This window comes from Ochrobactrum sp. SFR4, assembly GCF_019730395.1.
Taxonomy (GTDB): domain Bacteria; phylum Pseudomonadota; class Alphaproteobacteria; order Rhizobiales; family Rhizobiaceae; genus Pseudochrobactrum.
Genome location: NZ_JAAPBB010000001.1, coordinates 461,371 through 519,041, shown reverse-complemented (window position 1 = coordinate 519,041; position 57,671 = coordinate 461,371). Strand labels below are relative to the sequence as shown.

Annotated in this window: 48 protein-coding genes and 1 pseudogene (2 of these 49 only partly in view); 28 read left to right on the top strand and 21 right to left on the bottom strand. The window is 51.8% G+C overall.

Features of this window, described 5'->3' with window-relative positions; translation table 11 throughout:
• Together HBA93_RS02185 and HBA93_RS02180 are read left to right on the top strand one after the other, a co-directional pair.
• A protein-coding gene (locus HBA93_RS02185) for a translocation/assembly module TamB domain-containing protein (RefSeq protein WP_502910005.1) crosses the window boundary here: on the top strand, positions 1-81 show its 3' end. It extends 4,689 nt beyond the left edge of the window; 81 of the gene's 4,770 nt are visible here — the last part of the coding sequence; the start codon falls outside the window, past its left edge; the stop codon is at positions 79-81.
• Positions 82-273: 192 nt separating this feature from the next.
• Positions 274-987: a L,D-transpeptidase gene (locus HBA93_RS02180; protein ID WP_221722166.1), complete on the top strand. Its 714-nt coding sequence runs from the start codon at positions 274-276 to the stop codon at positions 985-987.
• An 82-nt stretch (positions 988-1,069) separates the two neighbouring features.
• Here the strand turns inward: HBA93_RS02180 and HBA93_RS02175 are convergent, their stop codons facing one another.
• The 4 genes from HBA93_RS02175 to HBA93_RS02160 all read right to left on the bottom strand — a co-directional run bounded on the left by HBA93_RS02175 (position 1,070) and on the right by HBA93_RS02160 (position 3,936).
• Entirely contained in the window at positions 1,070-1,264 is a 195-nt protein-coding gene (locus HBA93_RS02175) for a hypothetical protein (RefSeq protein ID WP_121992035.1), read from the bottom strand.
• A 103-nt stretch (positions 1,265-1,367) separates the two neighbouring features.
• Entirely contained in the window at positions 1,368-1,874 is a 507-nt protein-coding gene (locus HBA93_RS02170) for a hypothetical protein (RefSeq protein ID WP_221722165.1), read from the bottom strand.
• A gap of 559 nt (positions 1,875-2,433) precedes the next feature.
• Complete coding sequence (locus HBA93_RS02165; protein ID WP_221722164.1) at positions 2,434-3,435, bottom strand: DUF1775 domain-containing protein; 1,002 nt, start codon at positions 3,433-3,435, stop codon at positions 2,434-2,436.
• A 120-nt stretch (positions 3,436-3,555) separates the two neighbouring features.
• Complete coding sequence (locus HBA93_RS02160) at positions 3,556-3,936, bottom strand: hypothetical protein (protein WP_221722163.1); 381 nt, start codon at positions 3,934-3,936, stop codon at positions 3,556-3,558.
• A gap of 302 nt (positions 3,937-4,238) precedes the next feature.
• On the opposite strand from HBA93_RS02160, the gene HBA93_RS02155 reads away from it, so the two are divergent.
• A complete protein-coding gene (locus HBA93_RS02155; RefSeq protein ID WP_221722162.1) occupies positions 4,239-5,408 on the top strand; it encodes an Mrp/NBP35 family ATP-binding protein in 1,170 nt (389 codons plus the stop codon).
• 49 nt (positions 5,409-5,457) lie between these two features.
• Here HBA93_RS02155 and HBA93_RS02150 read toward each other — a convergent pair whose 3' ends face one another.
• Together HBA93_RS02150 and HBA93_RS02145 are read right to left on the bottom strand one after the other, a co-directional pair.
• A complete protein-coding gene (locus HBA93_RS02150) occupies positions 5,458-7,089 on the bottom strand; it encodes an alpha-D-glucose phosphate-specific phosphoglucomutase (protein WP_221722161.1) in 1,632 nt (543 codons plus the stop codon).
• A gap of 160 nt (positions 7,090-7,249) precedes the next feature.
• Positions 7,250-8,488, bottom strand: coding sequence for an ROK family transcriptional regulator (locus tag HBA93_RS02145; RefSeq protein ID WP_221722160.1), 1,239 nt, complete (start codon positions 8,486-8,488; stop codon positions 7,250-7,252).
• Positions 8,489-8,819: 331 nt separating this feature from the next.
• Here HBA93_RS02145 and HBA93_RS02140 point away from each other — a divergent pair, with 331 nt between their 5' ends.
• From HBA93_RS02140 to trhA, 8 genes and pseudogenes are all read left to right on the top strand, one after another.
• Positions 8,820-9,842, top strand: a complete 1,023-nt coding sequence (locus HBA93_RS02140) for a substrate-binding domain-containing protein (protein WP_122092737.1) — start codon at positions 8,820-8,822, stop codon at positions 9,840-9,842.
• 184 nt (positions 9,843-10,026) lie between these two features.
• Positions 10,027-11,124: an ABC transporter permease gene (locus HBA93_RS02135; protein WP_122092738.1), complete on the top strand. Its 1,098-nt coding sequence runs from the start codon at positions 10,027-10,029 to the stop codon at positions 11,122-11,124.
• The gene (locus HBA93_RS02130) at positions 11,121-11,909 is read left to right on the top strand and encodes an ATP-binding cassette domain-containing protein (RefSeq protein ID WP_221722159.1); all 789 of its coding nucleotides are present in this window, start codon (positions 11,121-11,123) and stop codon (positions 11,907-11,909) included. Before HBA93_RS02135 ends, HBA93_RS02130 begins: the two co-directional genes overlap by 4 nt.
• A complete protein-coding gene (locus tag HBA93_RS02125; RefSeq protein ID WP_221722158.1) occupies positions 11,906-12,550 on the top strand; it encodes a nucleoside/nucleotide kinase family protein in 645 nt (214 codons plus the stop codon). Before HBA93_RS02130 ends, HBA93_RS02125 begins: the two co-directional genes overlap by 4 nt.
• A gap of 66 nt (positions 12,551-12,616) precedes the next feature.
• Positions 12,617-13,309, top strand: a complete 693-nt coding sequence (locus tag HBA93_RS02120; RefSeq protein WP_221722157.1) for a fumarylacetoacetate hydrolase family protein — start codon at positions 12,617-12,619, stop codon at positions 13,307-13,309.
• A 234-nt stretch (positions 13,310-13,543) separates the two neighbouring features.
• Positions 13,544-13,732 (top strand): hypothetical protein, encoded by a 189-nt coding sequence (locus tag HBA93_RS02115; protein WP_028233459.1) that lies wholly within the window; start codon positions 13,544-13,546, stop codon positions 13,730-13,732.
• A pseudogene (locus tag HBA93_RS02110) lies at positions 13,732-14,628 on the top strand (transglycosylase SLT domain-containing protein); the annotation flags it as partial. The gene HBA93_RS02115 and the pseudogene HBA93_RS02110, both read left to right, overlap by 1 nt.
• 323 nt (positions 14,629-14,951) lie before the next feature.
• Positions 14,952-15,611 (top strand): PAQR family membrane homeostasis protein TrhA, encoded by a 660-nt coding sequence (trhA, locus tag HBA93_RS02105; protein ID WP_221722156.1) that lies wholly within the window; start codon positions 14,952-14,954, stop codon positions 15,609-15,611.
• Positions 15,612-15,922: 311 nt separating this feature from the next.
• On the opposite strand, the gene HBA93_RS02100 is transcribed toward trhA, so the two are convergent.
• Positions 15,923-17,143, bottom strand: coding sequence for an argininosuccinate synthase (locus tag HBA93_RS02100; protein ID WP_121992278.1), 1,221 nt, complete (start codon positions 17,141-17,143; stop codon positions 15,923-15,925).
• Between the two features lie 219 nt (positions 17,144-17,362).
• Here HBA93_RS02100 and HBA93_RS02095 point away from each other — a divergent pair, with 219 nt between their 5' ends.
• Positions 17,363-18,022, top strand: coding sequence for a LysE family translocator (locus HBA93_RS02095; RefSeq protein ID WP_075654033.1), 660 nt, complete (start codon positions 17,363-17,365; stop codon positions 18,020-18,022).
• A 116-nt stretch (positions 18,023-18,138) separates the two neighbouring features.
• Here HBA93_RS02095 and HBA93_RS02090 read toward each other — a convergent pair whose 3' ends face one another.
• The 5 genes from HBA93_RS02090 to HBA93_RS02070 form a co-directional block, all read right to left on the bottom strand.
• Positions 18,139-18,609 (bottom strand): hypothetical protein, encoded by a 471-nt coding sequence (locus HBA93_RS02090; RefSeq protein WP_221722155.1) that lies wholly within the window; start codon positions 18,607-18,609, stop codon positions 18,139-18,141.
• A 13-nt stretch (positions 18,610-18,622) separates the two neighbouring features.
• Complete coding sequence (rlmN, locus tag HBA93_RS02085) at positions 18,623-19,861, bottom strand: dual-specificity RNA methyltransferase RlmN (RefSeq protein ID WP_113943623.1); 1,239 nt, start codon at positions 19,859-19,861, stop codon at positions 18,623-18,625.
• 298 nt (positions 19,862-20,159) lie between these two features.
• Complete coding sequence (locus HBA93_RS02080) at positions 20,160-20,663, bottom strand: invasion associated locus B family protein (RefSeq protein WP_121992023.1); 504 nt, start codon at positions 20,661-20,663, stop codon at positions 20,160-20,162.
• A gap of 287 nt (positions 20,664-20,950) precedes the next feature.
• Positions 20,951-21,343: a YkvA family protein gene (locus HBA93_RS02075; RefSeq protein WP_121992022.1), complete on the bottom strand. Its 393-nt coding sequence runs from the start codon at positions 21,341-21,343 to the stop codon at positions 20,951-20,953.
• Between the two features lie 81 nt (positions 21,344-21,424).
• Positions 21,425-21,718, bottom strand: a complete 294-nt coding sequence (locus HBA93_RS02070; RefSeq protein ID WP_121992021.1) for a 4a-hydroxytetrahydrobiopterin dehydratase — start codon at positions 21,716-21,718, stop codon at positions 21,425-21,427.
• 340 nt (positions 21,719-22,058) lie between these two features.
• Here HBA93_RS02070 and HBA93_RS02065 point away from each other — a divergent pair, with 340 nt between their 5' ends.
• Positions 22,059-22,550: a low molecular weight protein-tyrosine-phosphatase gene (locus tag HBA93_RS02065; RefSeq protein ID WP_221722154.1), complete on the top strand. Its 492-nt coding sequence runs from the start codon at positions 22,059-22,061 to the stop codon at positions 22,548-22,550.
• 194 nt (positions 22,551-22,744) lie between these two features.
• Here the strand turns inward: HBA93_RS02065 and thpR are convergent, their stop codons facing one another.
• Both thpR and HBA93_RS02055 read right to left on the bottom strand, forming a co-directional pair.
• Positions 22,745-23,365, bottom strand: a complete 621-nt coding sequence (thpR, locus tag HBA93_RS02060) for an RNA 2',3'-cyclic phosphodiesterase (protein WP_221722153.1) — start codon at positions 23,363-23,365, stop codon at positions 22,745-22,747.
• 301 nt (positions 23,366-23,666) lie between these two features.
• The gene (locus HBA93_RS02055; protein ID WP_221722152.1) at positions 23,667-24,332 is read right to left on the bottom strand and encodes an arylesterase; all 666 of its coding nucleotides are present in this window, start codon (positions 24,330-24,332) and stop codon (positions 23,667-23,669) included.
• A 291-nt stretch (positions 24,333-24,623) separates the two neighbouring features.
• Between HBA93_RS02055 and HBA93_RS02050 the strand changes: the two genes are divergently transcribed.
• The 3 genes from HBA93_RS02050 (at position 24,624) to HBA93_RS02040 (ending at position 28,893) form a co-directional block, all read left to right on the top strand.
• On the top strand, positions 24,624-25,361 hold the full coding sequence (locus HBA93_RS02050; RefSeq protein WP_221722198.1) for an ABC transporter ATP-binding protein: 738 nt from the start codon (positions 24,624-24,626) through the stop codon (positions 25,359-25,361).
• A 17-nt stretch (positions 25,362-25,378) separates the two neighbouring features.
• A complete protein-coding gene (locus HBA93_RS02045) occupies positions 25,379-27,952 on the top strand; it encodes an ABC transporter permease (protein ID WP_221722151.1) in 2,574 nt (857 codons plus the stop codon).
• Positions 27,953-28,161: 209 nt separating this feature from the next.
• Positions 28,162-28,893, top strand: coding sequence for a Bax inhibitor-1/YccA family protein (locus tag HBA93_RS02040; protein WP_121992015.1), 732 nt, complete (start codon positions 28,162-28,164; stop codon positions 28,891-28,893).
• Positions 28,894-28,960: 67 nt separating this feature from the next.
• Here the strand turns inward: HBA93_RS02040 and HBA93_RS02035 are convergent, their stop codons facing one another.
• Both HBA93_RS02035 and acnA read right to left on the bottom strand, forming a co-directional pair.
• Positions 28,961-31,660, bottom strand: coding sequence for an autotransporter family protein (locus HBA93_RS02035; RefSeq protein WP_221722150.1), 2,700 nt, complete (start codon positions 31,658-31,660; stop codon positions 28,961-28,963).
• Positions 31,661-31,857: 197 nt separating this feature from the next.
• Complete coding sequence (acnA, locus tag HBA93_RS02030; protein ID WP_502910004.1) at positions 31,858-34,548, bottom strand: aconitate hydratase AcnA; 2,691 nt, start codon at positions 34,546-34,548, stop codon at positions 31,858-31,860.
• A gap of 346 nt (positions 34,549-34,894) precedes the next feature.
• Between acnA and ccmA the strand changes: the two genes are divergently transcribed.
• The 5 genes from ccmA to HBA93_RS02005 all read left to right on the top strand — a co-directional run bounded on the left by ccmA (position 34,895) and on the right by HBA93_RS02005 (position 37,935).
• A complete protein-coding gene (ccmA, locus tag HBA93_RS02025; protein WP_221722196.1) occupies positions 34,895-35,554 on the top strand; it encodes a heme ABC exporter ATP-binding protein CcmA in 660 nt (219 codons plus the stop codon).
• Positions 35,551-36,216 carry a heme exporter protein CcmB gene (gene ccmB, locus HBA93_RS02020; protein ID WP_221722149.1) on the top strand — a complete coding sequence of 222 codons (666 nt, stop codon included), beginning with the start codon at positions 35,551-35,553 and terminating at the stop codon, positions 36,214-36,216. Before ccmA ends, ccmB begins: the two co-directional genes overlap by 4 nt.
• 134 nt (positions 36,217-36,350) lie before the next feature.
• Complete coding sequence (locus HBA93_RS02015) at positions 36,351-37,166, top strand: heme ABC transporter permease (protein WP_221722148.1); 816 nt, start codon at positions 36,351-36,353, stop codon at positions 37,164-37,166.
• Positions 37,163-37,321 (top strand): heme exporter protein CcmD, encoded by a 159-nt coding sequence (ccmD, locus tag HBA93_RS02010; protein WP_221722147.1) that lies wholly within the window; start codon positions 37,163-37,165, stop codon positions 37,319-37,321. The genes HBA93_RS02015 and ccmD overlap by 4 nt, the downstream gene beginning before the upstream one ends.
• A 2-nt stretch (positions 37,322-37,323) precedes the next feature.
• A complete protein-coding gene (locus tag HBA93_RS02005) occupies positions 37,324-37,935 on the top strand; it encodes a DsbE family thiol:disulfide interchange protein (protein WP_221722146.1) in 612 nt (203 codons plus the stop codon).
• Positions 37,936-37,989: 54 nt separating this feature from the next.
• Here HBA93_RS02005 and HBA93_RS02000 read toward each other — a convergent pair whose 3' ends face one another.
• From HBA93_RS02000 to HBA93_RS01985, 4 genes are all read right to left on the bottom strand, one after another.
• Positions 37,990-38,799, bottom strand: a complete 810-nt coding sequence (locus HBA93_RS02000; RefSeq protein WP_221722145.1) for a class I SAM-dependent methyltransferase — start codon at positions 38,797-38,799, stop codon at positions 37,990-37,992.
• A 317-nt stretch (positions 38,800-39,116) separates the two neighbouring features.
• Complete coding sequence (ilvD, locus tag HBA93_RS01995) at positions 39,117-40,961, bottom strand: dihydroxy-acid dehydratase (protein WP_221722144.1); 1,845 nt, start codon at positions 40,959-40,961, stop codon at positions 39,117-39,119.
• A 234-nt stretch (positions 40,962-41,195) separates the two neighbouring features.
• Positions 41,196-41,432 (bottom strand): Lrp/AsnC ligand binding domain-containing protein, encoded by a 237-nt coding sequence (locus HBA93_RS01990; RefSeq protein WP_022711319.1) that lies wholly within the window; start codon positions 41,430-41,432, stop codon positions 41,196-41,198.
• A gap of 123 nt (positions 41,433-41,555) precedes the next feature.
• Positions 41,556-41,948 carry an MliC family protein gene (locus HBA93_RS01985; RefSeq protein ID WP_221722143.1) on the bottom strand — a complete coding sequence of 131 codons (393 nt, stop codon included), beginning with the start codon at positions 41,946-41,948 and terminating at the stop codon, positions 41,556-41,558.
• A 212-nt stretch (positions 41,949-42,160) separates the two neighbouring features.
• Between HBA93_RS01985 and HBA93_RS01980 the strand changes: the two genes are divergently transcribed.
• The 7 genes from HBA93_RS01980 (at position 42,161) to pncB (ending at position 57,373) form a co-directional block, all read left to right on the top strand.
• Entirely contained in the window at positions 42,161-42,589 is a 429-nt protein-coding gene (locus HBA93_RS01980) for a hypothetical protein (RefSeq protein WP_162994452.1), read from the top strand.
• A 185-nt stretch (positions 42,590-42,774) separates the two neighbouring features.
• Entirely contained in the window at positions 42,775-43,803 is a 1,029-nt protein-coding gene (locus tag HBA93_RS01975) for a sulfate ABC transporter substrate-binding protein (protein ID WP_221722142.1), read from the top strand.
• 24 nt (positions 43,804-43,827) lie between these two features.
• A complete protein-coding gene (gene cysT, locus HBA93_RS01970) occupies positions 43,828-44,739 on the top strand; it encodes a sulfate ABC transporter permease subunit CysT (protein WP_221722141.1) in 912 nt (303 codons plus the stop codon).
• Positions 44,729-45,610, top strand: coding sequence for a sulfate ABC transporter permease subunit CysW (gene cysW, locus HBA93_RS01965; RefSeq protein ID WP_121992005.1), 882 nt, complete (start codon positions 44,729-44,731; stop codon positions 45,608-45,610). Before cysT ends, cysW begins: the two co-directional genes overlap by 11 nt.
• 174 nt (positions 45,611-45,784) lie before the next feature.
• Positions 45,785-46,825, top strand: coding sequence for a sulfate/molybdate ABC transporter ATP-binding protein (locus HBA93_RS01960; RefSeq protein ID WP_221722140.1), 1,041 nt, complete (start codon positions 45,785-45,787; stop codon positions 46,823-46,825).
• A 458-nt stretch (positions 46,826-47,283) separates the two neighbouring features.
• Positions 47,284-55,926, top strand: coding sequence for a glycoside hydrolase family 94 protein (locus HBA93_RS01955; RefSeq protein WP_221722139.1), 8,643 nt, complete (start codon positions 47,284-47,286; stop codon positions 55,924-55,926).
• 142 nt (positions 55,927-56,068) lie between these two features.
• Positions 56,069-57,373 (top strand): nicotinate phosphoribosyltransferase, encoded by a 1,305-nt coding sequence (gene pncB / locus HBA93_RS01950; RefSeq protein WP_221722138.1) that lies wholly within the window; start codon positions 56,069-56,071, stop codon positions 57,371-57,373.
• A gap of 41 nt (positions 57,374-57,414) precedes the next feature.
• Here the strand turns inward: pncB and HBA93_RS01945 are convergent, their stop codons facing one another.
• Positions 57,415-57,671 carry the end of a carbohydrate kinase family protein gene (locus HBA93_RS01945; protein WP_221722195.1) on the bottom strand. 679 nt of this gene lie beyond the right edge of the window, so 257 of the gene's 936 nt are visible here — the last part of the coding sequence; its start codon lies off the right edge, out of view; its stop codon occupies positions 57,415-57,417.

Sequence of the window (57,671 nt, the reverse complement as noted above, 5' to 3'; positions counted from 1 at the left end):
ACACGGAATCTCAAGGCCAAAGGTTCTGTCGGCAGTAATGGTGATTCCGGTATGGGTGTGTTCTACGAAAAAGATTATTGATCCGGCAGGCAGGCCGGATACTGTGACAATTGAAAAACCGGCGCAAATTTGTGCCGGTTTTTTGCTTTTAATTGCGCTTTTAATGTGTGGCGCTTGTTTATGGTAAATGAAGATCTGGCGGGTTTAATGATTTTTCAACCATGCGGGCGCACAATCCGTCCTCTGAAAAGGTTTTGAAGATACGGATTTATCATGGCAAAGCAGGGTGAAAAACTGAACCGTCGCATTTTTCTGACCGGCGCCGGTGCCTTGGGTCTGGTCGGCTGTACCCAGTCGCTGGATATGTCGGCTTTTCAGCCGGATATTGATATGTCTTCGACCGGCAGTGTGATGCGCCCGCAGATCAGCGTTGATAAAGGTGTCACCAGTAATGAGGTGATGTATGCGGCGGTTCATGAGAACGGTTATTCTCTGCCTGCTATTCCTTATGAGAAAGTGCCGAAACAATTCCGCCGCCAGATCGTGCCGGATCCGACAGGTGAGGCACCGGGCACCATTGTTGTACGCCTGAATGAGCGATATTTGTATCTGGTTCTGCAGGGCGGCGAGGCCATGCGTTATGGTATCGGCGTCGGACGTGCAGGCTTTGAGTGGTCAGGCCGTGCCAATGTGCAATATAAGAAGCAATGGCCGCGCTGGACACCACCACCGGAAATGATCAAGCGCCAGCCGGAGCTGGAAAAATACCGTAACGGTCAGGAACCTGGACCAGCCAATCCGCTGGGCGCACGCGCACTTTATATTTTCCGTGACGGCGTAGATACCGGTTATCGTATTCACGGAAATCCGGAATGGTGGTCGATCGGGCAGGCTATGTCTTCAGGCTGCGTACGTCTGATGAATCAGGATATTATTGATCTTTATAATCGTGTGCAGGGCAAAGCGCCGATTGTTGTACAGGCTTGATTAAAACTATTAGAAAATAAAAGCCGCGCTAAAAGCGCGGCTTTTTGCTGTCTTGGGAGGACAGTGGTACATTCGGTCACGTTCAGCGGATAATTTTGCCAGTCAGAGTGTTCTGGGCAACAACAATCAGTGCAGGTACATCTTTGACGGCTTCCTCAGTCATGCTGAGAAAATGGAATTTCTGCTGTTGCTGGATCGGATTAGGCGCCACAAATATTGCTGCAGTCAGCAGGAGCGCTGCCATAATGCCCAAGCGCTTTTCAGTTTTTGCATTCATTATATTCGTCCTGTCGGTTTTGCCCGCGGATCCGGAGCGCTTCGCTCGCAGTCACTGGGCTAAAATCATGGTAAAGTTATGAAAGCCGTTTCAGCTCTTCATATCAGTGAAAAGTTTTGTGCCCTGCCGGTGATAAAACACAGGCAACGGCGTAATGAGGAATAGGAAGCAGCACCTGATCCAGCTCTGCCATGGTTTGGGCATAGTCCTGTGCGGCTTTTTTAACTTCCGCTATACGGCTGCCGGTCACCAGAGCATCCAGACAGGCATCACGGGTCGTATCGTCACCGTTTTGCAAGGCCGAGATCAGCCCCATCAGCAGACATTCTTCACGGCAGATATGCATCGAACCATAAGGAAAGGCCTTGAGCTGACAAGCTGCACAAAAATGCAGGGTGCGGATGAAATGGGAGAGTTCGGCCAGCGCGAGCTTGGCTTTATCGAGGCCGAGTTCCTGAGTATAAATTGTCCAGGCCATTTCCCACGGAATAACTGATCCGGTTTCAAAGCCGGATGTCCAATGGCGATAGCCTTCAAGCACCAGTTTTTCAGCCTGACGCTCGAAATAATGACTGGATGTTTCAAAGAGATTTCTGACCTGCATATTCATGGTCTGCATCCGATCTGTAACGGACGTGAGAGAGCGATGAATATGCGTCGCGGCTGCGGGCGCGACGATAGAACCGCCCTTGGGCGGTAAAGTGCCTGACCAAACATGAGGTCCTCCAATAGAGCGGGTTCAAGGCCCAAACATCAAAGGTTGAATTTATTGCCACGAGCCGGAAGTAGCCTTCTGAAAGCTCTGACAGCGGGAATATGCCGGTGAAAACGTCCGGTTGTCAAACCCAATTTTCAGGATTTATTTAGAAAAGCGTTCTTATTTCAATAGCTTAGAATAATTCCAGAGTATTTTACTCATGTTTTTATTCTAAAACGCAACGCTATCTATATGAATCCGTATATGTTTTGCGTGATTGTCGCATCTGGCCGGATTGCATGACATTCCGGCCGGATTTTTAAGCTCTGCGACGTCCCGCCTCATGCAAAACCCTGTAAACAGGATGGGTAAAAGGGAGCGGTTCCAGAATCATAATGCGGAGCACCGATATTACCGGCGCTCCGGTTTTGTGTTTTATCTCCGAACCGATGCCGCCCCGGAGAAGCAGGAATTAGTGATGGCTATGGTCATTGGCCTTGCCGCCAGCATTACCGGCAGAACCCTTGGACGGATTCACGTGAAACGGTAAATTAACCTTTCCGGCTTTTTCAAATTCCAGCTCAACATTGATTGTTTCACCTTCTTTGAACGGTTTGGCCAGATCCATAAACATGATGTGGAAACCGGTTGGCGCCAATTTCACAGTCTGACCGGCAGGAATAATCAGAGGCTCGCTCAGTTTGCGCATTTTCATGACATTGTCTTTCATCGACATTTCATGAATTTCGACTTTTCCGGCTGCATCTGTGGTGCCGCCGATCAGGCGATCATCTTCTTTGCCCTTGTTGGTAATGACAATGTAGCCGCCTGCCACGCGGGCATTCGGAATTGTCGCGATGCTATGGGCTTCGGAAAGTTGCAGATCGCCGGCCGTCACCACCTCGGCGCTGTCGCCACCATGAGCGCCGTGGCCGTCATGGCTTGCCTGTTTTGTGGCGGCGGCAACGAGCAATTGCGGTGCAGGGTTTTTCAGGTCATGCGGGTTCTGACCTTCTGCTGCGATATCCGTCCAGTTTTCGGTTTTACCGTTTTCACAGGTTTGTACGGTCGGGAACGACAATGTCGTATCCTTGCCGAAGCCGGCGAGTTTGCCGACAATTGCGAACTCATCATAGAAATCAGCCGGCAGTTTGCCGCCTTTCCAGATCACTTCGGTCACACCGTTTTTCACGTCTTTACCGTGCACTTTGTAGCTGTGCTGGTAGTCGGATTTAACAGTTTCAATGTCCCATCCGGCTTTCATCTGCGGCTGGGCGGCAATGAAACCTTCCGGAATTTTGACATTGATCTGTGTGGTAGCAGCACCATCACAGCCATGCGGAATTTTGAGGACGGCTTTATAGCCGCTGTCTGCATTAGCCTGCGCTGTTTCAAGTGAAACATGTGCCTGTGCCAGACCTGCAGTGCCGAGAAGAAGACTGGCGACACAGAGTGGTGTGAAAATCGTTTTCATAAATTTATTCCTTGCGAATATCCGCTTGTTTGACTGCAAATTGCAGGCAGAAAGCATGAAAGCGCTTAAAGCGCGTGACTGATATTTCCTGCGGCATCGTGTAAATGCGCAGACCTGTTCTCAGGCAAGGAAAGGTGGCGCCTGCGGCGGGGCGGCGGGCGGATAAAGTCGGGAGCGGGGCAGAACTTTGGCTGTGCGTCTGACGCTGTTGCCTGTGTCTTTGGCAACAACCGGACCACCGGTTGCAGGCGGAGTGGCCAGTGCAAAAGCTGCCGAGATACGGCAGGCCTCACAATCAACCATCATATTATGATTGTTATGATGGCGGTCAGATGCGGCGCTGTTTTCGGAAACGCAGATGGAGACAATACTGCCATCTGGCATTGTTTCATAACGGATGAAGACCGGTTCAGCTGAGGTGCCGCTATTGGTGGTCATTTGCAGTAGAGGGGCGCTGACATCCACCGGTCTGTGGGCGAAAGACAGCAAAACAAGCGCCAATACGCATAGGATGCGTATTAAAACCTGTTTGTTTTTGTGCGTCTGAACCATCACCCTGAACTATAAATAACTGCGCTTTCCGCTTTTTAACGCGGTACCTTGCGGAAAGAAAGGGCTTTCCTGTCCAATAATGATGCCGGATCTCCCTCTGCCTCACGATGTCACAGAGGTTTGCGCGGAAAGGGCTGAAGATAACTTTCTCTCAAGCGCAAAATCATTTAACGATGATGCATGAAATGCCGGTCGCAGGATAAAATACTGTGCCGGTAGTGGTGAACAGATTATTCGACGGGGTATGAGGCATGTCACAGGTCACCAAAGATGTGGTGCTGGCTCAGCTGAAACAGGTTACAGGACCGGATTTCGAAGGTGATATTGTCAGCCTCGGGCTGGTGTCCGATATTTTTATCGCTGATAATAAAGTGTTTTTCTCCATTACCGTTCCTTCCGATCGTGCACAGGCCATGGAGCCGTTGCGTCTGCGGGCGGAAAAACTGGTGAAAGAGATTCCGGGTGTTGCCGGTGCGCTGGTCACGCTCACCGCCGAACGCAAAGGCGGCCGCACCAGCGATGATGCTCCTCCGCCAAGCCGCCCTCAGCCTGCTCCGCAAGCTGCATCTCAGGCGCGTCCGGCTGCACATGCTCATGCCGCGCCGCAGCCGCAGGCAAAACCGGGTATTCCGGGTGTCGGTAAGATTATCGCCGTGGCTTCCGGCAAAGGCGGTGTCGGTAAGTCCACGACATCGGTTAATATTGCGCTTGGGCTTCAGGCGCTGGGGCTCAAAGTCGGTATTCTTGATGCCGATATTTACGGGCCGTCAATGCCGCGTCTGCTCGGTATTTCCGGCCGGCCGGAAACGGTCAATGGCCGCATCATGAAGCCGATGAGCAATTACGGCCTCAAAGTCATGTCGATGGGCTTTCTGGTGGAAGAAGAAACCCCGATGATCTGGCGCGGCCCGATGGTGATGTCGGCGCTCAATCAGATGATGCGTGAAGTGGAATGGGGCAATCTCGATGTGATGGTTGTCGATATGCCTCCGGGCACCGGCGATGCACAGCTGACCATGGCGCAGCAGGTGCCGCTGGCGGGCGCAGTGATTGTTTCCACGCCGCAGGATCTGGCGCTGATTGATGCCCGCAAAGGGCTGAACATGTTTGCCAAAGTTAATGTGCCGCTGCTGGGCATTGTTGAGAATATGAGCTATTTCATCGCACCGGACACCGGCAAGCGTTATGATATTTTCGGTCATGGCGGTGCGCAGCGCGAGGCGGAGCGGTTGAAGGTGCCTTTCCTTGGTGCTGTGCCGTTGGATATGCAGATCCGTGAATTATCTGATGCCGGCATGCCGATTACGGTGAAAGAACCGGACAGCCCGCATGCGCAAATTTATCGTGAGATTGCCGAAAAAGTCTGGGCGCAGGTGAGTGGCGGTTCATCCCGCGCGGCACCGAAGATCGTTTTTGAATAACAGACGATGAAATTGAAAAAGGCCTGCAATGCAGGCCTTTTTTGTTGGATCAGGTAATAACGCTTGGTTTTTCGCGGCCGGTATAATGCGTGATCTCTGTGAGTTCCGCAGCGGCTGCAATCAGCGGGGTCAGGGCAGTCTGGGTTTCCAGATCATGCTTGCTGCTGTCAGCTTCATAGCGTTCCAGATAGATGCGGATGGTTGCACCGGCGGTACCGGTGCCGGACAGACGCACCACAAGACGGGAACCGCCGGCAAAGAGAATGCGGATACCCTGATGTTTGCTCACTGAATGATCAACCGGATCATGATAGGCAAAATCATCGGCTGCTTCCACAACTATACCCTGCACGGTCTTGCCTTTAAGATCAGGCAATTTGGTGCGCAAGGCATCCATCAGTGCATTGGCACCATCCGAGGCCACTTCTTCGTAATCGTGGCGTGAATAATAATTGCGGCCATAGGTCTGCCAGTGTTCATGCATAATTTCGGCGACAGATTGTTTGCGCACTGCCAGAATATTCAGCCATAGCAGCACAGCCCACAACCCGTCTTTTTCACGCACGTGGTCAGAGCCGGTTCCGGCACTTTCTTCACCGCAAATAGTGACAAGACCGGTATCCAGCAGATTGCCGAAGAACTTCCAGCCGGTCGGTGTTTCATGCATGCCGATCTTCAGTTTTTCAGCCACGCGGTCTGCGGCACAACTGGTCGGCATGGAGCGGGCAATACCGGCAATGCCTTTGCTATAGGCCGGAGCCAGATGCGCGTTAGCGGCGAGAACTGCCAGAGAATCCGACGGGGCAATATACATGCCCTTGCCGATAATCAGATTGCGGTCGCCGTCACCATCTGATGCTGCACCGAAATCCGGCGCATTGGCCGACATCAGCTCTTCATAAAGCTCATGGGCATAAACAATATTGGGATCAGGATGATGACCGCCGAAATCCTCTAACGGCACAGCATTGAAAACGCTGCCTGCTTTTGCGCCGAGCCGGTTTTCAAAAATCTCTTTGGCATAAGGGCCGGTCACGGCATGCATGGCGTCAAAACGCATGGTGAAACCGGATTGCAGCAGAGCGCGGATCGCCTGAAAGTCAAACAGGCTTTCCATCAAGGCGGCGTAATCTTTCACCGGATCAATGATTTCCACTACCGTATCGCCGATTTGATGCGAGCCGAGCGTATCAATGTTGATATCGGCGCAATCGGCAATCTTATAGGCTGTGATGGTTTTGGAGTTGGCGAACATCGCTTCGGTCAGTTTTTCCGGAGCAGGGCCGCCATTGCTGATATTGAATTTGATGCCGAAATCACCCTGCGGTCCGCCGGCATTATGGCTGGCCGAGAGAATAATACCGCCAAAGGCTTTATTCTTGCGGATAAGATTGGAAGCCGCAGGCGTCGAGGTAATGCCGCCAAGGCCGACCAGAATGCGGCCAAAACCATTTGCCGCAGCAATTTTGATGGTGCTCTGGATAACCTTGCGGTTGAGATAACGTCCGTCACCGCCAAGGACGAGTGTCTTGCCTTGAAAATCTTCCAGACTGTCAAAGATCGACTGGATAAAATTCTCCGCATAATGCTCCTGAGCAAAGACAGTCACTTTTTTGCGCAAGCCCGAAGTGCCTGGTTTCTGATCTGTAAAAGCTGTGGTGCTGATGGTTTTAAAAGTCATGATCTGGTTTTGTCCTGACAATAACGGCTCTCGCAAAAGATAAATGCATGTGGAATGAACAAGTTGCATTCATGGCGGATATTATAGGCAGTCCTGTGAAGCCGAAGTAAATGATTTCACATAAATAACCGGTTCATTGTTCAAATTTGGTAAGACGGGTTTATTGTATGTGTTTAAAAAGAACATTTTGATCAAAGAGATAGCGGCTGAAGATTGGCAACCGCGCTGCACCCAGTGCTTTGGCATGAACACCGACTGTGCCCTCTTCAATCACCGGCGGAATGATTCCCTGTAAATTGAGTTTGCCGATTTCATTCCGCGTAGTTTTAACGATCTTGGCGCGTAAATTTTCCGGCATCCAGCCGTCAATAATGGCAGCAGGAAAATCAATTACACTGGCGGCCGATGAGATTGCGTGGGCAAGGCTGCGCGCGGTCAGCAATACCCATTCATCAAGCACAGGGTTGAAAATCTCCCAATTATCCGGTGCCGCCCAGAGCAGAGCCGTATCAATATCCTGCTGTTTGAGTCTGCGCTCCAGTATGAACAAGGACGCCGTGTCAATCAGCTGGGCAGGGCGGCTGATCTGTCCTGCCGTAGTGACAAAACCGTTGCCCATCGGCATGGAGCCCAGTGCACCGGCATTGCCGCTGCGTCCGGCATAAAGCGTATTGTTGAGTACAACGCCGCCGCCGATAAATGAACCGATGAAAAAATAGACATAATCCGCATAATCCGGCCCTGAACCGAAGGTCAGTTCCGCGCCGCAGGCGGCGGTAGCATCATTCTGGATCAGAACGGGGAAAGGCAGTTTCAGGCTCAGTGCTTCGCAAATATCGGTACTTTGCCAGGCCTGCAAATCCGCAGGCGGCGCGCCGACTTCCTCAACCCAGTTCCAGAGTTCAAACGGCATGGCAATGCCGAGACCGGCAATGCGGCTTTGCTGAAAAGGCGTGAGCTGCGCCGTGAATTGCTCAATAGCCGAAAGCGTGAAATTCAGAATATTGTCCGGCACCGGCCACAGATAGGTCTGGTGCATACGTGCGCGGATCGTGCCGGTAAAATCAACCAGAACCAGTTCCGCGCTGCGACGCCCGATCTTCAGGCCAAAGGAAAATACCCCGTCAGGATTGAGCATCATTGGCTGGCTTGGCTGGCCGACACGCCCGCGCTGTTTCTCACCGCTGAGCAATAATCCGTCCTGCTCAAGATTGCGGATGATGACGGACACGGTTTGCGCCGACAGGCCGGTTAGTCTGGCAATATCTGCCCGCGGCATGGCACCGTGACGGCGCACAACGGAAAGGATCAGCCTTTCATTATAGGCGCGCATGCCGGTCTGGTCAGAGCCGCGGCTGGTTGTGGCGGGGTCAATAGGGGCGCCTTGCGGATAGTGCATCGGGTGTCCTGTAAGGAGCATTCGGGATAAAGAGCTGGAATAAGAGAATTATTTTTGAAGTAAAGCCTGCGCGGACAGTTTTTGTCATGACACTGATCTTAGACTGACATAGCGAATTAATAAATCAAGTGGATTTATTAATTGACAGGACTGAAAACCCGTGTTTCCATGATCGCGCTTGCACATATTTCTGGGGGCAATAAATTTGCTCTTTCATGAAATCGCAGCGCAGAGGCGGCGGAAGAGGGCGCCTGAGACAATTGATTTGGCTGGTTCAGCTACGCAGTTCGGTGCTTGAACTGATCGTAAAAAATGACTCTGGGAGGAGTTCATGAGAAAAACTATTCTTACCTCTGCTTTTGCCCTTCTGGCATTAGGTGTTGCAGGTGCGGGAGCGCAGGCGGCTGAAGTGACAGCTTGCGTGATTACCAAAACGGATACCAATCCGTTCTTTGTAAAAATCAAAGAAGGCGCGACTGCCAAATCCAAGGAACTTGGCATCAATCTGAAATCCTACGCGGGTAAAATTGACGGCGATACGGAAAGCCAGATTGCAGCGGTGGAAACCTGTATTGCCGATGGTGCAAAAGGCATTCTCATCACCGCTTCTGACACTAAAGGCATTGTTCCTGTGCTGAAACAGGCGCGTGATGCCGGTATGCTGGTGATCGCACTGGATACGCCGCTGGAACCGGCTGATGCTGCGGATGCGACTTTCGCAACAGACAATTTTCTGGCAGGTGAACTGGTTGGTAAATGGGCTGCAGGGCGTTTGGGTGATAAAGCCAAAGATGCCAAAGTCGCTTTCCTGAACCTTACTGCCATGCAGCCGAGTGTTGACGTGTTGCGCGATCAGGGCTTTGCCACGGGCTTCGGTATTGATCCGAAAAACAAGGATGTGCTTGGCGATGAGGATGATGCGCGTATTGCCGGTCGCGACCTGACCGACGGCAATGAAGAAGGCGGCCGCCGTGCTATGGAAAATCTTCTGCAAAAAGAGCCGAATATCAATGTGGTGCACACCATTAACGAACCTGCTGCAGCCGGTGCTTATGAGGCGCTGAAAGCTGTTGGCCGTGAAAAAGATGTGATGATTGTTTCCATTGATGGCGGTTGCCCGGGTGTGAAAAATGTGGCTGACGGCGTGATCGGCGCAACAGCGCAGCAATATCCGATGCAGATGGCAACACTTGGCATTGAAGCAATTAAGAAATTTGCTGATACCGGTGAAAAACCGAAGCCGACAGAAGGCAAGACCTTTGTTGATACCGGTGTGATGCTGGTAACTGACCAGCCGGTTGAGGGTGTTGAATCTATCGATACCAAAGAAGGTCTGGCGAAGTGCTGGGGTTGATCCCCGTGTCTTTCTATTAGAGCATAATTGCTTAAACTTGAATCAGTTGAAGGTAAAATTATGCTCTAATTTCAAGTGTTAGAGCGACCTTTGTGCGCCCGGTCGGACGCACGGCGCTCTAAGAAATCAACCGGCGTGATCCTCGTGCCGGTTCCTTTTCAGGCTGCAGCAACCGGAAGCACCTATGACAGAAACCACGCAAAATCATGAAACGGAAGTCAAGCGCACCCAGCAGGATTTTGAAAAGGTTCTGGTGAACAGCGCCTCCGGTGTTGCCAGTTTTGAGAATGAGGACCGCAGTCTGCTCTACAGAATGCGTGTGATCCTGCATCACAATCCGGCGGCCGTACCGCTGATCGTGCTGGTGCTGTCTCTGGCGATTTTTGCTGTTCTGGTCGGATCCAAATTTTTCTCTGCCTTTGCGCTGACACTCATTTTGCAGCAGGTTGCCATTACCGGCATTATTGCTTCCGCGCAGACACTGGTCATTTTAACGGCCGGTATTGATCTGTCCGTCGGTGCAATCATGGTACTGTCTTCGGTGGTGATGGGACAGTTTACTTTCCGTTATGGTCTGCCGCCGGAATTATCCATCCTGTGCGGTTTTGCTGTCGGCGCTTTATGCGGTTTTTTCAATGGCTGGTTCGTCGCTTATTGGAAATTACCGCCTTTCATCGTCACGCTTGGTATGTGGCAGATCGTGCTGGCGACCAATTTTCTCTATTCCGCCAATGAAACCATCCGTGCGCAGGAAATTACCGAAAAAGCGCCGATATTGCAGTTTTTCGGAAATAATATCCGCTTCGGTGGTGCGGTCTTTACCTATGGTGTGATTGCCATGGTGCTGCTGGTTCTGGTTCTCTGGTATGTGCTCAATCATACGGCATGGGGGCGGCATGTTTATGCGATTGGTGATGATCCCGAGGCGGCACAGCTTTCCGGTGTGCGTGTCAAACCGGTTCTGATGTCTGTCTATATTCTGGCTGGTCTGATCTGTGCATTGGCAGGATGGGCGATGATCGGGCGCCTTGGTTCGGTCTCACCGACAGCGGGGCAGTTTGCGAATATTGAATCCATTACGGCTGTGGTGATCGGAGGGATTTCCCTGTTCGGTGGTCGCGGCTCCATTCTCGGTACATTGTTCGGTGCATTGATTGTCGGCGTGTTTTCGCTGGGACTGCGCCTGTGGGGAACCGATCCGCAATGGACCTATCTGCTGATTGGTGTCCTGATTATCGTTGCGGTCGCAATTGACCAGTGGATCAGAAAGGCTGCGGCATGAAACAGTCAGTTCAGCCGGTTTTGTCGGCAAAAGGCCTCGTCAAACGCTATGGCCGTGTTACGGCACTGGATCATGCGGATTTTGATCTCTATCCGGGTGAAGTTTTGGCGGTTATCGGTGATAACGGTGCCGGAAAATCTTCGCTGATTAAGGCGCTGTCCGGTGCAATCCAACCGGATGAGGGTGAGATTTTCCTTGATGGTCAGCCGGTGAGCTTCCGTTCGCCGATTGCCGCGCGGGCAGCAGGCATTGAAACCGTTTATCAAAATCTGGCTTTGTCGCCTGCTTTGTCGATTGCGAATAATATGTTTCTGGGGCGCGAGTTGCGCAAATCCGGATTGATGGGCAGTGTGTTCCGCCAGCTCGATCATAAGAAAATGGAGCAGATCGCCCGCGATAAGCTTTCAGAACTCGGACTGATGACCATCCAGAATATTTCGCAAGCGGTGGAAACACTTTCCGGCGGTCAGCGCCAGGGCGTGGCAGTGGCGCGTGCGGCGGCTTTTGGTTCCAAGGTTGTGATTATGGATGAGCCGACAGCCGCATTAGGGGTTAAAGAATCCCGTCGCGTGCTTGATCTCATTCAGGAAGTGAAATCACGTGGCCTGCCGATTGTGCTGATCTCCCATAATATGCCCCATGTATTTGAAGTGGCGGATCGTGTGCATGTGCATCGGCTTGGCAAAAGACTGGCGGTGATCAATCCCCGTCAATGTTCTATGTCTGATGCTGTGGCGCTGATGACCGGCGCACTGACTCCGACTGATGAGATGCTGGCTGCATGATGCCTGAAGCACCTGTGATAAAGCGTGAAGCGCTGGCTGCGGAAATTCTGGCGCGCGCAAAGGGGCGCGAGCGTCTGATTGTTGCAATTGCGGGAGCACCTGCTGCGGGAAAATCCACGCTGGCGGAGTCGCTGTGTCAGGAGATCAATGCTTTATCCGCCGCTCAGCCATCTGTTGTCGTGCCGATGGACGGGTTTCATTATGATAATGCCATTCTGGATGTGCGTGGTTACAGGGCGCGAAAAGGTGCACCGCATACTTTTGATGCGGATGGTTTTCGGGCGCTACTGTCCCGTTTGAAAACGGAAACCGGTGATATTGCGATTCCGGTTTTTGACCGGTCAATGGATTTGGCACGTGCGGGGGCTGCCATGGTCACGGGGCAGCATCAGATTTTACTGGTCGAGGGTAATTATCTGCTGCTGGATCAGCCTGTCTGGTGCGATCTGCGCCAATATTTTGATCTGAGCATTTTCTTGCAAGTGCCGCTTCCGGTTCTGGAGCAGCGCCTTATTCAGCGCTGGCTGGATCATGGTGCGGATTATGAAGCAGCCAGAACGCGCGCACTTGCCAATGATATTCCCAATGCGCAAACCGTGACAGAACAGTCCCGTAAGGCAGACTTTATCTTGCAGGATTGAAACTTTCCTGTAGGCTCGGGCAAATTCAGAATTTAACAGCCAGAATTTACCATTAAGAGAATGCCCATGTCTGATACGCTGATCTTTCCTGCCCAGCCGCCGGTAACCTTGCCGATTGAGGGGAGCGATCAACGCTTTCCTGTGCGCCGTATTTATTGTGTGGGCCGCAATTATGCAGATCATGCGCGGGAAATGGGGCATGATCCGGATCGTGAACCACCATTTTTCTTCCAGAAAAATCCGGATAATCTGGTGGCAGATGGGGGTAATTTTCCTTATCCGCCGTTGTCCAATGATGTGCATCATGAAATTGAGCTGGTTGTGGCGCTGCAAAAAGGCGGAAAAAACATTCCGGCAGCACAGGCCAATGAGCATGTTTACGGTTATGCTGTCGGGCTGGATATGACACGGCGCGACATGCAGGGGCAGGCTAAAAAGCAGGGGCGCCCGTGGGAGACTGCCAAGGCGTTTGAGCATTCCGCTCCATGTTCTGCACTGGTGCCTGCAAGCCGTATCGGTCATCCGCAAGACGGTGCTATCTGGCTGAAAATTAATGGTAAAACCGTTCAGCAGGGTGATATAAACCAGCTGATCTGGTCCGTGCCGGAAACCATTGCAATTCTTTCCACACTCTATGAATTACAGGCCGGAGATCTGATCTTTACCGGTACACCTGCGGGTGTCGGCGCTGTTGCACGGGGCGATATTCTGGAGGGCGGTGTTGACGCTATCGGACATCTGACAACAAAAGTTGTCTGACCCTTTTGGTACGGATTGCATTTTACGGCTGGTCTCACGGGCGGAATCTCTGTAAATATTTCATCAACCATGAGATGGAATCCTCAATCTTCGGGATTCTATGACGATTTTTACTGCATGAGCGATACAGTTTCCGGTTGCGTTTAATCAATGCATTCTGCTGTGTCGCTTCTTACGTTTGTCGAGCGATGGCTTGTGCTGCCCGCAAACGAAGACAACAAAAAGGATCGCCCGATGGCATTCGAAGAGATCAAGGCGGAAATCGCTTTACTGTTTGAGCAGATGGTCAACCAGCCGGAAGACATGCATGAACTGGCTGAGTCCATTCGTGAGAAGCTCAATGCGATGAGAGCCAGTGGTCTGCCATTGCCGGAAGATCTGGTTGAACTCGAAAAACGTCTCAACAACGAAACGGGTGCCTGATGCGATTTTCAGCTCTGGCTCTCCGTTCTGCTGTTCTGCTCTCCGGTGTTGTGGCCTTGTCGGCCTGTACCACCACAAATAATTCAAAAACTGCCGCCAATTCGGCAACAACTCAGGCTGTTGATGTCGCCGTGGCAGATATGGCTACTACGGTCAGTGCGCCCGCAGAGGCTGCTGTTATCGACGCTAATCCTGACGGCAGCGCAAAAGGTGCTACAATTGCAGCTTCTGCCTATGCGGCAGAAAAAGGTAATGCTGCACAGGTCGCTGCTCTGGCCGTGACAGATGCAGGTGATCCGGTTTTGCCGGCTTCCGTGCCGACACCGGCGTTCCGCCAGACCGCAACGGAAGCTTTGATTGCAACGGCAACACCGTCACTGGCAACCGGTGCACATAATACACCGGGCGAAGTGAAATATACCGGCGTTACCAAGTCCGGCACTGCGAACCATCTGGTCGAGCAGCGTGCCGAGATCGCGGCAGACAGCAAGCCGGAATTGCATAATCTTATCGGCCAATATGCGGCAGCCTATCAGGTGCCGGAGCGCCTTGTGCACCGCGTTGTGCAGCGTGAGAGCCGTTATAATCCGATTGCACGCAATGGTCCGTATTTCGGCCTGATGCAGATCAGTCATGCCACAGCGCGCGGTATGGGCTATCAGGGCAATGCGCAAGGCTTGCTCAACGCCAATACCAATCTGCGCTATGCGGTGAAATATCTGGCCGGCGCTTATAAAGTTGCCGGCGGGAATGAAACACAGGCCGTGAAATTCTATGCCCGCGGCTATTATTATGATGCCAAGCGCAAAGGTCTGCTGGAAGAAACCGGCCTGCGCAAAGGGCCGAACTCTATCCGCACCGCTTTCATTGAGCCGGGTAAAACCACAGAAGCCGCCAAAGCTGCGACTGCCGCTGCGACCGGTAATGCTGTTGATGTGGCGCAAACCGATCCTATGGTCACACAGTCTGTTGCTAAATCTGCAAAAGCATCGCGCGTGCAGCCGAACAGACGGGATTTCAGCACCCGCTGATCTGAAAATTTTGCAAGTTGTAAAACCGCTTGTTTCTCTTATGAAGCAGGCGGTTTTTATTGTCTGCATTTTTGAACGGGTAATTTTACAGACAGGTCATTTTGTCGTCATGAATCTATAATCATTCTGACGCATACTCATTTTGACCTCGCTTTTTATCATCACCCCGAAATTGTGCAGGCGGCACCATGAACCAGATTTTACAAAAGGCCGAAGCCTCCGTTGCACGTCTCTATGACAAGGCGGAATTATGGGCGGATGGCATCGTCCATGTTGTGGGTGTGGCCATGGCTGTTGGCGGCGCAGCAGTGATGCTGTGGTATTTTGCAGGACAGATTTCGCCGGTGATTTATATCTCGGCACTGATTTATGTGCTGAGCCTCGTAGCTGCCCTGACGATTTCTGCAATTTATAATATCTGGCCGGTTTCTCCGGTGAAGCAGTTTCTGCGCCGCTTCGACCACTCCATGATATATGTGCTGATTGCCGGAACCTATACACCCTTCATTATGAAAATGGGCGAGGGGGCTGGCTGGCATTTGGGGCTGGTCTGGTTGATTGCGTTTTGTGGTATTGCACTGAAGCTGACAATGCCCGGTCGTTTTGACCGTCTGGCAATCCTACTTTATCTGGCACTCGGCTGGAGCGGTGTGCTGATTTATGACCAGCTGTTGCAGTTCCTGCCCCTGCAAGTGGTGGTGCTGATTGCAGCCGGCGGGATTATTTATTCACTCGGCGTTATTTTCCACGTCTGGGAACGCCTGCGCTTTCAGAATGCCATTTGGCATGGCTTTGTCGTAGCGGGAGCGGCGCTCCACTACAGTGCTGTCTTCATCGCCGTCCACTAGGGATTTCGGCTCTGGCGGTCTGCAAATGGTAATTTCCTCCGATCCGGTGCTCATGTACCTTAAAGTACATTCCGCTCCGGTTCTCGAAAATCACCATTTTCGCCACGCCATAACCAAAATCCAACGCCGCGCTCTTTAAAGCATTGCACAGTCAAATTGGATCAATTTTGGCGTCCATGATAATGCGACAAGCTAAAGAAACTAAAGCGAGCGCTATGATCCAATCTGAACGCAAACCGCTCTGGAAAAATCATAAAAAAACAGCCGGAGCGATCCGGCTGTTTTGATGTTTCTGAGATGGGCTAGCCTGATTAACCGCGGTTGCGGGCTGCCAGTGTGCGCAGACGCAGTGCATTAAGCTTGATGAAGCCCGCTGCATCTTTCTGGTCATAAGCGCCGTGATCATCTTCAAATGTCACCAGCTTGTCTGAATAAAGCGACTTGTCGCTCTCACGGCCGGTCACAATCACATTGCCCTTATAGAGCTTGAGTGTCACTTCGCCTTCTACATGACGCTGGCTATGGTCGATTGCAGCCTGCAGCATTTCACGTTCCGGCGAGAACCAGAAGCCGTAATAGATCAGTTCCGCATAGCGTGGCATCAGTTCATCCTTCAGATGCGCTGCGCCGCGATCCAGCGTAATGCTTTCAATCGCGCGGTGTGCTGCCAGCAGGATAGTACCGCCCGGTGTTTCATAAACGCCGCGGGACTTCATGCCTACGAAACGGTTTTCAACGAGGTCAAGACGACCGATGCCATTGTCGCGGCCGTAATCATTGAGTGCAGCCAGCAAGGTTGCAGGCGACATGCGCACGCCATTGATCGAAACCGCATCACCGCGCTCAAAGCCGATCTTGATGATGGTGGCTTTGTCTGGCGCAGCTTCCGGTGAAATGGTGCGCATATGCACATATTCAGGCGCTTCAACAGCCGGATCTTCCAGTACTTTACCTTCCGAGGAAGAGTGCAGCAGATTGGCGTCAACGGAGAACGGAGCTTCGCCCATCTTGTCTTTTGCCACCGGAATCTGGTGCTTCTCAGCAAAGTCGAGCAGGTCTGTACGGCTCTTGAACGACCAGTCGCGCCAAGGAGCGATGATCTTGATATCCGGATTCAGCGCATAAGCGGACAATTCGAAACGAACCTGATCATTGCCCTTGCCGGTTGCACCATGAGCAATCGCATCAGCTCCGGTTTTCTTGGCAATTTCGATGAGGTGCTTGGAGATCAACGGACGGGCAATCGAAGTACCGAGCAGGTAAACGCCTTCATAAACAGCATTGGCGCGGAACATCGGGAAAACGAAATCGCGGACGAATTCTTCACGGACATCTTCAACGAAGATTTCTTTGATGCCGAGCATTTCAGCTTTTTTGCGTGCCGGTTCCAGTTCTTCACCCTGACCGAGATCAGCAGTGAAAGTCACAACCTCAGCACCGAGCTCGGTCTGCAGCCATTTCAGAATGATAGAAGTATCGAGACCGCCGGAATAAGCGAGCACGACTTTTTTAACGTCTTTCCAGTTGTTCATTTTATGCATCCAGTACGTGCCGGTACGGCATCTGAGTGTTTTTCGCTTTGCAGCGATGAAATTCTGATATTTCTTTTATCATCTCAATAGTGTGAAGCAAGCCGTCTTAATGGCACAGTCGTGAGATTGTTAAATTTTAGATATGCCTATGTAAATCCGGTTCCGCAGAAACAAATTCTGCGTTAGTTTGGTAAAACTTAACCGCTTCGGGGCGCATGCATGTCATTCTTAAATTCTCTGACTTTTATTCCGGACTGGCCGGTTCTGGTCCAGTTCGCTATTGCGACATTTATCCTGTCGATCACACCGGGCCCTGATATGACACTGTTTGTCGGACGAGCTTTATCTGAGGGGAAGGCGGCTGGTTTCGCCTGCCTTGCGGGCGCTTCCAGCGGCATCGTCATCCATACCACCATGGTGGCGATTGGTTTGTCTGCACTGATTATCGCATCACCGGGTGCTTTCTGGGTGCTGAAAGTTGTTGGTGCCGGATATCTGGTATGGCTGGCAATACAGGCGCTGCGCAAAGGTTCAGCTTTCTCGCCGGAAAAAAGCAGCGGTAAAAAACATACGATATTTCAGAACTGGGCAACGGGTTTAGGGATTAATTTGCTCAACCCGAAAATCATCCTGTTCAATATGACATTCCTGCCGCAATTCGTCTCGGCGCATGATCCGCATGCACCGGGGAAACTGTTTTTCCTCGGCCTGTCTTTCATTCCGCTCAGCCTGCCGGTGGTGGTGCCGATGATTTTGGCAGCCGATAAATTCGCTGGTCTTTTGAAGAAAAATCCGACGGTCACACGCTGGGTGGATTATGTTTTTGCGGGTGTTTTCTCAGTTTTTGCGCTGAAAATTCTGCTGGCAGAAGGCAAATAATTTATAAGATGTTTCCCAAAAGCGAACACCGGTTTTGGGGAAAGGACATGCGTGAAAAGAAAAAGGCAGAGCATTTCGAATGATTCAACTTAAATATAAAATGCTCTAAAGGAAAATTATTTGGTTTCCGGTGTCTCTTTGCCGGAAACCAGATTGCTCCAACGTCCGGCTACCAGCCAATAGGTAAAGCCGCCGATAATCCCTGCTGAAGCTACGCTCATCATCATCATGGCTTCGTCGGCATTTTTTACATCCGGCTGAAAGCCTGCCACGAAGAGAATAATACCGGCTGCCAAACCGCAGAGACTGTAAAACAGGCTGTCGCGTTTGTTGAAATATTCACCGATGGCAATAGCTGCAAGTGCAGGCCAGAAGGCGAGATAGCCGATGATCATGGCCATAAATGGTGTGGCCACAAACAGCCCGGCTCCGAAGCCATATTCAAAACCATCATTGATAATATCCGGCAGCATACCGATGGTGGATATCAGCATAATATTCAGAAAAAGGCCCGCAGCCAGAACAGCACAGCCATAGCCAAAAATAATGACTGTGAACCGGCCGATCAGTTGCAGGCTTTTATCCATATGATAATTGCTCTCAGTCTTCGCCGTGATTGGCAATCATCATAGCTTCAAAAGCAAGACGTTCGGTTTTGCGCATACGCTCGGATTCCGATTTCAGCTGACCGCAGGCTGCGAGAATATCACGACCACGCGGTGTGCGGATCGGTGAGGCATAGCCTGCTGCATTCACATAATCGGCAAAGCGTTCAATTTGCTCCCAGTCGGAGCACTGGTAGTTGGTGCCCGGCCACGGATTGAACGGAATGAGATTGATTTTCGCCGGAATGCCTTTGAGCAGCTGCACCAGTTTCTTGGCATCTTCCAGGCTGTCATTGACGTCTTTGAGCATCACATATTCAAAGGTGATACGCTTGGCATTCGACAGGCCCGGATAAGCGCGGCAGGCTTTAATCAGCTCTTCCAGCGGATATTTCTTATTGATCGGCACCAGCATGTCACGCAGATCATCACGCACAGCATGGAGCGAGATCGCCAGCATCACGCCGATTTCTTCACCGGTGCGGTAGATTTCCGGCACAACGCCGGAGGTTGACAGCGTGATACGGCGCTTGGACAGGGACAAACCATCGCCATCGGATGCGATGAGCAGTGCCTTTTTCACTTCTTCAAAATTGTAGAGCGGTTCGCCCATACCCATCATCACGATATTGGTGATCTTGCGCCCTTCAGCAGGCACAATCGCACCATCCGGTGTGTTGGCCTCTGGGAAATCACCAAGCCGGTCACGGGCGGTGAGAAGCTGCGAGAGGATTTCTTCAGCCGTCAGGTTGCGTACCAGTTTCTGGGTGCCGGTATGGCAGAAAGAACAAGTAAGGGTGCAGCCGACCTGAGAAGAAATGCACAGCGTGCCACGGCCTTCTTCCGGAATGTAAACACATTCGATCTCAACCGGACGACCGGCGCCACGCGGCGGAAAGCGGAACAGCCATTTGCGTGTGCCGTCGGTGGAGATTTGTTCTTCCACAACTTCCGGACGGGCAATTGTATAGTCTTTGGTCAGAGCCGCGCGTAGATCTTTGGAGATATTGGCCATATCGGCAAAATCCGAAACACCGCGCACATAGAGCCAATGCCAGATTTGCGCAACGCGCATTTTAACTTGCTTCGGGGCTATGCCGGCTTCCAGCAGAACCTCACCCAGTTCCTCACGGGAAAGCCCGATCAGTGTCGGCTTTGGTGCCAGCATTGCACGGGCATTGGCAGCCAGTGCATCACGGGTCTGAGGCGTGGTAAGGTCATAAGAAATAGACATCGGTTTTACTTAAGGCTCACAATTGCATAGCCGCATCAGAAGGACAAAAGCCCTGACTTGAAACTGATAGAACGGCACTGTTGCATGATTTAAAGGGGGCGTTTTTCGCATCGAGATCCGCAAAAATACCCTGAAGTGCGGCCTCATAGCATGGAAATGGCGCTGCGTCACGCTTTTATCAAGGATTATGATTTGCGACTTTTTGTATTCACTGCCGGGATGCAAAAAAGCCGGATATAAATCCGGCTTTTAAACTTTTCAGATTTTGCCGCTTTAGCGGTGTTTCTGACCAGACCGCTTAGCGGCATTTCTGGATAGCAGCGAGAGCTGCTGAAATGCCCTTCAGGGAGTAAGTATAGGTGGTTTTTGTGCCGCGTTTTGATGCAGCATTCACAACCATGTCTGAGCCGCCGCGCATGGCAGCAATCAGCTTAGGCTCTTCCGCAGCATTTTCCATCCAGCCGGACTTACCATTGGTGAACATGGTGAAGCGCGCGCTGCCGATGGTGACAGTTACTTTAGAATTGCCCTGCAATTCATAACCGGCCATAAATTGCGGCTCAAAGGATACATTCTGGCCCGGCTTCTGGCTGACGAGGAAGAAATTATCTCCGTGGTCTACAGATGCAGGCTGCTTCTGGGTCGGGACGGACAGGACATAACATACTTTACCGTTGCCCGACTGATAGCTGTATGCGCCCCAGGCGTTGAACTGGCTGATCTGGCTCGGCGACTGGGCAAGCGCACTGCCTGCCATAGCCATTGTGAACACAGAAGCCGCGACGATCGATTTTCCAAGCATAGGTCCTACCGGTTCTCTTTCGTTTTGCTTCAAACTCAAAATTCGGGAAACATGCTGTTTAAGGCACGTCCCGTTTGTTTGTCTTAATTTGACTTAATCTGGGTTACCAAACCGTGAAGTTTTAAGGCAAAGGAGTTGTTTTTCTGCAGAATATGCAGAAATTCTCACTCACTTGCCCTTATTTGTGACTTCAGCATCAGGAAAACGGCGATAGTTTGTTCTCAGGTTTTTTGATTCTGTATTCTTTGAAATCAGCGATTTGTACCGCCGGTGCAAGTGAGCAGAGATCAGTGCTCCTGCGGTTCCGTGTCAGGATTCTGACTTAAGGATTGTCGTGCGGCGGCATAATGCGCCGGTGTAATATGCCGGCGCACAGAGGCCAGCGCTGCCATTAAGACAGCCATATCGTCAGTGAAGCCGATGCCGACCAGAAGATCAGGTACAAAATCAAAAGGCAGCACAAAATAAGCAAGTGCAGCAAGCAAAGTTGCGCGCACACGGGCAGGTGTTTTCGTATCCAGTGCGCAATAATAGGATGCGACCAGTTCTTCCGTAAAAGGTATTTTGCCTGCGGTCTTTTTCAGAGTTTTCCAGAAATTTTTGCGCACACGTTGTGCACGGCTTTCCTGTTCGCGCTCTGAGCCCGGCTGCAAGATTTCACCTATTTTGACATCATCCATAGCAAATCCTCATCGGGAAAGAGATGGTGTGACCTGAGGGCCTTTACAAGATATGGGCGTTGCTGCGGCACCGGGAACGGATCATCCTGCATAATCATTGATGAGTTGTGCCATGCGCATATCCAGCGCTGTCAGGCCTTTGGCCGAATGGGTGGTGAGGGTAATTTCGACTTTATTATAAACATTTGACCACTCCGGATGGTGGTCGAGTTTTTCTGCAGCCATGGCAATACGGGTCATAAAGGCAAAAGCTGCATTGAAGTCGCGGAATTTGAAACTTTTACGGATTGAGCCGTGATCTTCCGATAATTCCCAGCCGGACAGGCCGGGCATGGTTGTTGAAATTTCTTCACGGGTGAGGGGTGTTCGGGACATGGCAAGCTCCTGATACGGCCAGAAACAGGGATATTAGAACGGGGATATTAGCATGAAACCGGATTAAATTATCGTAACTTGTTTTTTGTACAGTTTCGGTTCATTTCACATTTTATATTGATGCAGTATCAGAGCGAATTCTGAGCGGGTGCCATCATTGATTCAATGATTGCGCAGGCTGAAACACGCCCGCATCCGTTGCCTAGAGCATAATTCCTTAAACTTGGATCAGTTTAAGGTAAAATTATGCTCTAATTTTAAAGTGTTAGGGCGGCCTTTGTGTGCCAAGTCTGGCACACGGCGCTCTATGTGTTTTATGACCTGAATGTCGGGGGGATGTATGTCGCAGCCATTTTCAATACTCTTTATCTGTCTTGGTAATATCTGCCGTTCTCCTCTGGCTGAAGGTATTATGCGCAGTGTTTTACAAGAACGGTTTCCGCAGCGGGAGTTTCTGATCGATTCCGCCGGCACCAATGGCTATCATACCGGTGAGGCTCCGGATGGGCGCTCTGTTGCTGTTGCGGCAAGAAACGGAATCGATATTTCCGCGCAACGTTGTCGCCAGCTTGGGGCTGCGGATTTCAACCGCTTTGACCTGATTTTGGGCATGGATCAGAACAATCTGATGACAATCAACCGTCTTGCACCAGCGGGCAGCACTGCGGTGACAGGATTGTTCACTGCAGTGGCACGGGACGGCTTTGAGGGTAATAATGCTGATCACGGAGAGGAAATCCCTGATCCGTATTATGGTGGTGCTGCTGATTTCGAGCGGGTTTACCTGATGGTTCGGGAGGCAGCGGAGGCGCTAGCCGACAGACTGGCCTGAGGCGTTAGCCGACAGACTAGGATAATGAGGCGCTAGCTGACAGGCTGGGATAATGAGGCGCTAGCCGATAGGTTATACTGCGGTGCCGGCCAACAGACGACTTAATTAGGAAGCGGCAGATAACTCTGCCGCTTTTTTGTTTGTTAGGCGCTGCAGATTACTCTGCTGCACTTTGTCTATTATGGTGCCGCAACTTACTCTGCGGCACCGGCACGAAACTGATAATACAGAGGCGATGCTCCGTCTTCAAAGCCTGTATTGAATGAGGGGTTGCGCAGCGGCCATACTTCTTCCGTCACATAAGGTCCGCCACCGGTGGATTCCTTGGAGGACATCAGCACAAAACGGGTGACGTTGAACGGTAGCGTAGTGAAATTACCGCGCTCCGAGAGATAGCGGGCAATCTGCATATCCGGCAGACCTTTGAGCCGTGCCAGTGTGACATGCGGGGTGAATTTGCGCGGGTCAGGCGGCAGCCGCAATCTCTGGCAGATCCGCTCCATTTCTGCCTGCAAAGCCAGCAGTTCGGGAGACGGCGCAACACCGGCATAAATACTATGCGGTTTTTTGGTGCCGAACGCATCGACGCCGGTCAGCTGCAGCGTAAAGCCGGGCCGGTCAATCCGGTCAAGCGCGTGAACGATCTCATCGGCCACATGACCTTCGACATCGCCGATAAACCGTAATGTGATGTGATAATTTTCCGGATCAATCCAGCGGACAGAACCTTTGGGTCCGATAAGCCCGCCACGCAAAAGTGAGAGTGACAGGGCAGCATCCCGGGAGATTTCAAGGGCAGTGAAAAGGCGCGGCATAGCATCCTCCTCAATGGGATATGGTCTCAAATATGGTTCTTTCCAAACCAGCACCATTGACTTGCGGTCTGATCTGGAGCGGCTCTTCAACCTGCGAACGAAGCAGCCTGTAAAGCCTTAACTGATAGCGAACCACTGATCTGCTCATTGCACAAGTGCTTTATGAGATAAGCCCCAAAACTTTGTTTGTTCGTGTTAAGTTTTGCCGCTTTTTACCAGATCATGTGTTTCTGATTGAATAACTATCATACAGATTGTGTCAGGAAGATGAATCCCGTTTGTTGATAATCTTCCCGCACGATCAGTTCAGATCAATTGATTCCCGATCCAGCATGGCCTTCACATCCGGCAGAATATTGGCAACCATGACCTTCACACCTTGCGGATTCGGATGCATTCCATCTTCCAGCAGCAGTTTTTTGTCAGCTGCCACACCATCAAGAAAGAACGGGTAAAGCCTGACCTGATATTTATCCGCCAGCTTCTGATAAAGCGGATTAAATTTAGCGGCATAATCGGCACCCATATTCGGCGGCGCAATCATACCGGCGAGCAGCACCGGAATACCGCGTTCCTTTAAGCGCGCCAGCATTTGGTCGAGATTTTTCTCGGTCAGCTCAGGGGAAATGCCGCGCAGGGCATCATTCGCACCAAGTTCCAGAATAACCAGTTGCGTTTCATCCGGTACAGACCAGTCGAGACGTGCCAGACCGCCGCTGGTGGTGTCGCCGGAAACACCGGCATTGGCAACTGCGATTTTATAACCGGCTTCACTGAGTGCTGTCTGCAATTGGGCGGTAAAGCCGTCCGTCTGAGCCAGCTGATAGCCGGCCATCAGGCTGTCGCCGAAGCCAACGATCTGCACCGTATCTGCAGCACCTTCCTGTGCCTTTGCGGGTAATGAGACAGCCAAAGAAAGACCCAGCAGCAAAGCCATGCCTGTAAGATGTATGAACCGCAATGCCATTGGTTTTTGATCCTGTCTGAACTTTCTTATTTGCATATGGCGAATATTCTGTGGCTTGCAAGAGCCAAATTGACGATGACTGAAGACAGTATTTCACGTCCTGCCCTGTACATTCACACTCTTTGACCCCAAATAGACAACATTATGCCTTTCCGGAGCATTTCACAGTCAGGTTGTATCAACTGACGGCCGTGATAATGCGACCACTAAAGAAACCAGAGCGAGTGCTGTGATCCAATCTGAACGTAAACCGCTCTAGCCTCCGCCATTTATCAGGGAAATGACGTGACCATGCAGCCTTTACAATCCGGTATTACGCTTGAGAATATTGATCTCACACTGGGCAGCAATGCCGCTCGCGTTCATGTGCTCAATGATATTTCCCTGAAAATACAAAGCGGTGAATCTGTTGGTATTGTCGGCCCGTCCGGCTCCGGTAAGTCTACCTTGCTGATGGTGCTGGCAGGGCTCGAAAAGGTCGATAGTGGTCAGGTGCTTATCAGCGGCGAACGGATCGACCGGATGAGTGAAGATCAGGCCGCAGCTTTCCGTGGCCGTAATATCGGTATTGTTTTTCAGTCCTTTCACTTGATCCCCAATATGACAGCACTGGAAAATGTGGCGGTACCGCTGGAACTTGCAGGGCGTGATGATGCATTTGCCGTTGCCGAACAGGCTTTAAAATCTGTTGGTCTTGGCCATCGCCTGTCACATTATCCGGCGGCACTTTCCGGTGGTGAGCAGCAGCGTGTGGCGATTGCCCGTGCCTTGGCACCGCGGCCAGCTATTCTGATTGCCGACGAGCCGACCGGAAATCTTGACAGTGAAACCGGCAACCAGATTGCCGATCTGCTTTTCTCTAAACAAGAGGAATACGGGCTGACAATGGTGCTGGTGACCCATGACCCGTCATTGGCTGCCCGTTGCGGACGGGAAATTCAGGTGCGCTCCGGTCGCATTCATTCTGATCCCATATCTGGCAAGAGCAATGCGCGTGAAGAGGCTGTTCAGGCGGAAGCTGCGCAATGACGGCGTACATGACAGGGATGACAAGTCAAACTGCAACGAAACCGTCTTTCGCGCTGGCATTGCGTTTTGCTTTGCGCGAAATGCGCGGTGGTTTAACCGGCTTTTATATTTTTCTCGGCTGTATTGCGCTTGGTGTCGCGGCAATTGGCGGCGTCAATTCCGTTGCCCGTTCTATTGCCGATGGTCTGGCGGTTGAAGGACAGGCTATTCTCGGCGGTGATGTCAGCTTTATGCTCAATCAGCGTGAGGTGACGGAGCAGGAACGACAATTTCTGAACGCGCAAGGCACGGTATCTGAAAATATCACCATGCGTTCAATGGTGCGCATGACAGATGGTTCCGATCAGGCGCTGGTCGAGGTGAAAGCCGTGGATAGCGCCTATCCGCTCTATGGCACATTGAAGCTGGCACCGGATCTGGTGGCTTCAGACCGTTTTGCATTGCAAGACGGCGCCTATGGCGCGGCTGTGCCGCAGCTTTTGCTGGATCGTCTGGGCTTGACGCTCGGTGACCAGATTATGCTTGGTTCGGCAAAATTCACTTTACGGGCGATGATCGAGAGCGAACCGGATATGCTGGGTTCCGGTATGGCTTTGGCACCGCGTTTTTTGACATCTGATGAGGCTCTGCGGGCGTCCGGTCTTATTCAGCCGGGTAGTCTGGTCAACTATATTTATAAAATCGCCTTGCCGGATACGACGCAGGCGGGGGCACGGGATACACGTCTGACAGCACTGGAAGCGGCGGCAGAGAAAAACTTCCCTGAAGCAGGCTGGAATATCCGCAACCGTAATAATGCGGCACCGGCTTTATCTGCTAATATTGAGCGGTTCTCGCAATTTCTCACCCTTGTCGGCCTCACATCGCTGATTATCGGCGGTGTCGGTGTTGCCAATGCAGTGCGCAGTTTTCTCGACGGCAAACGGCCTGTTATTGCGACCTTTAAATCGCTCGGCGCATCGGCTGATTTTGTGGTGCTGATTTATCTGTTTCAGATCGTGGCTATTGCGCTGATCGGAATTGTCATTGGACTGGTGCTGTCACTGGGGCTAAGCGCCGCTGCGATCTATGGCCTGTCATCCTATCTGCCGGTCAGCGGCGGGCTGAAGCTCTATCCGCAAGCGTTGCTACTGGCGACTGCTTTTGGATTGATTACCACGCTGATCTTTGCCCTTCTGCCTTTGGGGCGGGCACGGACAATTCCGGCAACGGCTTTGTTCCGCCAAAAAGGTTTTGACCAAAGCGGCTGGCCGCCACTGCTCTACATGCTGACTGCAGGACTTCTGCTGCTGATATTGATCGGGCTGGTGTTGTTTTTTGTTGAAGATCAGCGCATTGCCGGTGTGTTTATCGTGGGAGCAGTTGCTGCATTTATTATTTTGCGCGGTGTTTCCTACGGGTTGCGGATGCTGGCGCGTAATGCCCCGCGGTTTAAGTCTCCGGCTTTGCGGCTGGCAGTCGGTAATATTCACCGTCCGGGTGCGTTGACGCCTTCTGTTGTGCTTTCGCTCGGTCTTGGCCTGACTTTGGTTGTGGCACTGGCTCTGGTTGACGGTAATCTGCGTCGTCAGATCACCCAGAGCCTGCCTGCCCATGCGCCTAACTTCTTCTTTGTTGATATTCAGAATACGGAAATCGATGGCTTCCGCGATTTGTTGGCGAAAACAGCACCGGAAGGCAAAGTCGTCAGTGCAGCGATGTTACGCGGACGCATAGTGGCGTTAAACGGCACTGATGTTGATAAGGTAACTGTGCCGCCGCAGGGTGCATGGGTGCTGCGCGGAGATCGCGGTATTACCTATGCGAAAAATCTGCCGGAAAATTCCACAATGACACAAGGTGAGTGGTGGCCTGCAGATTATAGTGGTGAGCCGCTGGTGTCTTTTGCGGCCAAAGAAGCGGAAGAACTCGGGCTTAAAATCGGTGATACCGTGACAGTCAATGTGCTTGGCCGGAATATTACCGCGAAGATTGCCAATTTCCGTCAGGTACAGTGGGAAACACTGGCGATCAATTTCGTCATGGTATTCTCGCCAAATACATTTGCCGGCGCGCCGCATTCATGGCTGGCGACACTGACTGATGCCAATGCGGCACCGGAGCAGGAAGCCAATGTGTTGCGCACGGTAACGCAGACTTTCCCTGCGGTCACATCTGTGCGGGTTAAAGATGCGATTGAAGTGGCCAATGACCTGATCAGCCAGTTGGCTGTGGCTATACGATGGGCTGCATCGGTTGGCTTGCTGGCGGCAATTTTGGTGCTGGCCGGAGCTTTGGCAGCGGGTAACCGTGCCAGACAGCATGATGCGGTGGTGCTGAAAACATTGGGTGCCACACGTCTCACGCTGATCCGTGCTTTTGTCTATGAATATGCGTTGCTTGGATTGGCAACGGCCGTTTTTGCCCTTGGTGCAGGCGGTCTGGCTGCATGGTTTGTCGTTGTGAAGCTGATGAATTTACAGATGCGGATGCTGCCGGACGTAGCATTTTTCACAGTGCTGACGGCGCTGGTTCTGACTGTCGGCTTTGGCCTTGCCGGTACATGGCGGGTGCTTGGGCAGAAGGCAGGGAGTGTTTTACGGGAATTATAAAGGCTGAAAAATACTGTTTTTTCGCTCCGGGAGAAACAGGACGGAGCGTAAAAGATTCTAAAAACATAGCTTTTTTACTGGTATGAGGTTGTTTGGTCTTGTTTTGAACATGCAAAATAACCATTATATCAGGCAGGCATGCTGGGGTTCCGCCAGCGGCGCCTGGGGAGCGCCCCCGACACCGGACGGAACAAGGCAAGAGGAATATTATGGTAGATTTTCGTAATGTACAGGCGCAGAGCCCGGTCGGGGCGCGCGCAGACGCAGCCGTCGATCAGGGACTGCGCTCATACATGCTTGGCGTTTATAATATGATGGCGATTGGTCTAGCCGTAACCGGTCTGGCCGCACTCGGCACATCCTATCTCGCCATGAACAATCCGGCCTTCGCACAACTTATGTATGGCAGCCCGCTGAAATGGGTCGTAATGCTTGCTCCATTGGCTGCCGTCTTTTTCCTGAGCTTCCGCATTGAGCGCATGAGCGTTGCAACCGCGCAGCTGACATTCTGGGTTTATGCCGGTTTGGTTGGTCTGTCGCTGTCTTCGATCTTCCTCGTCTTCACCGGCGAGAGCATCGTGCGCACGTTCTTCATTACCGCAGCCTCTTTTGGTGCCCTGTCGCTTTACGGCTACACCACCAAACGCGACCTGTCGGCAATGGGCTCGTTCCTGATGATGGGTCTGTTCGGCCTTATCATTGCTTCCGTGGTTAACATCTTCCTCGGCTCCACTGCTCTGCAGTTTGCAGTATCGGTTCTTGGTGTTCTGATCTTTGCCGGTCTGACCGCCTATGACACCCAGCAGATCAAGGAAATGTATTACGAAGGTGATGCATCGGATGCGATGGGTCGTAAGATTGTAATGGGCGCACTGCGTCTTTACCTCGACTTCATCAACATGTTCATGTTCCTGCTCAACTTCCTGGGCAATCGTGAATAATGCTGAAGTTTTTCAGGTTTTGAAATCAGAAAGGGCAGCCGTAAGGCTGCCCTTTTTCGTTGTTGTTTTACCAGCGTATTTTAAATCCGAGATTGCCGGAGAGACTGTAATTGTCACTCATCTTCTTCGTGGCGCCGCTGGTTTCAACTGTCCCGAAGACAGCATATTTGCCGTCATTCCAGCTATAAGTCGATCCCAGCGTTAATTGCAGCTGTGTACGTGCTTGTCCGCCGGTATAGAAAGGTGTGCCGGAGACGAGGATGAGATTGGAGTTTCCTGTGAAGTTCTGTTGCACACCAACCATGCCGTAAATATCCAGTTTTCGCGTAAAACCAGCAGCATCCTGCCATGCATTTTCATAGTTCGTTGCCAGACCAAGGCGACCCAATACATCATTTTCATTGGAATGATGGACTCTGGCATCGTAGAAATCCGTATAATCCTTCAGGTTCAGGCCGGAATAGGTCAGTTGCGCCTGAGGCGTGAATGACCAGAAATCATTATACTGGATACGTTTTCCGACTTCGATGCCAAAACCGTAACCGGTATTATTATGATCGGAGACATGGTTTTTCCGCGTCAGGTCAGAATACAGGTCGGTTTTGTACCAGCTGACTTGTGTCTGGGCATCGACATAAAAACCATTGTCGCCATACCATGTCAGGGCGCCGCCAAAACCATAGGCTTGCGTGTTGATATCGCCATCACCATAGCGCGAATAGCTTCTGCTTTTGGCGTCAATATAATGCACCCAGCCGCTTCCGATCAGACGGCCGGTCTCGGTTTCACGCAATTGGCTGTCGAGACCCGCTTGTACCAGCCAGTAATTCTGGCGGTATTTGCTGGCAATCGTTGATGATTGCGAGCTGTAATTTTCCTGACCGGCCTCCGTGCGTATCCAGAATAACCCTGTATCTGTTACTACTGTACCGGCTTCAGGTGGCTGATAACCAAGACCCGGACCATCGCCTTGGGCAATATGATAGGTTCCTGCACCGCTCCAGTAGCGGTTTCCGGCGCGGGTATAGAGCGATGACATCAATGTCTGATTGATGCTTCGCATGCTTTCAACATTGTTGTTGTAAAGCGGCACGCCCGGTTGATAGCGCGGATCAGGATTTGGACCCGGAGGTGCTGGTGGTATAGGAGGCGTCGGAGGCACAGGCGGGCCTGGGGGAACTGGTGGCCCCGGGGGTACAGGTGGGCCCGGTGGAACAGGTGGGCCTGGAGGAGCTGGTGGTCCCGGAGGTACAGGCGGTCCTGGCGGTACAGGGGGACCGGGAGGAGAGACTATTGAACTGCGTAAATACCAATTGCCGTCATTGGCAGAAGGTTGCCCTTTATGTAAAGTGTAGCCATAGGCACCGGCGATGATTGCGGGTTCATTATTATCAGCTGTTAAGTAATCTTTATTAGCAAGATGCATAGAAGCATTTGATGCTCCTTGAACAGTGATGATTTTGATCCCGTTGACAGTAGCCCCTCCCATACCATTTCTGTTTCTGATAAGAATTTGAGAAGAGCCGGTGGTATTTCCTATAATATCTAATGCGTCTGTTATAGAATCATCATGGCCGAGTTGAGTGTCAATAGTTATATTACTGTTGTTATCTCCGGTATAATTTCCATTGATTTGAGCCGTGTAAAAACTATTGTTATCACCAGGCGACAAATTTCCCTTGTTGATGAATGTTTTTGTATTAAAAAATCCGGATATTGTTGAATTTTGATTTAAATTTATTGTCGCATCAACTGAAATAGGGGCGTTTATATCTCCGAGTTTTACGTCGGCACCATTGTTAATATTAATATTTCCATTTCCGGTAATATTCGCCTTGAACTGAATTTCAGAATTAATGCTGTTGAAATTTATAGAACCGTTTCCTGAGCCAAACGAAATTTCATCAGCAACAATAATTCCTCCCGCTTGTGAATTACTTCCTATATTGATGGTGCCGGTAGATCCTGCTTTTTGCGCTAAGATTATTTTTTTGTTTGTACCCAATGTGGCATTGTCGATTATGTTGATTGTTGCCGTACCTTCGTCAGCGATGATGATGTTATCGTTGGACAGGATGGCGCTTTCAGTGCCTGATATTGTAATCTCAGCGGTAGCTTCACCTTTCTCAGCCATTTTTAACGAGTCTACAAGAAGCTTTGCTCCACCAGAAATATTTGCAATTGTTACTCCGCGATAAGAAAATAAAGCATTCCCAACGCTAACCTCAGAGTTTTTATCTTTGATTGAAAATGTCGTTTGGCTGTTGGCATCCTGAGAGAGAGTGAACTCCTTACCTGCAAGCTGTAAAACTTTACCTTCTGAGCTGATGTCAATATTAGCAATCCCGGCTTGTACCCCGGTGACAAAGCCGCCTGTATTGGTATCACCAAACTCAAACTTCCCTTTATTTTTGATTGTTAAAGATGCGATACTCTTGGCATTTGAGAAAGTTGCGGATGTATTAATGTGTAAATTTCCGCCATCAATTATTAATTGAGGATCAGCGTCGATTGTATTTGCGCCGAAGTTAAGTTCATTGATGACAGCATTATCTTTGATTGTTGCTATATTGTCGCTTTTTCTTGCAATACTTACAGAGTCATTTGCTCCCGGAGTAATGGCTGCAGACCAGTTTTTGGGATTAGCCCAGTTCTCATCTTCTGCACCTATCCATGTATATTCATCAGCATGTAAAATATTGGTTTGAGAGTATAATATTGTCGTAGATAATATTAAAGCATAATATTTATTTGATTTAAGAACCATGATTATCTCCTTGGTTCTTAATTGATATTATTAATCATTACTTAAATCAGCTGTCAGATTTATCAACAATTTAAGTTTTTCGATAATTTAAACATGTTTATCATATGAGTTGTTATTTCATAAAAAAACTCCGGTGAACGAGTTCACCGGAGTTTTTTATAATTTGCCTGTATGTAGAGCTATTCAGCTCGTATGTTTCAGGCTTTGGCCAGATCACGCAGAACGGTCTGCAGAATGCCGCCGTTCTTCATGTAATCCAGTTCATCCAGCGTATCGATACGGCAGATCAGAGGTACCTGCTTCACGGAACCGTCAGCGAAAGTGATAGTTGCATTGGTCTTCTGGCGAGGACGAATGTCTGCCAGACCTTCAATGGTAACCACTTCGTCGCCCTTCAGGCCGAGGGACTGCCAGCTTGTGCCTTCTTCAAACACAAATGGTACAATGCCCATGCCCACGAGGTTGGAACGGTGAATACGCTCGAAAGACTGCGAGATCACAGCTTTAACGCCGAGCAGGTTGGTACCCTTAGCAGCCCAGTCACGGGACGAACCGTTACCATATTCAACACCGGCAAACACAACCAGTGGAACGCCCTCTGCCTTATACTGCATTGCTGCATCATAGATCGAGGTTTCTTCCTTGCTTGGGTAGTGAATGGTGTAACCGCCTTCGCGACCATTTTCACCGAGCATGTGGTTGCGGATACGGATATTCGCAAAAGTACCGCGCATCATGACTTCGTGGTTACCACGACGTGTACCGTACTGGTTGAAGTCTGCTACGGCGACGCCGTTATCGAGAAGATACTTACCGGCAGGGGACTGTGCCTTGATTGAACCGGCTGGCGAAATGTGGTCAGTGGTGATCTTGTCGCCGAACAGGCCGAGCACGCGAGCGCCCTTGATGTCGGAGATTTCGCCGGCTGATTTGCCCATGCCTACGAAATATGGCGGGTTCTGCACATAGGTTGAGTTATCGTCCCATGCATAGGTCTGACCGGCTGGTACCTGAACGGCCTGCCAGTTTTCGTCGCCCTTGAACACATCGGCATATTTTTCCGAGAAGATCTTGCGCGTTACATTCTTGGCAATGAATTCCTGAATTTCAGCCGATGAAGGCCAGATATCACGCAGGAATACAGGGTTGCCGTCTTTGTCTTCACCAATTGGTTCTTTAGTCAGATCCTTGGTGACTGTACCGGCCAGAGCGTGAGCAACAACCAGTGGCGGGGATGCCAGATAGTTGGCCTGAACGTCAGGCGATACGCGGCCTTCAAAGTTACGGTTACCGGAAAGAACAGCAGCGCCGATCAGACCTTTTTCATTGATGGTCTTGGAAATAGGCGCAGGCAGCGGACCGGAGTTACCGATACAGGTGGTGCAGCCGAAGCCGACCAGATTGAAGCCCAGTGCGTCGAGATCTTTCTGCAGACCTGCATTTTCCAGATAGGCAGCAACAACCTGGCTACCAGGAGCCAGCGATGTTTTAACCCAAGGCTTGGTTTTCAGGCCTTTGGCAACAGCATTACGGGCAAGCAGACCGGCAGCAATCAGCACGCTCGGGTTCGAGGTGTTGGTGCAGGAAGTGATCGCAGCGATCACAACATCGCCGTGGCCGAGATCGAAATCTTCGCCTTCAACAGCATAACGTGCGGTCTGACCGGTTGTTTTCTTATATTCTGTTTCCAGAGAAGTCGCGAAACCGGAAGCAATACCTTCCAGAGCAATGCGGCCTTCAGGACGCTTCGGACCAGCCATGGACGGCACAACGTCAGCCATATCCAGCTCAAGAATGTCTGTGAAGACAGGGTCTGTGCTGTCAGCTTCACGCCACATGCCCTGTGCACGGGAATAGGCTTCAACCAGAGCCATGCGATGTTCGTCGCGGCCGGTTGTGTTCATGTAGTTGAGGGTTTCTTTGTCGATAGGGAAGAAACCACAGGTCGCACCATATTCAGGGCCCATATTGGCAATGGTTGCGCGGTCTGCAAGGGTCATATTGTCGAGACCCGGACCGAAGAACTCAACGAATTTACCAACAACGCCTTTTTTACGCAGCATCTGGGTAACGGTGAGCACGAGGTCAGTCGCGGTGACGCCTTCTTTGACTTTGCCGGTCAGTTTGAAACCGATAACTTCCGGCAGCAGCATGGAAACCGGCTGGCCGAGCATCGAAGCTTCCGCTTCAATACCACCAACACCCCAGCCAAGAACGCCAAGGCCGTTGACCATGGTTGTGTGGCTGTCTGTACCAACGCAGGTGTCAGGATAAGCAACGGTTTCGCCGTTTTCTTCTTTGGTCCATACGGCCTGTGCCAGATATTCAAGGTTAACCTGATGGCAGATACCTGTGCCCGGAGGAACAACGCGGAAGTTCTGGAATGCCTGCTGACCCCATTTCAGGAAGCGGTAACGCTCGGCATTGCGCTGATATTCGAGATCAACGTTGTTTTTGAATGCCTGCGGGTTGCCGAATTCGTCAACGATCACGGAGTGGTCGATCACGAGGTCAACCGGTACCAGCGGGTTGATTTTTTCTGCATCGCCGCCGAGTGCCACCATGGCATCGCGCATAGCTGCGAGGTCAACAACGGCAGGAACGCCGGTAAAGTCCTGCATCAGCACGCGGGCAGGGCGATAGGCAATTTCCGCACCGGCTGAACCGCGGTCAACGAGCCATTTGGCGATATTCTCGATATCCGCTTTCTTGACGCTGCGGTCATCTTCGAAGCGCAGAAGGTTTTCAAGCAGAACCTTCATGGAGAATGGGAGTTTGGATACGCCTTCAAGACCGTTTTTTTCAGCTTCGGTCAGGCTGTAATAAACATAGTCTTTGCCGTCGACGGTAAGCGTCTTACGGCATTTGAAACTATCGATGTGAGACACGATGTTCGTCCTTCATGCTTACTGGCCGGAAAACCAGGACGAACGCCTCTGCTGCGTTTCAAGGACGCGCTTAGGTGCGGGTGCAGTCATTTCCGCTGTCCGTCCCGAGGCCTGTGCTTAACAAAGAACTTGTTTAACAAACATCAGGCTTTAGAGATCGGCCAAAAATGGTTTCCACGCCGACCGCTGGCATGGTAGCTGCTATATAGTCAGTTTTTTAAAACTGTTCCAGACTCTTAAAGTACAAAATTATGCTGTTGCGTCGAAATGTTGCGGCTTGTTTATCCGTCGTTCCTGATAGGGAAAACCGGACAATTTTATGAATATTCGTGCTATCGGAGGCCATATGCGGCTTGTTGCGGAAAATCTGAGTGGGGAGCGGGGCGATAATCTCCTGTTCAACTCTCTGTGCGCAAGTCTGCAGGATGGTCAGGCTTTGATTGTTACAGGGCCGAATGGTGCAGGAAAATCAACGCTGTTGCGAATCATCGCTGGTCTTTTGCCTGCCTCTGACGGTGCGGTCTGGCTGGAGGCAGATGGTATGCAGGAGCCGGTGATGGCACACAGCCATTATTTAAGTACGCTCAATGCAATGAAGCCGGCGCTGAGCGTTTATGAAAATCTGAAATTCTGGCAGGATTTTCATGGAAGCCCCCTGCACGACATTGATGAGGCGCTGGAAATTGTCGGCCTCTATAATATTGATCACCTGCCCTATGGCTATCTCTCCACAGGGCAGAAACGCCGTGTAACGATTGCCACGCTGCTTTGTTCGCACCGGCCATTATGGCTGCTGGATGAGCCGACCTCGGGGCTGGACACGCATGCTCAAGCGATGTTTGCCGGTGTAATGCAGGAGCATTTAAAAAAGGGCGGCATGATTGTTGCGGTCACGCATATTGCGCTCGGGCTGGAACAAGCAGGCACAGATGTCGTCCAATATTTGCGGCTTGAAGATTACCGGCCTGATGATCATAGCGCTGAAGCGCAGGGCTGGCTGTCATGAAGGCTCTGTTCTGGCGTGATCTGCGTATTGCCATCCGCGCAGGTGGTGGTGCTTTAACCGGCATCCTGTTTTATCTGGCTGTTGCCGCCGTCGTGCCTTTTGCCGTCGGGCCTGATCTTAAATTGCTTGCACGCATCGGCCCTGCAATGTTGTGGCTCGGCGCGCTGCTGGCGGTGCTGCTCGGTCTCGACCGGTTGTTTCAGGCGGATCGCGAAGATGGTTCTCTGGATGTGATGATCATGGCGCGGGAACACCATTTTCTGACACTGACAATCATCGTGAAGTGTCTGTCCCATTGGGTGGCAACGGTATTACCACTGGTGATCGCCGCGCCGTTTCTGGGACTGATTATGAATATGGAGCCTCTGGCGATCCTCGCGACAACATTGACATTGCTGATCGGTACGCCTGCGGTTATTTTCATTGGTGCGCTGGGTGCGGCATTAGCCGTTTCCATGCCGCGTGGTGGCTTGCTCGTCTCGGTGATGATCCTGCCGCTGACCATTCCGGTACTGATTTTTGGTGTCTCGGCATCCTATGGTGCAGTGACGGAAAATGCTGCATTTCTTTCGCCATTACTGATGCTGGCGGCCAATACGCTGATTGCAGCGATTATCGGACCATTGGCCGCAGGTTACGCGTTGAAAATTTCAACAGATTAAACCCATATTCTGCAAAGAGTATTGCCTCTTGCGAGGCTCCTCTAATGTTAAAGTGTTAGAGCGACCTTTGTGTGCCAAGATAGGCACACGGCGCTCTAAGGATAGCTTAAGCTTACAAATATATCCGGGTATCTATGACTGAACGATCAACTGATAAAGCCATATCCAAAGCTGCGCCGCGGCGCTTTCAGGCGCTGCTGGATCTGGCGAATCCGACACGTTTTCTGAGCCTGAGCAGTGCAATCCTGCCATGGATGACAGCGCTGACGGTGCTGTTGTTGCTGACCGGTCTTTATATGGTGTGGTTTGCGCCGGAGGATTATCAGCAGGGACTGACCGTGAAGATCATGTTCATTCATGTGCCTTTCGCATGGCTGTCGATGATGTGTTATACGGTGATGACGATTGCAGCACTCGGCACGCTGGTCTGGCGCCATCCGCTGGCTGATGTCTCGGCCAAAGCTGCGGCACCGCTTGGCGCCATGTTTACCGCATTGGCGCTGGTGACCGGATCGCTCTGGGGCAAGCCGATGTGGGGCACATGGTGGGTGTGGGATGCGCGTCTGACTTCGGTTTTCATTCTGTTTCTGATGTATCTCGGTATTATCGCGCTGACCCGTGCCATGGATGATCAGGCGAAAGCCGCGCGTGCTGCGGCCGTGCTGACGCTGGTCGGTTTTATCAATATTCCGATCATTAAATTCTCGGTCGACTGGTGGAATACTCTGCATCAGCCTGCTTCCGTGTTGCGTATGGAAGGGCCTGCAATGCCGCCAAGCATGCTTTATCCGTTGCTGGTGATGGCACTGGCAATGACTATGCTGTTTTTCACGCTGCATCTGATGGCGATGCGCAATGAGATTTTCAGCCGTCGTATTGCTGCGATGCGCAAAATTGCAGCGCGTAATGCCGAGCGTGAAAATCGCAGACCTGCAGGAGAGGCAGCATGAGCCATCTTGATTATGTTTTAATTTCCTACGGCGTTTCAGCGGTTGTGATCATGATGATCGTGGCATGGATTGCCATGACCCAGAGAAATCTGCGGGCAGAGCTTGCACGACTTGAGAAACAGGGCATTCGCCGCCGCTCGCAAAAGGCTGATTAATAATGACTGATCCGGTTAAAGCATCTGGCGCAACGGATGCTCCGCAGAATAAAAAACGCGTTGTGGTGGCACTTCTGCCATTGATTATTTTTGCAGCACTTGCCGGTATTTTTACATGGCAGTTGCTGAGCGGAAAAAACATGCAGGAAATTCCCTCCGCTTTGATCGGGCGGGATGCACCGCAGACCGATCTGCCGCCGCTGGAAGGATTGCGGCTGGCTGACGGAGCGCTGGTGCCGGGCTTGAAAGGTGCTGATCTGAAGGGGCAGGTGACATTGGTCAATATCTGGGCATCGTGGTGTGTGCCGTGCCGCGATGAGCATCCGCAGATCATGAAGCTGGGACAGGACAAGCGCATTAAAGTGGTTGGTCTGAACTATAAAGACGCACCGGAAAATGCGTTAGTTTTTCTGAACAGCCTCGGCAATCCTTATGATGTTGTCGGCACGGATCGTTCCGGCCGTGCCGGTATTGAGTGGGGTGTTTACGGGGTGCCGGAAACCTTCATCGTCAACCGTGAAGGCAAGATCGTTTATAAATTTGTCGGCCCTTTGAGCACCGAAAGCCTGATTAAACAATTTATGCCGGAAGTTGAAAAGGCTTTAGCGCAATAATATTGCAGCAACAGAAAGCAGAAGGGCTTCGCACTCAGCGAAGCCCTTTTTCATTTAAAGACTATTGCCGGTTTTCACAGCACAGGTGGCTAAGAAAGTCGGCAGATAGGGATCAATCACAAAGCGCGGTGCAGGCTGATAATCCTCCTGAAAGCCGGCAATGACAAATCCGGCTTTGAGTTGCCCGCCGATCTGGTCAGACAGGCTGTGTCCGAAGACTAAAGCCTCCTGATTTTGTTGTTTTGCCGCGAGTTGTTCCGTACTGAGATGTTTCTGCTCTGCAAAAGGCATGCGATAAAGCGGGCGGATAATGCCTTGCTTGGCATCTTCCGGATTTCTGTCGCCGACGAAAACGACCGGATTGTAAAAGCTGGAGAGTAACCGTCCGCCGTGTTTCAACACCCTGTAGCATTCACGCCATACCGGCTGAATATCCGGTATATAGAGATTGGAGATCGGGTGGAAAATGATGTCGAACGTCTCATCACCAAAGCATGACAGATCACGCATATCACCCTGAATAGCGGTGAGAGACAGCTTCTCCCGCTCTGCAACCATACGATCCTGATCGAGTTGACCTTCGGAAATATCGAAGACCGTGACCTCAGCACCCGCCGCGGCCAGAAGCGGTGCCTGCTGGCCGCCGGCTGATGCAAGGCAAAGGATTTTGCGGGTACGCACATTGCCTAGCCATGTGGCCGGAATTGTACCGGGGGTGAGTTTAACTTCCCACTGACCGGCGCGGGCGGCTGCAACCTGTTCAGGTGAGACAGGTTGTGACCATTCGCAATTAGCGCGGGCCTGCTTGTCCCATGCTTCACGGTTGTGATTGATGATATCGGAATGTGGTTTGGTATTTTGCATGATGAACCTCTGGAATTGTCCGTTGGTCACCGCAAGAAAGATCTGAAGGCGCGGAAGCCGTGGGCATATATCATTGATATACGCAAGATTGGTACTATCCATGTAATGCCGTCATTCATCCTCCTCGCAGGCGAAGATAAGATAAATAATTGAAACGGGCATTACTGGTTCATTGCACGACACTCCTCTGTGTTCTTTGAAAATAGAAGAAAGATCCTTGCCGTCAATAAACAAGGTTGTGATGGGAAGAACATACAAAACAGGCTCCGGTTGTTTAAACCGGAGCCCGCAATATGCATTGTTATCTGCTTAATCTGTTACTCAGGCACGTGTCTCACCGCACCTTTAGCAGCGCTGGTGGCCATGGCTGCATAAGCGCGCAGTGCGGTGGTGACTTTGCGCTTGCGCACTTCTGTCGGTTTCCACGCGGCAATGCCTTTGGCTTCCATCTCTGCACTGCGTTTTACTAGCACAGCATCATCAACAGCCAGATGGATTTTACGGTTCGGAATGTCGATCTCGATCAGATCGCCTTCTTCAACCAGACCGATCAGGCCGCCTTCAGCGGCTTCCGGTGAAACGTGGCCGATGGAAAGGCCGGAGGAGCCGCCGGAGAAGCGGCCATCGGTGATCAATGCGCAGGCTTTGCCCAGACCTTTGGACTTCAGATAGCTGGTCGGATAGAGCATTTCCTGCATGCCCGGGCCGCCGCGCGGGCCTTCATAGCGGATCAGAACAATATCGCCTTCTTTGATCTTGCCGTTGAGAATGCCGAGAACCGCACTGTCCTGACTTTCAAAAATACGCGCAGGGCCGGAGAAGGTCAGGATACTGTCATCCACACCAGCAGTTTTAACGATACAACCGTCTTCCGCCAGATTGCCGTAAAGCACGGCCAAACCGCCGTCCTGAGAGAAGGCGTGTTCTTTGGTGCGGATAACACCGTTTTCACGGTCGCTGTCGGTGTTATCGAAATAACGGTTCTGGCTGAACGCAACCTGTGTCGGAACACCGCCCGGTGCAGCACGGAAGAACTCATGCACGCTTTCATCGGACGAGCGCTTGATATCCCATTTTTCCAGAGCATTTTTCAATGTGCCGGAATGCACTGAGCCGACATCGGTGTTGAGCAGGCCTGCGCGGTCAAGTTCACCGAGAATACCCATAATGCCGCCCGCGCGATGCACATCTTCCATATGTACATCCGGCACAGCAGGGGCAACCTTACACAGCACCGGCACTTTGCGTGACAGGCGGTCAATATCGGACATGGTGAAATCCATTTCCGCTTCATGCGCTGCCGCCAGCAAATGCAGAACGGTATTGGTGGAACCGCCCATGGCGATATCCAGTGTCATGGCATTTTCAAAAGCTGCAAAGCTGGCAACTGCACGTGGCAGCACGCTTTCGTCATTGCCTTCATAATAACGCTTGCAGAGGTCAACAACCAGACGACCGGCTTCAAGAAACAGCTCTTTACGAGCCGCATGGGTGGCAAGGGTCGAGCCGTTGCCCGGTAGCGACAGGCCAAGCGCTTCGGTCAGACAGTTCATGGAGTTGGCGGTGAACATACCGGAGCAGGAGCCGCAGGTCGGGCATGCCGAGCGCTCAATCGCGTCAACTTCTTCGTCAGTATATTTGTCGTCAGCGGCGGCGACCATGGCATCAACCAGATCAAGCTTCTTGACCTTGTCATTCCAGACAACTTTACCGGCTTCCATCGGGCCGCCGGAAACAAACACAACCGGAATATTGAGGCGCAATGCGGCCATCAGCATACCCGGCGTGATCTTGTCACAGTTGGAAATGCACACCATCGCATCGGCGCAATGGGCATTGACCATATATTCAACCGAGTCCGCGATGATTTCGCGTGATGGCAGCGAATAGAGCATGCCGTCATGCCCCATAGCGATACCGTCATCCACCGCAATGGTGTTGAATTCCTTGGCAACACCGCCTGCTTTTTCGATCTCACGGGCAACCATCTGGCCGAGATCTTTCAGATGCACATGCCCCGGCACAAACTGGGTAAAGGAATTGACCACGGCAATAATCGGCTTGCCGAAATCACCGTCTTTCATGCCTGTGGCGCGCCAGAGGCCGCGCGCACCCGCCATATTGCGGCCGTGGGTGGAAGTTCTTGAGCGATATGCTGGCATGATCTTATTCCCTTATGCATTACAACGCTGCGAAACTCCTGTTTGCAGAAGTTGCAGAAATGCAGTGTTATCTTTTCAGATATGTCTTACAGTACCCGAGCGTACGGTGCAAAGTACAAATTGCCTCACATGCAAAATTCTTCGCGTGTAGCAGCTCAAAAATAAAAAAGCATCGCCCGTTTTGATACAGGCAATGCTCTGTCTTTTATATTACCGGCGTTTCTGTGACTGAACTCAGAAAGCTTTGAAAGTCAGCGTTGTCAGCGAGCGGATGATATGCGGGATATCATGAACATTATCATTGATAAATTTGCCGATATCATCACCTTCCTGAATATAAATCTTTGCGAGAAGATCATATTCGCCGCTGGTGGAATAAAGTTCCGAGGCGATTTCACGCTCATAGAGCGTCTTGGCAACATCATAGGTTGTGCCGGGTTTGCACTGGATTTGCAAAAATACTGGTTTCATCTCACATCTTTCCTGTAAGAGAACGGATCACATAAAATTCAAAGCAGATCAGGAAGACTGCTATCTGGCGGCACAAATAGCAGTCTGCGTGCTTTAAGGGTAGTGAAAAATCCCCTTTCAGTCTTACTGTTGTGCAGCTTTATCCTTGTTTACACAATTGCTGAACAATGTCTGTTCTTTGGCGCTGTCATCGGCTTCAAGAAAAGACAGGATGCCTTCATCGCCTTTTGTATGCCAGCGATAGCTGTCCTGTTCATCAAGAGCGATATAACGTGCACCGGAAGCAGCAGGCCAGATACGCATCGGCACAAGCTTGCCTTCCGTATAAAGGACCGCTGCTGATTCATCATTTTTCAAACCGTTGATGTAGACAACATCCAGTTCAACATTCCGCTCGCATATATAGGTCACTTTGGTAAGTGCCTGCATCTCGTCAGCTTCCTGCGCGGCAACACTGCCTGCAAAACCGCAAAGTAAAAGACCGGCAGAGAGTGATGGGATGATTGCTTTCAGCATCAGTTTATCCTTTTCGTTTACAGCACTTACAGAGAATGCAGGGAACCTGCGGGCAGAAAAACAGGTTTGTTTCCGGAATTGAAAATAAGATTCTTATTTTGATCGTCCAATAAAAACCGTATCTGGCATTAATATGATTGTTTGTCAGATATTTAAAAGCAGAGACAGTATAGTTCAGCAGAAAGGCATTATAGCGCGTGATACAGGCTGGTTTGACATTTCGCAAAATATTCACCCCTGCGGGTATGCGCATCAGTGCACTTGCTACCCTTGCTGCACTCACCGGTTGTGCCGGTGTGAATTATGTACAAGCCAAATATCAGGGGCTGCCTTCCGTTGAGTTCGTCGGAAAAAGCGGCACAAATTATCGTATCGTTGATAATCAGCCTGAAAGCCGTCTGCTGATCGGGCCGGGGCTGGCGGGCACAGCCACACAAAATTTTGTCAAAGGCTTCTCTACCGGCACGGGGCTTGGTGTTACGCCACCGGTCGTGTTTCGCGATGTTGCTGAAGAATATCTGAAATCCACCGGCAGACGCTGCGAAACCCGCGATGTGACACTGGTTGTCGATCCCTATTATGAAGTGCGCTATAAGTGCAGTCTGCGCAGTCCTCGTATGAGTCCGGTCATTGGTTTATGACCGGCTCTGAACCGCTCCTTTAGAGACCGCTTGCAGAGTTACCTTTGGCAAGCGCGAATTTTTATTTTATAATGCGGCGTCTTAAGAAAGATTATTTCCGTGGGAGCGGAGTATTGAGGTTCTTGTAGCATCCTTCTCCGTTCCGGCTCTGTTAGTTTGTTTTTGAACATAAAACGGAGGCCTTGATGATGCTGATGCGAAATACCTTTTCCGCCTTTGCTGCGCTGATCGCTGTATCTGCGGTGGCCTTACCTGTGCAGGCACCCGCTGCCCAGACCCTGCTGAATGTTTCTTACGATCCGACTCGGGAATTATATAAAGAATTTAACGAGGCTTTTGCTAAACACTGGCAGACCGAAACCGGTGAAGCGATAACCCTGCGTACATCGCATGGCGGTTCCGGTGCACAGGCACGCTCGGTCATTGATGGTATCCCCGCGGATGTTGTGACGCTGGCTCTGCAAAGCGATATTGATGCCATTGTTGAGAAAAGCGGCAAGATCAATGCGGACTGGCGGCAGAATTTTCCGAATAATTCCGCACCTTATACCTCGACAATTGTTTTTCTGACCCGCAAGGGCAATCCCAAGGGCATTAAAGACTGGGGTGATCTGATTAAGGGCGGGGTGGAAGTGATCACCCCGAACCCGAAAACCTCCGGCGGTGCACGCTGGAACTATCTGGCGGCATGGGCCTGGGCATATAGCGAATATGGCGGTGATGAAACCAAGGTCAAAGCCTATATGACGGAATTGTTCCGCCATGTGCCGGTTCTGGATACCGGTGCGCGTGGCTCAACCACCAGTTTTGTGCAGCGCCAGCTGGGCGATGTGCTGCTGGCTTGGGAGAATGAAGCCTATCTCTCGGTGGCGGAATTCGGAGCAGATTCTTTTGACATTGTGGTGCCGCCGCAATCCATTCTTGCTGAACCACCGGTTGCTGTAGTGGACAAGAATGTCGATGCCAAAGGTACCCGCAAACAGGCAGAAGCCTTCCTGACCTATCTCTATTCCGAAGAAGGGCAGAAGATTGCAGCCAAACATTTCTACCGGCCGTCAAAACCTGAACTGGTGCCGGAAGCTGACCGTAAATGGCTGACGGACGTCAAGCTCATCACGATTGATGATCCTTTGTTCGGTGGCTGGGTTAAGGCGCAGCCGGCACATTTCGGGGATGGCGGTACCTTCGATCAGATCTATAAGCCGGTTAAATAAGTTCCGTCTTTAATGGTGTTACCTATGGCAGAACTCATAACAAAAACGGGCGGCGGGAAACCGGATCAGCCACATAAAAGCGGGAAAAAACCGCGCTTCTGGCAGGCATGGCGCAAGCCGTCCATTCTGCCGGGCTTTGGCCTGACACTGGGCTTTAGCGTGGCCTATCTGTCTCTGCTGATCCTGATCCCGCTGATGGTGCTGATGCTGCATGCGGTGGGGGTCGGACCTGCACGCTTCTGGCAACTGGCGACAGATCCCCGGCTGGTCAGTGCCTTGCAGGTCAGTTTTTTCAGCGCGATTCTGGCTGCGTTGATTAATGTGGTTTTTGGCGGCATTGTTGCATGGGTGCTGGTACGCTACCGCTTTCCCGGCAGGCGGCTGGTCGATGCGATGGTGGATCTGCCTTTCGCTCTGCCCACCGCTGTTGCCGGTATTGCACTGACAGCGCTTTATGCGCCGAAAGGCTGGATCGGTGCATGGCTGATGCCGCTTGATATTCGTATTGCTTTTACACAGGCCGGTATTGTGGTGGCACTGGTTTTTATCGGTCTGCCTTTTGTGGTGCGCACGATCCAGCCGGTGATTGAAGAGATCAGCCGTGAACAGGAGGAGGCAGCGGCAACGCTGGGCGCCAGTCGCTTTCAGACCGTGTTCCGTGTGCTTTTACCTGGTTTGCAACCGGCTATTCTGACCGGTTTTTCACTGGCCTTTGCCCGTGCAGTCGGGGAATATGGCTCGGTGATTTTTATCGCTGGTAACCGGCCTTATTCGACTGAAATCGCACCTTTGCTGATCTTCATCAAGCTTGAGGAATTCGATTATTCCGCCGCCACAGTGCTGGCTACGGTGATGATGCTGATTTCTTTTGTGATGTTGCTCATTGTCAATCTGATCCAGACACGGACACGCAGGAGATATGGCTATGGCAGCTAGTGCCGGAAAACTGTTTTCCCGTCGTCTGAAACATAATCACACGGCTCATAACCGCTCAGCGGTCACAGAAACACCGGCTATGCGCTGGTTTCTGACACTGACAGGGCTGCTGTTTATGGCCTTGTTCATTGTGCTGCCTCTGATCGTGATTTTTGCGCAGGCTTTCAGCAAAGGCACCGGTGCGTATCTGGAAGCACTGACCGATCCGGATGCAGTCTCGGCTATCCGCCTGACTTTGCTGATTGCGGCTATTGCAGTCCCTTTGAACATGGTTTTCGGGATTGCCGCCTCATGGGCGATTGCCAAATTTGAGTTTCGCGGCAAGACCTTTCTCATCACGCTGATTGATCTGCCGTTTTCGGTGTCGCCGGTAATTTCAGGGCTGGTTTTTGTGCTGCTGTTCGGCGGTAACAGTATGCTCGGATCATGGCTTCAATCGTATAATATCCAGATATTGTTTGCCGTTCCCGGTATTGTGCTGGCAACGATTTTTGTAACTTTTCCTTTTGTTGCCCGTGAGCTGATCCCGTTGATGCAGGAACAGGGTACAGGTGATGAAGAAGCTGCTTTATCGCTGGGGGCAAGTGGCTGGAAAACCTTTCTCTATGTGACTTTGCCGAATATCCGCTGGGGGCTGCTTTACGGTGTGTTGCTGTGTAATGCACGTGCGATGGGAGAGTTCGGTGCAGTGGCGGTGGTGTCGGGACGTATTCGCGGATTGACGACGACTATGCCGCTGCATGTGGAGATGATGTATAGCGAAAATATCGTGGCGGCTTTTGCGGTGGCATCCCTGCTGGCGGGACTGGCGCTGATCACACTCGTTTTGAAAACCATACTGGAAATGCGCTTTACGCATGACGGGGGCTGACTTGTAATGCGCTTTGCGCATGAATAGCGCATCCCGAAAAGTGTGAGCGGTTTTCGGATGAGATGCGCGGGAAAACAAAGGGACAAAGCATTTCCTCTGATTTAATCAAAACCGGAAATGCTCTAATCATTAAGATGTAATGCACTGGCATGAGGGTGCCTGAAAGGATTGAGAATGGAAGTACGCGTTGTTGAGGTGCGCAAGGAGTTTGAGCAGTTTCCGGCGCTGCACAACGTTTCGCTTGATATTCATTCAGGCGAGCTGATTGCTTTGCTCGGCCCTTCCGGCTCGGGTAAGACCACTTTATTGCGTCTGATTGCAGGGCTGGAAAGCCCGACAGAGGGCACTGTCTATTTCGGCGATGAGGATGCCTCAAATAAAACCGTGCAGGAACGTAATGTTGGTTTTGTGTTCCAGCATTATGCTTTGTTTCGCCATATGACGCTGGCGCAGAATGTCGGGTTCGGGCTGAAAGTACGCCCGCGTTCTACGCGTCCGTCCAAGGCAGACATTCACAGGCGTGCGGTTGATCTGCTCAATTTGGTGCAATTGCAGGGACTGGAAAACCGCTATCCGGCGCAGCTCTCCGGCGGCCAGCGCCAGCGTGTGGCTTTGGCACGAGCCATGGCGATTGAACCGAATGTATTGTTGCTGGATGAGCCTTTCGGCGCGCTGGATGCGCAGGTACGTAAAGAGCTGCGCAAATGGCTGCGTGAGATTCATGACAGCACCGGCCATACCACCGTTTTTGTAACTCATGATCAGGATGAGGCACTGGAACTGGCCGACCGTGTTGTGGTGATGAGTCAGGGGCGCATCGAACAGGTCGGAACACCGGACGAGATTTATGACAGCCCGAATTCTGCTTTCGTCTATGGCTTTATCGGGGAATCCAGCCGCCTGAATGTGCGTGTTGAGCACGGGGCGCTCTGGCTGGCAGATCGCTCTCTGGGGCTGACAACCGATCAGGCAGACGGAGAAGCGGTGCTATATTTCCGCCCCCATGATGTGGAGCTGGTGGAGGGATGCGGCGGCTGTATTGCCGGTGTGGTCACTGCTACACGGCGGGTGGGCGCCAAGCGCCGTGTTGAGCTGGAAGTCGGCGGCAACCGTGAAATTATCGAGATTGAAATTCCGGCAGAGAATGAAGCGGTTACCGGCAGCCGTCTGGCATTCCGGCCGAAATACTGGCGCGTTTTTGCCTCTCAAAACTAAAGAGATGCAGCTCAGAAAATGATTCTCTGAAACGCCGGATACGGGGCTGAATATCGGCTTTGTTATCCGGCGTTTTCCTTATCAGAAAGAGGGACTTTCAAAATAATTTAATCCGTTTAAAGTGCACTCAGGCAACCTTTCTCACCCTCTGGCATTATATCAAAGCGTGCTGCCCCAGCTTTGTCAGGGCTTGCGTATCGTCGGAGTGCCGATTGCAGAGGGTAGCCTGTTGATTTTTATAACGTAAAGTTAAAATCAGCTATGATTTGTGCTTTGCGATTTTACCAAATTCGACCATGGCATTCTTTGCGGACGTAATTTGGTCATAACTGTTTAACACCACCGATCATGTGAGAATCTTTATGAAATTCACAGGATCTGAAGCATGTGTTTGCGGATATGGCAAATCTGACCATCCGTAGCGGAACTTAAATCTTATAAAAGGCTGTAAAAGGCATATGCCGGCTTTGTCTTTCTCTCTTTCATCGTTGTTTTCCCGCCCTGTTGCTGACCGCCTTTTGCCGGTTCTGCCTTTGCCAATCAGGGGGCACTATAAAACACCAGAAGAATTACAACTGCTCGCTGCGGCACTGGCTCGCAATGAAGCTGTGCGCTTGCCCGATTATGAGAAATTCGACTTTAACAAACGGCTTGCGGAAAATGCTGGTCTGATCCTGCATGCCTATCGCTCCTCCGATGCGGCATCGCGTAACGGCGAGACGATTACGCCGGCTGCTCAGTGGCTGCTCGACAATTATTACGTTGTCGATAAAAGCATGCAGCAGGCACGCCGCGATTTGCCTGACAAGTTTTTGCGCCAGTTGCCGCTGGCAGCTAATATTCATCCGGATGGTGCGGTATCAAAAAACACCGATGCATCTGCCAATCTGAGCACCGAAGGCCTGCCGCGGGTTTTCGCGCTGGCATGGCTGTATGTTGCCCATAGTGACAGTAATTTTTCTCTGAAAAGCCTGAAAGCACTGATCGACGGTTTCCAGAGTGTTGAACCGCTGCGCATTGGTGAATTATGGGCGCTGCCGTCAGTTATTCGTTTTATGCTGGTGGAGAATGCCCGCCGCCTGGCGCTGCGTGTTGAACGCGCCCGTGCGATGCGTAACTTCGCCAATCGCGTGGCTGATAAGATTGTCGTGACTTCTTCACCGGAAGAACTGCAATCCATTCTGACAGAATATAGCGAACCGGCACGGGATGGTACTTTTGCCACCCATCTGCTTTATCGTCTGCGCAGTGCTTCCACAGCGACCGGACCGGCGATTGAATGGCTGGAAGCTCAGCTGAAAGCGACCGGACGCGATGTAGAGGATATTATTGTCGAGGAACATGCCCGCCAGTCTACCGGCGGTATGACCATGGGTAATATTATCCGCTCGCTCAAAACCATTGATGATGTGGACTGGACCTCATGGGTTGAGACCGTCAGTATTATGGATGCGATCCTGCGTGAGAACAGTGATTTCGAAAATCTCGATTTCGCCTCACGCAACAGCTATCGCGTAACCATTGAAAAGATCGCCCGCAATTCGCGTATGACGGAAATTGAGGTGACCAATACGGCTTTGCGGCTGGCGCGTGAAAAATCCGTGCGCGAGCATAAAATCACCGAGCGTGAGCAAAGCGGTGCGATTGCCTATTATCTGAGCGGTAATGCCCGTACCGAATTGGAGCAGATTTGCGGTTATACACCGCCTTTATCATCGCGTTTGCTGCGGCTCTATCGCGGGCTCGGCCTGTGGGGGATAGCTGCACCGGTCTGGGCAATGACTATCGGCCTGCTGGTGCTGGTTTATACCGGTATGGGGCGCATCGGTTTTGGCGAGAGCGAACAGCTGCTCTTCACCATCCTCGCGCTGTTCCCTGCCTATGAAGCTTCACTTGGTCTGTTTAACTCGCTGGTGCCGTGGTTCGTGCAGCCAAACCGTCTGGTCGGTTATGAATATCGTGATGGCTTGCCTGCTGATGCGCGCACGCTGGTGGCCGTACCGACGCTGATTAATTCGCGTGACAGTGTGGATGAACATATCCGTAATCTCGAAGTGCATTATTTGACCAATCCGCGTGGCGAAGTCTATTTTGCGATTGTCAGTGACTGGACTGACAGCGATGTGGAAGTCACGCCTGCCGATATGGAAGTGCTGGATTATGCCCGTGAGGAAGTGGCAAGGCTCAATACGCATTATGCCGGAGAAGATTATGCGAGCAGCGGGCAGGCGCGTTTCTTTTTCCTGCATCGCCGCCGTCTTTACAATCCGTCACAGGGCAGCTGGATGGGCTGGGAGCGCAAGCGCGGTAAGCTGCATGAGCTGAACCTGCTGCTGCGCGGTGATCATGATACCAGTTTCTTCCCGTCGGATGTGCCGCTGCCGCGTGATATCCGCTATGTGATGACACTGGATTCTGATACCCGCCTGACACCGCAATCGGTGACCAATCTGGTCGGTAAGCTGTCACATCCGCTCAATCATCCGGTCTTTGACGAGAAAACCGGTCGTATTACCAGCGGTTACGGTATCTTGCAGCCGCGCGTTACTCCGTCGCTGACCACCGGCGATGATGCATCATTCCTGCAGCGCGTATTCTCTGCCAATCGTGGTATTGATCCTTACGTCTTTGCGGTTTCCGATGTTTATCAGGACTTGCTGGGTGAAGGTACATTCACCGGTAAAGGCCTCTATGATGTTGATGCCTTTGAACGGGTGATGCAGGGCAAGATTGAGGAAAATACAGTCCTCAGCCACGATTTGCTCGAAGGCGGCTATGCCCGTTGTGCGCTCGCCAGCGATGTCGAGGTCGTGGAAGATTATCCGACCGGCTATAATGTTGATATTTCCCGTCATCACCGCTGGGCGCGTGGTGACTGGCAGTTGCTGCCGTTTCTGTTCTCAACCGGCAAAGGTGTCAGCAATGTCACCCGCTGGAAAATGGCCGATAACCTGCGTCGCTCGCTCAACCCGATCATGTGGGTGATTGCGTCTTTTGCTGGCTGGTGTTTGCTGCCGCTCGGCGTTGCCACGATCTGGCAGCTGTTCCTGATTTTGGCGATGTTCGTACCGATGATTTTCGGTATCGTTACCAACCTTATTCCGGTGAATATGGACTATTCGCTGAAAGGTCATGCTCAGTCGGTTCTCACCGATGTGACACTGGCTTTTGCGGATATGGCGCTGCGTCTCAGCTTCATTGCTCATAGCGCGACGCTGATGGGTGATGCGATTGTCCGCACCTTCTACCGTCTGTTTGTCTCGCGCCGCTATCTTCTGGCATGGCGTGCAGCCGCGCAGATGAAGTCTTCCGATACGCTGGATTTCTATGTGCGCCTGATGTGGCCGTCACTGCTGATCGGTGCACTGGCTTTCTTGGCGCCGGTATTGTTCAGCAGCAAAGCGGTGCTGATTGCCGTGCCTTTTGCCGTGATCTGGATTGCCTCGCCGTGGATCGCATGGGCAGTGAGCCGCTCAGCCAAACCGCAGGATACGCTGGAAGTCCGCTCCAGCGATAAAGGCGATCTGCGCCGCTATGCCCGCCGTACATGGCGCTATTTCGAAGCCTTTACCAATGAGGAAGGCAACCATCTGCCGCCGGACAACTATCAGGAAGATCCGGTGGGTATTGTGGCGATGCGCACATCTCCGACCAATATCGGCGTCTATTTCCTTTCCATCATTTCTGCCCGTGACTTCGGCTGGATCAGCTTCAACGATACGCTGACCCGTATCGGCCAGACGCTGGACACGATGGAGAAGATGGAGAAATTCCGCGGCCATCTTTATAACTGGTATGAGACTGATACGCTGAAACCATTGCAGCCGCTTTATGTGTCGGCGGTGGATAGCGGCAATCTGGCCGGTCATCTGGTTACGCTGTCTTCAGCACTGGAAGAATGGGCGCAGGCACCTTCCGTTTATTTGCAGGGTGATTTTGAGGGCATTCTCGACGTCAATGATATTCTGGAAGAGGCAATTGCCGCTATTCCGGATGATCGCCGTATTCTGCGACCACTGCGTCGCCGCTTAGAGGAACGGATTGCCAATTTCCGCCGTGCTGTGCGATCTTTCCGCGAGGAACCAGAAACGGCCTCTTTCCGCACCATCAATATTTCGCTCTTCGCCAAGGATATTGAAAAGCTGGCGCTGGAACTGGATGGCGAGCTGGAAACCACCCAGTCACAGGAAGCGCTGGAATGGGCGCGTACACTGGTTGAAACCTGTAAAGCCCATACGGATGATGCGATCGGTGAGCATAATGCTGAAGAGCTGCGTCTGCAGTTGCAGAGCCTTGCCAGCCGCGCCCGTCAGCTGGCCTTCGATATGGAATTCGGTTTCCTTGAGCGCAAAGAGCGTCGTTTGCTGTCGATCGGTTTCCGCGTGCAGGAAAACGAACTGGATGAGAGCTGCTACGATCTTCTGGCTTCGGAAGCCCGTCTTGCCAGCCTGTTTGCCATTGCCAAGGGCGATGTGCCGGTAGAACATTGGTTCAAACTTGGCCGTCTGCTGGTGCCGGTTGGCTGGAAAGGCGCTCTGCTGTCCTGGTCAGGCTCGATGTTTGAATATTTGATGCCGCCGCTGGTGATGAATGAGCCGCTTGGCTCGCTTCTCGATCAGACTAATAAACTGGTTGTGCAGCGTCAGATTGAATATGCGACCTCGCGCGGTCTGCCTTGGGGAATTTCGGAAGCGGCTTATAATGCCCGCGATCCGCAGATGAATTACCAATATTCCAATTTCGGCGTGCCGAAACTGGGTCTGCAGCGCGGCCTGTCGCGCAATGCGGTGATTGCACCTTATGCGAGCCTGTTAGCCTCGCAATATCGTCCGGCTGATGCGGTTTCTAATCTGAAGGTCTTGCAGAAGCTTGGCGCTTTGGGGCGTTACGGCTTCCACGATTCCGTGGATTTCACGCCGTCGCGTGTGCGTGAAGGTGAAAAATGCGCTGTGGTGAAAAACTATTATGCGCATCACCATGGCATGTCGATTATCGCCGTCAATAACGTGATTTTTGACGGTCGTATGCGCAGCCGTTTCCATTCTGATCCGGTGATTGAGGCGGCTGAACTGCTGTTGCAGGAAAAAGCACCGCGTGAAATTCCGATGGTCTATGCCAAGACGGAAAATCCGATGCGTGTGGACAGCGGTGCCTTTGATGAAGCACCGATGCGTATTATCGAAGAGCCGCTGAAGGCACCGCGCAGTGTGCATCTGATGTCCAATGGTCAGTATTCGCTGATGCTGACGGCTGCCGGCAATGGTTACAGCCGCTGGCATGATCTGGCGATTACCCGCTTCCAGCCGGATGCATCGGAAGGGATGCAGGGTAGCTTCCTGTTCCTGCGTGATATCGAGAGCGGTCGCTGGTGGTCGGCGACCGGTGAGCCGTCGCGCCATCTGGAAACTGAAACCAAGACGGTGTTCACGGAAGATAAGGCCGAGTTCTATAAGACCTCCGGCGATATCAAGACTGTGGTGGAAACCATTGTTACCACCGATGTCGATGGTGAAGGACGCCGGATTGATATTATCAATACCAGTTCGCGCGACCGTGTCATCGAGGTCACATCCTATGCGGAACTGGTGCTGAATAATCCGGATACGGATGATGCACATCCGGCTTTTGCCAAGATGTTTGTGGAAACGGAAATCGCACCGGACGGTACAACAATCTATGCCAAACGGCGCAAGCGTGCACCGTCGGACACGGAAGTGCATGTGGCGCATTTCGTGACTGATTTGTCAGGCGCTGTGCGTGAGACGGAAGCTGAAACTGATCGCCGTGTTTTTATCGGCCGTGGCCGCACCTTGCGCAATCCGGCGGCTTTCGATCAGGAGATGAAGTTTACCGGCAGTCAGGGCACTGTGCTTGATCCGGTTGCCTCATTGCGTACCCGTGTCCGTGTTCCGGCGCATAAAAAAGTGTCGCTGGTGTTCTGGACACTGGCAGGCGGTTCGCGCTCTTATCTGGAAGAGAAAGCAGCAGTTCTGCGTTATCCTGAGGCTTTTGCCCGTGAATATACTTTGTCATGGACACGTAGCCAAGTGCGTTTGCATCATGTCGGCATCAAACCGGCAGAAGCGACAGATTACCAAAAAACCGCTGCTTATCTGATCTATCCGGATCGCGCTTTGCGCCAGCCGTCAGAAGTGATTGCTGCGGGTCTTGGTGCGCAGTCTGATCTCTGGCCATTGTCGATTTCCGGCGATGATCCGATTTTCGTGCTGCGGATTGACAATGAAGCCGATCTTGAAGTGCTGCGCGGTGTGCTGAAAGCACAGGAATACTGGCGTGAAAAAGGCCTTACCGTAGATGTGGTTGTGGTCAATGAACGGGCATTTTCCTATGCGCAGGATACCCAGCGTGCAGTTGAATGGCTGACGGAAAGTTTCCGTGTCCGTTCGCAGCATCAGGGACAAAAACAGCATATTTTCACGGTGCGCCGTGATCAGATGAGCGAGGCGTCCTATAATACGCTGCTGGCTGCTGCACGGATTGTAATGCATGCGCAGAACGGTTCTCTGGCAGAACAGCTCAAGCGTATTCAGGAGCTCTCGGTTGATCTGGCAAGCCGCAAGGAAACCAAGCTTGAAAGCACCGATCCGCGTCTGAGCCGTCGCCGTGCTGCGGAGACGGATGATGAACAGGTCGTCAAGCTTCCGGGCGTGGCGCCGCGTCAGCTCAAAGCGGACAAGCAGGTTTCCGGTGACGGGCTGGAGTTCTGGAACAGCTATGGTGGTTTTGATACGGCGGGCAATTATGTTGTGCGTCTCAATGCTGACCGCACAACGCCGCATCCGTGGATCAATGTGATTGCCAATGCGGAGTTCGGTTTCCATGTTTCAGCAGAGGGTTCCGCTTTCACATGGAGCGGTAACAGCCGTGATTATCAGCTGACCCCGTGGTCGAATGATCCGGTTTCCAATCTGCCGGGTGAGGCCCTCTATATTGCGGATCGTGACAGCGGCAAGGTCTTCGCACCGACGGCCAATGTCATTCGCGATGCGGAAGTAACCTATGAAGCGCAACATGGTCAGGGTTGCAGCACGTTCACCTCTAAACATAGCGATGTGCTCTGTGAACTGACCATGGCAGTTGATCCGGACAAGCCGGTACGTCTGACACGCCTGCGTCTTGTCAATCGCGGCCAGTCGATGAAACGTCTGCGGCTCTATAATTATGCGGAATGGGTGCTGGGCAATGTCCGTGCCAAAAACGCCGCTTATATTGTTCCGCGTTTTGATGAGGAACTGGGCGCACTCTTTGCCCGTAATCCTTATCATACCGACAAGGCAGATCAGGTGGCTTTCCTGACAGCCAATATTCTGCCGGTATCAGTGACCTCTGATCGTCAGGAGTTTATCGGTGCCACCGGTTCCGTTACCGAGCCGGACAGTGTGATGCAGGGTAAATCCTTGTCAGGTACGGTCGAGGCCGGACGCGATCCTTGCGCGGCTCTGAGCTATGATCTGGAGCTGAGTGCAGGAGAGACCAAAGACATCCTCTTCATTCTTGGTAATGCCAAAGATGAAGAGACAGCACAGGGGTTGATTACCTATGGTCGCGGTCTGGATATGGATGATCTGCTGGCGCGTATTTCTGAGCAATGGCAGGATTTTACTGGGCCATTGCAGGTGAAAACGCCGGACCGTTCTTTCGATCTGATGGTCAATCGCTGGTTGCCTTATCAGAGTATGGCTTCGCGTATTCTGGCACGTGCTGCTTTCTATCAGGCCAGCGGTGCCTATGGTTTCCGCGATCAGTTGCAGGATACGCTGTCATTGTTGATGCTGGATCCGCTTTTGGCGCGCAAGCAGTTGCTCAATGTTGCCGGTCGCCAGTTTGCGGAAGGCGATGTGCAGCATTGGTGGCTGCCGGTCACCGGTGCAGGCGTACGCACACTGATCTCCGATGATGTGGTGTGGCTGTCCTATGCGGCAACGCTCTATACGCAGGTGACCGGCGACCTAGCTGTGCTTGATGAGGAAGTTGCTTATCTGCAGGGCCGTGCTTTGGGGACAAGCGAGCATGACGCTTTCTATCAGCCGGAGGTCTCGGACAAAGCCGATACGGTCTATGAGCATTGCGTGAAAGGGCTGGAACTGGCCATGCAGCGCACCGGTCAGCATGGTCTGCCGCTGATCCTTGGCGGCGACTGGAATGACGGTATGAACCTTGTCGGCGTTGAAGGCAAAGGCGAGAGCGTCTGGCTCGGCTGGTTCCTCAGCTATACGCTGCAGCAGTTCATTCCGCTGAGCGTATCACGTGGTGATATGAGCCGTGCGGAAGCCATGCAGAAACATCTGGATGCTCTGAACAAGGCATTGGAAGAGCATGGCTGGGACGGTGAATGGTATCGTCGTGGTTATTTCGACGATGGCGCACCGCTTGGTTCTCACCTGAGTGACGAATGCCAGATTGATGCGATTGCCCAAAGCTGGGCTGTGCTGTCCGGTGTTGCTGATCCTGAACGCGCAGATCAGGCGATGGCTTCACTTGAAAAGCATTTGCTGGATGAAGAGGGCGGCTTGCTGCGCCTGTTCACTCCGCCATTTGACAAGACTGAGCATGAGCCGGGTTATATTAAAGGCTATCCGCGCGGTGTGCGTGAGAATGGCGGGCAATATACCCATGGTGCCACATGGGCGATTATGGCGCTGACCAAACTCGGTCGTGGTGATGAGGCTTACAAGCTGTTCTCGTTGATTAATCCGGTGCATCACGGTGAAAATCCTGAGACCTATCGTGTTGAGCCTTATGTGATTGCAGCGGATATTTACTCCGTTGAGCCGCGTCGCGGTCAGGGCGGCTGGACATGGTATACCGGTTCTGCAGGCTGGTTCTACCGCGTGGCAACAGAAGGTATTCTCGGCTTGAGCAAGCGCGGCAATGCGCTGCTCCTCAATCCGGTATTACCGTCTGACTGGGATGGTTTTGAACTGGATTACCGTCATGGTGAGGCACTGTATAAAATCACTGTGCGCAATAAAGCCGGTCGGGACAGTTTGAAAGTGGATGGCAAAGCAGTCAAAAAACGCGATGCCGGTATTGCTCTGGCAACGCAGGGGCAGCATGAGATTGTGCTTGAACTGAAATAAGTCAGATCAGACAGAACTTTAAATAAAGGGCGGTGAGCAATCATCGCCCTTTATTTTTGCTGAATTCTGCTTATGGTCTGTCCAACAAGAATGATGCTCAGGATGAGAATAAATCTCATCGGATCAGATAAGGACATCTGGCATGACCAGAACAGATATTGCGCAGCGCGTTTATAACCATACGTGGAAGCTGGATCCGATTGTCCGCAGTCTGCTGGATACGGATTTCTATAAGCTGCTGATGCTGCAAATGATCTGGGGGCTTTATCCGCAGGTGGATGCTACTTTCTCGCTGATTAACCGCTCGAAAACCGTGCGGCTGGCGGATGAGATTGATGAAGGCGAATTACGTGCGCAGCTTGATCATGCCCGCTCCCTGCGTATGACTAAAAAAGAAATGATCTGGCTGGCCGGTAATAATTTCTACGGCCGCAAACAGATTTTCACGCCGGAATTTCTGCAATGGCTCAGCACATTCCAGCTGCCGGAATATGAGCTGACACGGCGCGACGGACAATATGAGCTGCATTTCCACGGGCCGTGGACGCATACGACAATGTGGGAAATTCCCGCGCTGGCAATTATCAATGAGTTACGCTCCCGCGCGGCCATGAAATCGCTCGGCCCTTTCGCGCTGGATGTGCTGTATGCCCGCGCCAAAGCCAAGATGTGGGGCAAGGTTGATCGCCTGCGCCAATTGCCGGATTTGAAAATCTCTGATTTCGGCACCCGCCGCCGTCATTCGTTCCTCTGGCAGCGCTGGTGTGTGGAAGCGCTGAAAGAAGGCATCGGCGATGCTTTCACCGGCACAAGTAATGTGCTTCTGGCGATGGATACCGATCTGGAAGCACTGGGCACCAATGCCCATGAATTGCCGATGGTGCTGGCGGCTATGGCCGATACGGATGAAGAACTGCGTTCAGCACCTTACCGCGTGTTGCAGGACTGGAACCGTTATTATGGCGGCAATCTTTTGATCGTGCTGCCTGATGCTTTCGGCACAACAGCATTCCTGCGCGATGCGCCGGACTGGGTTGCCGACTGGACAGGATTCCGCCCTGACAGTTCGCCGCCGATTGAGGGCGGGGAGCGGATTATCGAATGGTGGAAATCCAAGGGCAAAGATCCGCGTGAGAAATTACTGATTTTCTCTGATGCGCTGGATGTCGATACAATCGAGGAGACCTATCGCCACTTTGAAGGGCGTGTGCGGATGAGCTTCGGTTGGGGTACCAATCTCACCAATGATTTCACCGGTTGTGCACCGCAGCATGTATCCGGTCTGAATGCGATTTCTCTGGTCTGTAAGGTGATTGACGCCAATGGTCGTCCGGCGGTGAAATTGTCGGATAATCCGTCAAAAGCCACCGGCGATCCTGAAGCGGTCAAACGCTATATCGAGTTTTTCGGTGGTGAAGATCGTGTCGCCAAAGAAGTGCGGGTTTAAAATACAAAAGGCGGTTTTTTAAGAAAGCCGCCTTTTTCATATCAAGTGATTTCATAATCCCAAGGGGGATTGGCACCGGCACGCGATACGGTAATCGCTGCGGCTTTGATGCCAAACGCGATGGCTTCGGTAAGCTGCTCTTGCGATATGGCCGCAAGGGATTGCTTATTCAGCAGGCCTTGTTTTTCAAGGCTCACCAGCACACCGGCATTGACCGTATCACCGGCACCGACCGTATCGGCTACTGTGACTTTCTCACCGCCGACACTGATTTTACCACTAGATGCATAGGCCACAG

Excerpts from the sequence above, each read along its gene's own strand:
- HBA93_RS02075 (WP_121992022.1), bottom strand. The coding sequence starts at position 21,343 with ATGGATGATGTCAAAATAGGTGAAATCTTGCAGCCGGGCTCAGAGCGC.
- HBA93_RS01975 (WP_221722142.1), top strand. The coding sequence starts at position 42,775 with ATGATGCTGATGCGAAATACCTTTTCCGCCTTTGCTGCGCTGATCGCT.
- HBA93_RS02115 (WP_028233459.1), top strand. The coding sequence starts at position 13,544 with ATGGCATTCGAAGAGATCAAGGCGGAAATCGCTTTACTGTTTGAGCAG.
- HBA93_RS02180 (WP_221722166.1), top strand. The coding sequence starts at position 274 with ATGGCAAAGCAGGGTGAAAAACTGAACCGTCGCATTTTTCTGACCGGC.
- ilvD (WP_221722144.1), bottom strand. The coding sequence starts at position 40,961 with ATGCCAGCATATCGCTCAAGAACTTCCACCCACGGCCGCAATATGGCG.
- HBA93_RS02070 (WP_121992021.1), bottom strand. The coding sequence starts at position 21,718 with ATGTCCCGAACACCCCTCACCCGTGAAGAAATTTCAACAACCATGCCC.
- ccmB (WP_221722149.1), top strand. The coding sequence starts at position 35,551 with ATGAAGGCTCTGTTCTGGCGTGATCTGCGTATTGCCATCCGCGCAGGT.
- ccmA (WP_221722196.1), top strand. The coding sequence starts at position 34,895 with ATGCGGCTTGTTGCGGAAAATCTGAGTGGGGAGCGGGGCGATAATCTC.
- thpR (WP_221722153.1), bottom strand. The coding sequence starts at position 23,365 with ATGCCGCGCCTTTTCACTGCCCTTGAAATCTCCCGGGATGCTGCCCTG.
- HBA93_RS02050 (WP_221722198.1), top strand. The coding sequence starts at position 24,624 with ATGCAGCCTTTACAATCCGGTATTACGCTTGAGAATATTGATCTCACA.
- HBA93_RS02095 (WP_075654033.1), top strand. The coding sequence starts at position 17,363 with ATGTCATTCTTAAATTCTCTGACTTTTATTCCGGACTGGCCGGTTCTG.
- pncB (WP_221722138.1), top strand. The coding sequence starts at position 56,069 with ATGACCAGAACAGATATTGCGCAGCGCGTTTATAACCATACGTGGAAG.
- trhA (WP_221722156.1), top strand. The coding sequence starts at position 14,952 with ATGAACCAGATTTTACAAAAGGCCGAAGCCTCCGTTGCACGTCTCTAT.
- HBA93_RS01955 (WP_221722139.1), top strand. The coding sequence starts at position 47,284 with ATGCCGGCTTTGTCTTTCTCTCTTTCATCGTTGTTTTCCCGCCCTGTT.
- HBA93_RS02045 (WP_221722151.1), top strand. The coding sequence starts at position 25,379 with ATGACAAGTCAAACTGCAACGAAACCGTCTTTCGCGCTGGCATTGCGT.
- cysT (WP_221722141.1), top strand. The coding sequence starts at position 43,828 with ATGGCAGAACTCATAACAAAAACGGGCGGCGGGAAACCGGATCAGCCA.
- HBA93_RS02140 (WP_122092737.1), top strand. The coding sequence starts at position 8,820 with ATGAGAAAAACTATTCTTACCTCTGCTTTTGCCCTTCTGGCATTAGGT.
- HBA93_RS02080 (WP_121992023.1), bottom strand. The coding sequence starts at position 20,663 with ATGCTTGGAAAATCGATCGTCGCGGCTTCTGTGTTCACAATGGCTATG.
- HBA93_RS02170 (WP_221722165.1), bottom strand. The coding sequence starts at position 1,874 with ATGAATATGCAGGTCAGAAATCTCTTTGAAACATCCAGTCATTATTTC.
- HBA93_RS02000 (WP_221722145.1), bottom strand. The coding sequence starts at position 38,799 with ATGCAAAATACCAAACCACATTCCGATATCATCAATCACAACCGTGAA.
- HBA93_RS02125 (WP_221722158.1), top strand. The coding sequence starts at position 11,906 with ATGATGCCTGAAGCACCTGTGATAAAGCGTGAAGCGCTGGCTGCGGAA.
- HBA93_RS02055 (WP_221722152.1), bottom strand. The coding sequence starts at position 24,332 with ATGGCATTGCGGTTCATACATCTTACAGGCATGGCTTTGCTGCTGGGT.
- HBA93_RS02090 (WP_221722155.1), bottom strand. The coding sequence starts at position 18,609 with ATGGATAAAAGCCTGCAACTGATCGGCCGGTTCACAGTCATTATTTTT.
- ccmD (WP_221722147.1), top strand. The coding sequence starts at position 37,163 with ATGAGCCATCTTGATTATGTTTTAATTTCCTACGGCGTTTCAGCGGTT.
- HBA93_RS02120 (WP_221722157.1), top strand. The coding sequence starts at position 12,617 with ATGTCTGATACGCTGATCTTTCCTGCCCAGCCGCCGGTAACCTTGCCG.
- HBA93_RS02100 (WP_121992278.1), bottom strand. The coding sequence starts at position 17,143 with ATGAACAACTGGAAAGACGTTAAAAAAGTCGTGCTCGCTTATTCCGGC.
- HBA93_RS02005 (WP_221722146.1), top strand. The coding sequence starts at position 37,324 with ATGACTGATCCGGTTAAAGCATCTGGCGCAACGGATGCTCCGCAGAAT.
- HBA93_RS02035 (WP_221722150.1), bottom strand. The coding sequence starts at position 31,660 with ATGGTTCTTAAATCAAATAAATATTATGCTTTAATATTATCTACGACA.
- HBA93_RS02155 (WP_221722162.1), top strand. The coding sequence starts at position 4,239 with ATGTCACAGGTCACCAAAGATGTGGTGCTGGCTCAGCTGAAACAGGTT.
- HBA93_RS02040 (WP_121992015.1), top strand. The coding sequence starts at position 28,162 with ATGGTAGATTTTCGTAATGTACAGGCGCAGAGCCCGGTCGGGGCGCGC.
- HBA93_RS02065 (WP_221722154.1), top strand. The coding sequence starts at position 22,059 with ATGTCGCAGCCATTTTCAATACTCTTTATCTGTCTTGGTAATATCTGC.
- HBA93_RS01985 (WP_221722143.1), bottom strand. The coding sequence starts at position 41,948 with ATGCTGAAAGCAATCATCCCATCACTCTCTGCCGGTCTTTTACTTTGC.
- HBA93_RS02130 (WP_221722159.1), top strand. The coding sequence starts at position 11,121 with ATGAAACAGTCAGTTCAGCCGGTTTTGTCGGCAAAAGGCCTCGTCAAA.
- HBA93_RS01960 (WP_221722140.1), top strand. The coding sequence starts at position 45,785 with ATGGAAGTACGCGTTGTTGAGGTGCGCAAGGAGTTTGAGCAGTTTCCG.
- HBA93_RS02165 (WP_221722164.1), bottom strand. The coding sequence starts at position 3,435 with ATGAAAACGATTTTCACACCACTCTGTGTCGCCAGTCTTCTTCTCGGC.
- HBA93_RS02145 (WP_221722160.1), bottom strand. The coding sequence starts at position 8,488 with ATGCACTATCCGCAAGGCGCCCCTATTGACCCCGCCACAACCAGCCGC.
- cysW (WP_121992005.1), top strand. The coding sequence starts at position 44,729 with ATGGCAGCTAGTGCCGGAAAACTGTTTTCCCGTCGTCTGAAACATAAT.
- HBA93_RS02175 (WP_121992035.1), bottom strand. The coding sequence starts at position 1,264 with ATGAATGCAAAAACTGAAAAGCGCTTGGGCATTATGGCAGCGCTCCTG.
- HBA93_RS02150 (WP_221722161.1), bottom strand. The coding sequence starts at position 7,089 with ATGACTTTTAAAACCATCAGCACCACAGCTTTTACAGATCAGAAACCA.
- HBA93_RS02135 (WP_122092738.1), top strand. The coding sequence starts at position 10,027 with ATGACAGAAACCACGCAAAATCATGAAACGGAAGTCAAGCGCACCCAG.
- HBA93_RS02015 (WP_221722148.1), top strand. The coding sequence starts at position 36,351 with ATGACTGAACGATCAACTGATAAAGCCATATCCAAAGCTGCGCCGCGG.
- rlmN (WP_113943623.1), bottom strand. The coding sequence starts at position 19,861 with ATGTCTATTTCTTATGACCTTACCACGCCTCAGACCCGTGATGCACTG.
- HBA93_RS01990 (WP_022711319.1), bottom strand. The coding sequence starts at position 41,432 with ATGAAACCAGTATTTTTGCAAATCCAGTGCAAACCCGGCACAACCTAT.